This is a genomic window from Kluyvera sp. 142486 (assembly GCF_046569695.1).
Classification (GTDB): domain Bacteria; phylum Pseudomonadota; class Gammaproteobacteria; order Enterobacterales; family Enterobacteriaceae; genus Kluyvera.
Genome location: NZ_JBKHUI010000006.1, coordinates 171,966 through 216,926 on the forward strand (window position 1 = coordinate 171,966; position 44,961 = coordinate 216,926).

The following is a 44,961-nucleotide window of genomic DNA, read 5'->3' on the forward strand; positions in this document are numbered from 1 at the left end:
CGACACCGCCAGCGTCTGATTCTCAACGCCCAGGGTCGGCAACTGACGGTGGTTAATCTCCAGCGTCGTCTGGTTCTGCTGCGTGGTACCCGCCAGCGCTAGCCACAGCGTGTTCATCTGCTGACGCGTATCGGCATTCAGCGGTGATAGCCACAGATGAGCCTGCGTTAACGTGCGCAAACGGTAGTCGATACCTGCATCAACGTTCATGATATCGCAGTGTTCTTTAATCGCCTCAATCGCCGGCAGGAAACGCGCACGCTGCAGGCCGTTGCGGTAGAGTTCATCCGGCGGAATGTTAGAGGTCGCCACCAGCGTAATACCGCGGGCAAACAGCGCCTTCATCAGGCCGCCGAGCAACATGGCATCGGTGATATCGGAAACAAAAAACTCATCGAAGCACAGCACGTCTGTTTCCGCTTTAAACCGTTCGGCGACGATTTCCAGCGGGTCGCTGTGCCCTTGTAATTCGCCCAGCTCTTCGTGCACCCGCAGCATAAAGCGGTGGAAGTGCAGACGCTGTTTACGCGTGCCCGGCAGACTCTGATAGAACATATCCATCAGCCAGGTTTTGCCGCGCCCGACGCCGCCCCACATATAAAGGCCGCGCACCGCATGCGGGGTGTCAGTCTCTTTCTTACCCAGCAGCTTACCAAAGCGCGCGCGCAGGCCACCACCCGAGGCAGGTGCAGGTGCGGGCGTTTTGTTTTGCAGTTCCTGGTAAATAGTGTCGAGGCGGTTGACCGCCTCACGTTGAACGTCATCGGGTTGATGACTGCCCTCTTCAAGAGCCTGAAGATAGCGCGATGTGGGGGACTGGCTTCGCATGATCTAATTGTTATTCCTTTGAAAACCGGTATGTCTTACTTCACGATTGACTAAAAAAAGTCCGTTCTACACTACGCGATGATGCGTCAGGATTCCACTTCTACGGGATTAGCGGTTATAGTGGCACTATCGGGCGCTGGCATGGAGCTGCCGAAGCTGCCAATACCCTATGGAACTATAAAACAACGGGAGATGTTCATGACCTGGGAATACGCGCTAATTGGGTTAGTTGTCGGTATCATCATCGGTGCCGTGGCCATGCGTTTTGGTAATAGCAAATTACGTCAGCAGCAGGCGTTGCAGTACGAGCTGGAGAAAAACAAAGCCGAGCTGGAAGAGTATCGCGAAGAGCTGGTCAGCCATTTCGCCCGCAGCGCGGAACTGCTTGATAACATGGCAGACGACTACCGCCAGATTTATCAGCACATGGCGAAAAGCTCCAGCAACCTGCTGCCGGGCATGTCTCCAGACGCCAACCCGTTCCGTAACCGTCTGGCCGAATCCGAAGCGGGTAACGACCAGGCACCGGTTCAGATGCCGCGCGACTATTCTGACGGCGCATCCGGCCTGCTGCGCGGCAGCGCAAAACGCGATTAATCTGCATTCCATAAATATTTCACGGGCGCATCATTTGCGCCCGTCCTCTTCTGCTCACGCCGACTATATTTACTTCAATAACATCAGTCTTTTCGGGAAGTATTGTCCTTGCATACAGGGTCATGAGGGCCAGCATCAATGAAGAAATCGACTTTACTGTTAAGTGCACTGGCGTTAAGCATCGGGTTATCACTCGCCGTACCCGCTCCGGTACTGGCCTCGCTGCCTACGCAGGTTCCTGGCCAGGGTGCCTTGCCAAGCCTCGCGCCGATGCTGGAGAAAGTGCTGCCCGCCGTGGTGAGCGTGAAGGTTGAGGGTACCGCGCCGGTGAATCAGCAGGTTCCGGATGAGCTGAAGAAATTCTTTGGCGATGATGGTAGTAACCCGGCCAATGAACCCACCCAGCAGTTTGAAGGACTGGGCTCCGGGGTCATCATCGATGCCATCAAAGGCTACGTGCTGACCAACAACCATGTGGTGAGCGACGCACAGAAGATCAGCGTCCAGCTTAACGATGGCCGCGAATTTGAAGCCAAGCTTATCGGCAGCGACGACCAAAGCGACATCGCCCTGCTGCAAATCCAGAAAGCCAGCCACCTGACGCAAATTGCGATTGCCAACTCCGATAACCTGCGAGTCGGTGATTTCGCGGTCGCCGTCGGCAACCCATTTGGTCTTGGTCAGACCGTGACCTCCGGGATTGTCTCGGCGCTGGGTCGTAGCGGCCTGAATCTTGAAGGGCTGGAAAACTTTATTCAGACCGATGCCGCCATTAACCGCGGTAACTCCGGCGGCGCGCTGCTCAACCTGAACGGCGAACTGATTGGCATCAATACCGCTATTCTGGCGCCCGGCGGCGGCAGCATAGGCATCGGTTTTGCCATCCCAAGCAATATGGCGCAGACCCTGGCACAGCAGCTGATTCAATTTGGTGAAATCAAACGCGGCCTGCTGGGCATCCGCGGTATGGAAATGACCGCCGATATCGCGAAAGCGTTTAATCTTGACGTGCAGCGCGGCGCCTTCGTCAGCGAAGTGCTGCCAAACTCAGGCTCAGCTAAAGCCGGCATTAAATCCGGTGACGTGATCACCAGCCTGAACGGTAAGCCGCTGAACAGCTTCGCCGAACTGCGCTCCCGCATTGCCACGACCGAACCGGGTTCGAAGGTGAAGCTGGGCCTGCTGCGCGACGGCAAACCGCTGGAAGTTGAAGTCACGCTGGATAAGAGCACCTCGTCCACCGCCAGCGCCCAGCTGATTATCCCCGCGCTGGAAGGGGCAACCCTGAGCGATGGTCAGGCGAAAAGCGGCACCAAAGGGGTGGTGATTTCCAACGTCGAGAAAGGCAGCCCGGCCGCTCAGGTGGGTCTGCATAAAGATGACGTCATTATCGGCATCAACCGTGAGCAGACGACTTCGATTGCCGAACTGCGTAAGGTGCTGGAAACCAAACCAGCGGTGATTGCACTCAACGTTATGCGCGGTAACGAGAGCATTTACCTGCTTATGCGCTAATCCTCGGAAATCGGGTATGGCCTTATACACAAAATCATTCAAGTTGTATCAAGGCGGCAAGTGAATGACCCCCAGGAGCGTACATAAGTACGTGACTGGGGTGAATGAACGCAGCCAACGCAGAGACGGCTTGAAGGATGAAGTGTATACGGTGAACTCGTGGTATGCTTCGCCCAGTTTCCTCATCAACGATGCCTGTATCATGCTTCTAAAGCTCTTACGTTCCGTCGCACTAGGTTTACTGGTTGGCGGCATATTGATTGTGACCGTCCCCTCTCTGCGCCAGTGGAATCCATTAGCCACTCAGCGCTTTAGCAGCACGGACGAAACGCCTGCCAGCTATAATTCAGCGGTGCGCCGTGCCGCGCCTGCGGTGGTTAACGTCTATAACCGCAGCCTGAACAGTAGCACCCACAGTCAACTGGAGATTAAAACGCTCGGCTCCGGCGTGATTATGGATCAGCGCGGATACATCATTACCAACAAGCATGTGATCAACGATGCGGACCAGATTATCGTCGCCCTGCAGGACGGCCGGGTGTTTGAAGCGCTGCTGGTTGGCTCCGATAGCCTGACCGACCTCGCGGTACTCAAAATTAACGCCACCGGCGGTCTGCCGGTGATTCCGATTAACCCGACCCGCGTACCGCACATCGGCGACGTGGTGCTGGCTATCGGTAACCCTTATAACCTCGGTCAGACCATCACCCAGGGGATTATTAGCGCCACCGGTCGTATCGGCCTGAACCCAAGCGGCCGACAGAACTTCCTGCAAACCGATGCCTCCATCAACCACGGTAACTCCGGCGGCGCGCTGGTTAACTCGCTGGGCGAACTGATGGGTATCAACACCCTCTCTTTCGATAAGAGCAACGACGGCGAGACGCCGGAAGGGTTGAGCTTTGCCATCCCGTTCCAGCTGGCGACCAAAATTATGGATAAGCTCATCCGGGACGGTCGCGTAATCCGTGGCTTTATCGGCATTAGCGGCCGTGAAATTGCGCCGCTGCGCGCGCAGGGCGGCGCTATCGATCAGATTCAGGGGATTGTGGTTAACGAAATCGCCCCGGACGGCCCGGCCGCGCAGGCAGGTATTCAGAATAACGATGTGATTATCTCGGTGAACGGTAAACCGGCAGTTTCCGCACTGGAAACCATGGACCAGGTCGCGGAGATCCGCCCAGGTTCAGTAATCCCGGTGGTGGTGATGCGTGAAGATAAGAAGCTGACGATGCAGGTGACGATTCAGGAATATCCGGCGTCGAACTAAATAACCAAAAGCAAAGGGGCCATCGGCCCCTTTGTTATATTCAGCGCTCAGATCTTATTTGTTAATAAAATCTTCACCAAGCTGAATATCTTTTCTCAGCGTATCCAGCATCCCTTCCAGCGCCTGCTGTTCGTAAGCGCTCAGTTTGCCAATAGACTGACGTTCTTCAATCCCATTTTTGCCCAGCAGCAGCGGCTGTGAGAAGAAGCGGGCGTATTCGCCGTCGCCTTCAACATAGGCGCACTCAACCACCCCTTTCTCGCCCTGCAAGGCGCGAACCAGAGACAGCCCAAAGCGCGCTGCGGCCTGGCCCATGGAGAGCGTAGCTGACCCGCCGCCGGCTTTGGCTTCCACCACTTCGGTACCCGCATTCTGGATACGCTTGGTCAGGTCATTAACTTCCTGCTCGGAGAAACTGACCCCTGGGATTTGCGACAATAAAGGAAGAATCGTGACGCCAGAGTGGCCGCCGATAACCGGGACCTCGACGTCGCCGCATTTTTTACCTTTCAGTTCAGCGACGAAGGTATTGGAGCGGATGATATCCAGCGTGGTCACGCCGAACAGTTTATTTTTGTCGTACACACCCGCCTTTTTCAGCACCTCAGCGGCGATCGCCACGGTGGTGTTGACCGGGTTGGTAATGATACCAATGCAGGCTTTAGGCGCGGTTTTAGCGATTTGTTGCACCAGGTTTTTGACAATCCCGGCGTTAACGTTGAACAGATCGGAGCGATCCATACCGGGCTTACGTGCTACCCCAGCAGAGATCAGGACAACATCCGCCCCTTCCAGCGCAGGCGTCGCATCTTCACCAGAGAAACCTTTGATGTTCACATCAGTAGGAATATGGCTGAGATCGACAGCCACGCCAGGCGTGACGGGGGCAATATCATAGAGGGAGAGTTCTGAACCTGAAGGCAGTTGGGTCTTTAGTAGTAGGGCAAGCGCCTGGCCAATACCGCCGGCGGCACCAAGGACTGCGACTTTCATCCTAAACTCCTTATTATGGTTAATGACATTCAGGTAATAACCTGTCGTGGACCGCATAACCGACGCAAGAGATACCTGTTGTTACTCCGTTGCGGCGACCTTAATTCACAAGGTAATTAATTACAATATAATTGCTTACAGAATGCGGAGTCTCCAGCAGCATTGCTGGCGTTACCGCACTACTCCCAGAAAAAGGTCTATCTACGAAACCAAACTTTCATCAACTATCGATTACAATATACTCAGCATGTTGCGTAAAACAACAGCAATTTAATAACAATTCATTTACTTTTAACTTATTTGGATCCCGTGATATAGGCATGTTTCTTAGGTCTAATTTTTGCTAAAATCCCGCCTTTCTCTATTTGGCCTAGCCTCTTGGGATAAATTGTTTTGCATAAAAATTCACCTATATGCATAATAATGTTAATTTCACCACCATAGTCAGGTGACTTATGCGAAGTTCCACTAAACAAGAAGAATTAGTTAAAGCCTTTAAAGCATTACTGAAGGAAGAAAAATTTAGCTCTCAGGGCGAAATTGTTCAGGCCTTACAGGAAGAAGGCTTCGATAATATCAACCAGTCCAAAGTCTCCCGTATGCTGACGAAGTTTGGCGCAGTGCGTACCCGCAACGCCAAAATGGAGATGGTTTACTGCCTGCCGGCTGAGCTGGGCGTGCCAACCACCACCAGCCCGCTGAAAAACCTGGTTCTGGATATTGACTACAACGATGCCGTCGTCGTCATTCATACCAGCCCTGGTGCGGCGCAGTTGATCGCGCGACTGCTGGACTCGCTGGGCAAAGCAGAAGGTATTCTCGGCAGCATTGCCGGCGATGACACGATCTTCACTACGCCTGCTCGAGGTTTCACTGTTAAAGATCTCTACGAGGCCATTCAGGTTCTGTTCGAACAGGAACTGTAATCCCTCGTGATACTCCTCTGGTTCTTCCGGAGGAGTCTGTTTTCCCGCCAACGCCCCGCCGTTTTCACTGCCGTTTCGTTAACATTTAGTGCGATTCTTCACATCATTACATAGATACAGTGAATATATCCCGACTTAAGCGCACAAAACATCAAATTATCCTATCTTTTTGATTTTACGCATTATTAGCCCACAGCTTTGCCAAAATATGCGTTTTTTTATACGTATATGTTCTAAAAATGACGATTCCTGACAAGTAATTACACGAGAAACAATTAGCCGGGTATTAATATTTCATGTGATTAGTGTATACTTGATTTCGTGATGAGGGTCACAAAACAAAGGCCTTCCAAAAAAATTCGACGAGGTGAGTATCATGAAAATCAAAACTACCGTTGCCGCTCTGAGCATCCTATCCGTTATCTCGTTTGGCGCTTTTGCCGCTGATTCTATCAACAGCGACCAGGCACAAACCCGTCAGTCAATCGGCACCGTTTCCATTGGTTCCGTCGGTTCAACCCCGATGGATATGCATGAGATGCTGAACAAGAAAGCGGAAGAACAAGGTGCATCGTCTTACCGCATCATTGAAGCGCGTACTGGCGATCGCTGGCATGCAACGGCTGAACTTTATAAATAAGACGCAGTACGTCGGTATTAAGTAAAAAATATCCCCAGCGGTCCCAGGAATAAGCATCAGCATCCTCTCACCGCTGCACAATAAGGTGAGGAGTAAAGAATATGAAAAGCGCAATTATCATCGCATCCCTTGGTCTGGCATCCGTACTCTCTTTCGGCGCAAGCGCCGCAGTACATCAGGTGAACGCAGACCAGGCACAGAACCTACAGTCCATCGGCACCGTTTCCGTTTCACAGATAGGTAGCGACCCAATGGATATGCGCAGCCAGTTAGCCGCAAAAGCAGAGAAAGAAGGCGCTAGCAGCTACCGCATTATCGAAGCCCGTACCGGCGACAGCTCGCACGCTACGGCTGAGCTGTACAAATAAACCCTCGTCGTCTTGTCCGACGACTTGCCCTCGCTTTTCGGCGAGGGCTTTTTTTATCCGCGAGAAACGTTAAAGCGCAGCATCCCTTCCAGCTCTTCTTCCGCTTCATCAAATAGCAGAATCAGCGCGCCGTAGCGTCGGCGCTGCTTATCGTCCATGTGCAGGAATTCAATCTCCAGCGGCAGCGGTATTACATTGCCGGTCACCACGTTCCAGAGCGCGTCCAGATCGCGAATCGACTCACGATCGAGGGCAAAAAGACGGGCGAACTCCCGATAAAAATCGCCCTGATCCTCTATCTCGTCAAAATCAAAAGTATAGATTTTCATCTTACGCCCTCTCCCCTATTCAACAGACTAAAGTCCCCCAATGTGCAGCGTTTTCACCTCGAGGTACTCTTCCAGCCCCAGCACTGAACCTTCGCGCCCAAGCCCCGACTCCTTCACGCCGCCAAACGGCCCTAACTCAGTTGAAACGGCACATTCGTTAATGCCAATCATGCCGCTCTCCAGCGCCTGCGAGACGCGGAAGACGCGAGACAGGTTCTGGGTGTAGAAATAGGCCGCCAGGCCGTAAGGTGTATTATTCGCGCGCTGAATAACTTCATCTTCATCGCTAAAACGGAAACAGGCCGCCAGCGGGCCAAACGTCTCCTCCTGCGCCAGCAGCATTTTTTCCTGACAGTCGCCCAGCACGGTCGGCTGCCAGAAGTTACCGCCCAACGCATGCGGCTGCCCACCAGCCAGCACTTTGGCTCCTTTCGCTACGGCGTCCTCAACGTGTTCACGTACTTTTTTAACGGCTGCAGCCTCAATCAATGGCCCCACGATCACGCCGTCATCCAGTCCGTTCCCCACCTTCAGCGCCTTCACGGCGGCAGCAAGCTGGCTGACGAAGCGCTCATACACGCTATCGTGAATATAAAAACGGTTCACGCTCACGCACACCTGTCCAGCGTTGCGGAACTTATTGGCGATGGCCCCCTGAACGGCGGCGTCAATATCCGCGTCTTCAAAGACGATATATGGCGCGTTGCCGCCGAGCTCCATGGAAACTTTCTTCATGGTTTCCGCAGCGTTACGCACCAGCGTTTTGCCCACCGAGGTTGAGCCGGTAAAGGAAATTTTGCGCACTTCATGGCTGGCCATAATCGCGTCGCTAATCTCCTGCGTATTCCCCGCCACAGCGTTCAACACCCCGTCCGGGATCCCCGCTTTCTTCGCCAGCGCCAGCAGTGCGAAGGCGCACAGTGGCGTGTTATTGGCGGGTTTAATTACCCCAGTACAGCCAGCCGCCAGCGCCGGACCAAGCTTGCGGGTGAGCATCGCCATCGGGAAGTTCCACGGCGTAATCGCCGCTACCACGCCGATAGGCTCGCGGGTCGCCAGAATGCGTGAGCCCGGTTTCGCTGGCGGAATTATCTCGCCGTTGGCCCGTTTCCCCTGTTCGGCAAACCACTGAATAAAGCTCGCCGCGTAGTCCACCTCGCCCTCAGCCTCTTTCAGCGGTTTGCCCTGTTCGATGGTCATCAGCTTCGCCAGCCAGCTTTTATGTTCGATGATGAGCTGGTACCAGCGATACAGCAGCTCAGAGCGTGCCTTCGCCGTTTTCGCCCGCCAGAGTGGGAACGCACGAGCGGCGGCGGCAATCGCCTGTTCCGTCTCCTGTTTTCCGGCCTTCGCGACTTTGGCGACGACCTCGCCTGTCGCGGGGTTGAGCACATCAAAGGTGGTGTTGAGCTGATGCCATTCGCCGTTCACCAGGTAGCCCGTTTGAAAGAGATCGTTGTCCTGCCATGCTTGCGTGGTCATTACACCCTCCTGAAAAGTGTTTCTATACACAAAATCATTCAAGTTGCATCAAGGCGGCAAGCGAGTGAATCCCCAGGAGCTTACTAAAGTAAGTGACTGGGGTGAGCGAGCGCAGCCAACGCCGAGGCGGCTTGAAGGATCAAGTGTATATCTAAGTATAGCTATCGCTTTTGGCTTAATAGTTGTCAGAATAACGATAGTCTTATTAACGGAAAGGAGCCTGCGGTGAAACGTGAATATCCTGTTTTTGAGAAACTGTGCCATGAGCTTGGGCTAGCACATCTGGCAAGCGATCGGGTGATGTTCACCGGCACAGAACCGGTCTATCCAACACCGTTTGCTATCGGAGAAGCGGCCGCCTCTGCGCTAGCGCTACAGGGGCTGATGCTCGACGTACTGCGGGGCAAACAGCAGAAGATTACCGTCGATTGCCATAGCGCGGCGGCCTCAACCCACGCGGTCACCTTCCAGCAGCAGTACGGCTATAACTGGCAGTACAACGACCCGGACTACCCTACCACCGATTTCTATCTCACCGCCGACAACCGCTGGATTTTCCTGCACGGCGGCTATCCGCGTTTGCGTGATGGCATTCTGGATATTCTCGACGTGCCCAATAACCGTAGCCGCGTAGCGCAGACCGTGGCGAAATGGGAGGCGCAAAAGCTGGAGCAGACCATTGCCGACGCCGGGCTGTGCGCCGCTATTGCCCGCAGTCGTGAAGAGTGGCTGGCACATCCGCAGGGGCTGGCGGTGAGCCAGGAGCCGCTGATTCGCCTGACGCGGTTGACCGATAGCGCACCGAAAGCACGCCGTTACGATACACCACGGGTGCTGAAGTCGCTGCGCGTGCTGGACGCCACTCATGTGATCGCCGGGCCAACGGCAACCCGCGGACTGGCGCAGATGGGCGCCGATGTGCTGCACCTCTCATCCCCCTATCGCCCGCGTATTTTGCCGTTCGACGTTGATACCAACCACGGCAAACGGAACGCATATCTGGAACTCTCCACTACCGAAGGTCGCGAGACGGCGGCGAAGCTTGTCCGCGAGGGCGATGTGTTTGTGCAAAGCTATCGTCCCGGTGCGCTCGCCCGCTATGGTCTGAGCGATGAAGAGATGGCGCAGATCAATCCCCAAATCATTACGGTTAACCTGAACTGCTACGGCCACCGTGGGCCGTGGAAATCGCGGCCTGGCTTCGAGCAGCTTGCTCAGACCGTGACCGGTATGGCGGTGGCACAGGGCGGCGCGGGCCAGCCGGCGCTGGGGCCAACCTATCCGAATGATTATCTCAGCGGCTATCTCGCCACGCTTGGCGTGTTGATGGCGCTGGAGCGTCAGCGTAATGAAGGCGGTGCATGGCGTGTAGATGTGTCATTGTGCCGGACGGCGACGTGGCTACAGCAGTTGGGAAGGATGGCGGATTATCAGACTATTGCGCCACCGAGCGAAGCGGCGATTACCCGTTGTATGGTGACCGAGCAGGGGCCATTTGGCGAGCTGCGCTATTTTAACAGTGCGCTGGAACTGGAACAGACGCCGATGGCGTTTGCGCTGCCGGCCATGCCGTTAGGAGCGCATCGCGCGGCGTGGTGGTAAGGCTCCCGGGGCCGCTGCGCTCGTCCGGGCTACCTGCAATTTGTAGCCAGGACGAGCGCAGCGGCCCCGGGAAAACGCTTAACTGCTCGTTAGTGCACCCTGATATTTATGCAGCATCGACACCAGCCGTTCGACCGGCTGGGTTACCTGTTCAGGCGCTTCCCAGACCCGCAGTTTTTCCTGATAAACTCCCAATTCTTCCAGCAAGCGCGTGAAGTAGTATCGGCGTTTGTCATCGCTGCTGGCAGAGATCACCTTGTCAGCCGTGCGGCGCAGCTGGCGGTGAAACGCCGACAGATCGTCATTCACCGGAATAGGTGCATCGCGCAGGCGCTGGTGCGCAATAATCAGCGTCAGTGCCAGGCGGAACTTGGCGATATCACCGGGGAACTTGTTCAGCAGCAAGAACAGCTGCTGATAGAGCCCCGGCAGGTGGTTCTCTTTCCGACGCGCCATATTGGTGGTCATCGCTGACACCGCCGCAAACACAAACTGGTTCAGCAGCACGCGCCCGGTACGCAGGCGGGAGTTATCGCGGATCAGCAAAATGACGATAAACGCCATGAAGCAGCCGACAATCTGCCCTAACGCGCTATCGAGAAACTGGCTGAAGTGGAAGGTCATCGGGTTATCCAGCACCAGAATGTTGATGGTACTGGCCAGCGCCCCCATCGAGCCCAGCCGCCGTTTTTGCACTTCAATACCGATAAAGAAGCACATCACCGCCAGGCTGATACACAGCAGCAGCATGCTTTGCTGGGTCGCGGGAATGATAATCAGGAAATAGAGCGCCCCCAGCGGCAGCGCTGCGATGGTGCCGTAGATAAAGTCTATCGCCACCATGCGCGGATTCGGCAGGCGCATCGCCAGCGAAGTGACCACGGCGATCATCACCATCGCCCCACTGCCGGAAGTCCAGCCGGTCCACAGCCAGAACAGAATGCCAAGCGCACAGGAGAGCGTGGTACGCCAGAAGTTAATCATCGCGTGGTGACGCTCGGCGGATTCCGGACGCACCACCACTTCACTTTGCAGAATTTCTTCTTCACGGGCGCTGATTTTGGCATTGCCAATCACCCCGCGCTTAAGCAGCAGATAGCGCGTCGCGGCCCCCACCCAACTGTAAATCGTTACCGGTGTATCGTGCTCGCCGGTCCACGCCAGCACCCGGCGCATCCGTTTAAGCTGACGATGAACATCCTGCACCGTTTCAACTGGCTCTTCGAACAGTTCGCGATAGGCGTCGGTGACCAACTCAGGACGCGAGTTTTGCATGATGAAGGTTTCACAGGCCTGGGTCACCATGGTCAGCGAAACGGTGTTCAGCGCCTTCAGGCGGCGATTAGCCCACGCCCAGCGCGAAGACTCCATATTCAGGTTGCCACGCATCCCTTCCAGCGCCGCCGTACGACGCAGCAGCGCCAGCCAGGCTTTGTCCATTTCATCACTGTCGCCGTGCTTAATACACAGTTGCATCAGGCGATATTGATCGATAAGGATACCGTCGAGCTCGTTATCGATCTCTTTTTTGATCGATCGCGGCGAAAACAGGAGATCGGCGACGATCGCACAGATAATCCCCAGCACAATCTCGCTGCAGCGCTCGACGGCAAACTGCGGCGTCAGCAGCGGTTCAGCCTGAATAGTGATGACGATAATCAGCGCCGTGTAGCCGGATAGCCCCCAGGCGTAGGAGTTTTCAACGCGCACCAGCGACGAAATCCAGGTACAGAAACCAGCCCAGATACTGCAGACCAGCAGCATCAGCAGCGGTGCGCGAATCATGGTGATGATAATCACCAGCGCGGCAATACAGCCGATAAAGGTGCCGACAATACGCAGCATCCCGCGATAGCGGATCGCCCCTGCATAGGGTTCCCCACCGGCGGCAAAGGCCGGGCCAGCCGCCACGATGGCGGCAGTCAGTACCGCCCAGCGGGGCGTTTCAAGCTGAAAGTGAAAGCCGACAAACAGCGCCAGCACCACCGCGCACGCCAGTTTGACGGCGAAGCGAATGTGCTGGTTGGCAATACTAAAAATGCCCATGGCGATTAACCGAACTCACGCAGGCGCAGCGCCAGCTTCTGGAAGAAGCTCATGCGGCTGGCATCGCGATCTTTCTCACCGGTAATGACCACCGTGGCGGTAGTACCTGCAGGCCACAGGTTGCCCGTCTCTTCATCCAGACGAATACGCACCGGCACACGCTGGGCCAGACGAACCCATTCAAGGTTGGAGTCGATGGTCGCCATCCCTTTGCTGTCGACGCTGCTGCTGGCGTTAGTCACGCCGGCCGCGAAGCTATCGACGGTACCTTTAATCACATGGTTGCTGCCCAGCGGGGTAATTTCGGCACGGTAGCCCGGACGTACGCTTGAGAGCTTGGTCTCTTCAAGGTAAGCCATCACGTAGAAGGAGTGCTGTTTGACCAGCGCCACCGCCGTCGAGCCGCGGGTGATAAACTCACCGGCATAGACGTTGAGGTTAGTCACCCAGCCATCTGCCGGGGCACGGATCACCGTACGATCAAGATCAAGGCGCGCCAGATCGCGGGTCGCCTGCGCTTTAGCAAGCTGGTGCAGCACGGTTTGCAGAACGTTATTGGATTGGTCAATCTCTTCGCGCGACATCGCGATGACGCCCAGCTTATTACGACGCCCGGCCTCACGACTTTTTTCATCGGCCAGCGCTTTGTAATAGGCAACGTCAGCGTCAGCCTCTTCCAGCGCCTTCTTGTAGCGTGGCTGGTCAATGATAAACAGCACCTGATTTTTGCTAACCAGTTGGTTATCCTTGACCTGTACGTCGGTAATCAGGCCGGAAACGTCAGGGGCAATGGCGACAACGTCCGCGCTAAAACGCGCATCGCGCGTCCACGGAGATTCGGTGTAATAGACCCAGGCGCGGAAAATTGCGATGAACGCCAGGATGACCAGTATCACCGTAATAGCGGTGCGGGAGATTTTTCTTGTTAGTGTTTTCACATCTACCTCAGACGAACAAACGTGATATTAGATAAAACAGGCAGCAGTACAGTGCGGTGTTGAACAACGCAGGATGCCAGACAAAGTCGTAGATCCCGGTCGGCGTCAGCACGCGACGCACCAACCAAAAAATGGCGAGCGATAAGAGCAGCTCAAAGAAAATCGGCGGGAATGAGAGACCGAAAATCACGATGACAGGAAACAGGCTCATGTTGACCTTACTAGACTAGCGTGCAGGTGAGATTGGAACTTTAATTATTCAGCTAACAGTATTTTAACGTAACTGTTATCGCCTTATCTACATAGTGTGATGCAAATCACTTTTAAGCCAGAGTGAACAATGGAACGACTAAAACGGATGTCGGTGTTTGCCAAAGTGGTCGAGCAAGGCTCCTTTACCGCCGCGGCGCGCCAGCTACAAATGAGCGTTTCGTCCATCAGCCAGACTGTCTCTAAACTGGAAGATGAGCTGCAGGTCAAACTGCTTAACCGGAGTACTCGCAGCATTGGCTTAACCGAAGCCGGTAAAATTTACTACCAGGGCTGCCGCCGTATGCTGTTCGAAGTTCAGGATGTTCACGAGCAGCTTTACGCCTTTAACAACACGCCAATTGGTACGCTGCGCATTGGTTGTTCTTCAACTATGGCACAAAATGTCCTCGCCGCCATGACGGCGGAGATGCTGAAAGAGTATCCAGGATTAACCGTGAATCTGGTGACGGGTATTCCGGCACCGGACCTGATTGCCGACGGCCTGGACGTGGTGATCCGCGTGGGCGCGCTGCAGGATTCCAGCCTCTTCTCCCGACGCCTGGGCAGCATGCCGATGGTCGTCTGCGCGTCGAAGAAATACCTCGCGCAGTATGGCGTGCCCGAAAAGCCGGCGGACCTCAGCAACCATTCGTGGCTGGAGTACAGCGTGCGTCCGGATAACGAATTTGAGCTGATCGCTCCTGAAGGGCTTTCTACCAAGCTGCTGCCAGAAGGGCGATTTGTCACTAACGATCCTATGACCATTTCCCGCTGGCTGGTTGCTGGTGCGGGCATTGCCTACGTGCCGCTGATGTGGGTGATCAATGAGATCAACAGCGGTGAACTGGAGATCTTATTCCCGCGCTATCAGTCCGATCCGCGCCCGGTGTACGCGCTGTATACCGAAAAAGACAAGCTGCCGTTGAAGGTGCAGGTCTGTATTAACTATCTGACCGACTATTTTGTGGAAGTGGCGAGGCTGTTTCAGGGAATGCGGGGAAGAAGGAAGGAATAGTCGTAGGCCGGATAAGCAAAGCGCCATCCGGCAGAACGCAGCGCATTGCCGGATGGCGCTTTGCTTATCCGGCCTACAAAACAGACATCAATGCACCTCATAATGGGGTGCATTTTTTTCAGATCAGGCGGTGCCGCCCACCGTTAAATTGTCCACTTTCAGAGTTGGCTGGCCGACGCCAACCGGCAGGCTCTGGCCTTCTTTGCCACAGACGCCCACGCCGTTATCCAGCTTAAGATCGTTACCCACCATGGAAACCTGCTGCATGGTTTCGATGCCGGAGCCAATCAGCGTCGCCCCTTTCACCGGCTTGGTCACCTTACCATTTTCAATCAGGTAGGCTTCCGAGGTGGAGAAGACAAACTTACCGGAGGTGATATCCACCTGGCCGCCGCCAAAGTTTGGCGCGTAGAGGCCGTACTCGACGGATTCAATGATCTCCTGCGGCGTGGATTTCCCGGCCAGCATGTAGGTGTTGGTCATACGCGGCATCGGCAGGTGCGCGTAGGATTCGCGACGGCCGTTACCGGTAGGCGCAACGCCCATCAGACGCGCGTTAAGTTTGTCCTGCATATAGCCTTTGAGGATCCCGTTTTCGATCAGCACGTTGTACTGACCCGGCGTCCCCTCATCGTCGATCGCTACGGAGCCGCGACGGTCAGACATCGTGCCATCATCAACGATAGTACAGAGTTCAGAGGCCACCAGCTGGCCCATCTGGCCGCTGAAGACCGAAGTACCGCGACGGTTGAAGTCGCCTTCCAGACCGTGGCCGACCGCTTCGTGCAGCAGTACGCCCGGCCAGCCTGCGCCCAGCACGACCGGCAGCGTACCCGCAGGCGCAGCAACCGCAGAGAGGTTTACCAGCGCCATGCGCACCGCTTCTTTCGCCCAGGCATCAGCGCGCACTTCACCGTCGAGGTCGGCAAGGAAATAGTCATAGCCAAAACGACCGCCGCCGCCGCTGGCGCCGCGCTCGCGTTTACCGTCCTCTTCCACCTGCACGCTAACCGACAGGCGTACCAGCGGACGCACGTCGGCGGCCAGTGTACCGTCGGTCGCGGCAACCAGAATCAGTTCATAGACACCGGTCAGGCTCGCCGTCACTTCCTGCACGCGGCTGTCCGCCGCACGCGCGACGCTGTCAACGCGGCGCAGAATATCCAGCTTCTCTTCGCGGGTCATGCTTTGCAGCGGGTCCAGCGAGGTATAGAGCGCAGGATGTTCTACCGCCCCCAGCGTCTGCACTTTACCGTTACCGGCATCGCGCACGATGGTACGCGCTGCCTGCGCGCTCTGTTCCAGCGCCAGCAGGCTAATCTGGTCGGCATAGGCGAAGCCGGTTTTCTCACCGCTCACCGCACGCACCCCAACGCCCTGGTCGATATTGTAAGAACCATCTTTAATGATGCGATCTTCTAAAACCCAGGATTCGTGGTAGCTGGACTGAAAATAGAGATCGCCATAGTCCAGACGACGCTCCGTGAGTTGACCAAGAATGGCGAACAGATCCTGATGGTTCAGGCCGTTCGCTGCCAGCAATTGTTCACTTACCAGGTTTAGACTCATTATTTCGCTACTCGTTAATGGCCCGCGCGCCACACGCATTTCGGGCCGGTATTCCGGGTGTTTGTCTTATGACATTGAGGCAATTCAAGGCTTGCGTCAAATCATGGCTTTTTGTCGCTGCGCGCCTGGCGCAGCACTTCGTTAATTTGTGGCTTATCAATCGGGCCGGTGATGCGATAGCGTAGTATCGACACTTTGTTCCACAGCGGCCCCAGCACTTTGGTCGCGGCAAATACCGCGGCACCAATAATCGGGTTCACTGCGAACGCCGTCGCTACGCTGACCGTCGCCGAAATTTCCGGCGCAACGATAGCTTCCATATCCAGCTCGCGGCGCACCAGGTTGACCGACCCTTTCATGGCGATATCCGCCTCCAGGCCGTCCACCAGCGTATCATCCGTGTTCAGTACGCCGTCTTTGATCCACGCGGTGCTGCGGATGGAGTCAAAGTAGAAGCCTTCACTAAAGGTGTCGCTAAAGTCAAAGCGCAGCTTACGCAGCAGCGCATCAACGCTCAACAGACGCAGCAGTTGCCCGGCATGTCCGGTCGAAAGATCGGTGAACTGCCCTTTGCCAACGTGCGATTTCAGAATGCCGTTAAGCGAAGCGACGTCCGGCTGCCACGGTTTATCGCGCCAATGTAAATCGTAGTCTACATCAACGGAAGAATCGCGAATCGGCGTCGAAACCCCGAAGAAAGCCGTGGCATCATCAATCTTGTTGCCATGAATTTTGCCTTTCAGCGAGGTGCGCTGCCCGGAAGGCGAGTTCACCCACACGCCATCGGCAGTTAAGCGACCAAAGCCGGTATCTACCAATCCATTAGCGAGGGTTAAGGTGTCGCCCTTGACGTTGAAATCACCGTCGATACGGCCATACTTCTGCCCCCACAGCCAACATTCGGCGCAGCGCAACTGCAGATCAGGCCAGCCGCGGAAATCGATGGCGCTGCTGGCAGCGGTGATGCTGGTCATCTCGCTTGAGGCGGCCTGCGCCAGCGGGTTCGCTGATGGGTTGTAGTAGAGATAGCGCACGGCGGCCTGCCAAGGCGCGTGGTTTTTCATCGTCAGGCTGGCGTTAATTTCACGCCCCTGAGCTTCCACACGGGTGCCGTCTACCGTCGGCTGAGACACCACGCTCAGGTTATTCCACTGCTGGCCCGCAAAGGTCAGTGACGGGGTGCGCAGCGTGACGTTCTGCGGGAACGCAGCCGCAGAGCTTACGCCATCGGCCGCGCCGTGCTGGAACAGCGCCAACCACTGCGCACCGTCCATTGGCGGCATATTCAATTCAACGCCCGGCGTTTGCGGCAGCGGCGGAATCGTCCGGCTATCCGAAGCCCAGATAGCGCTCTCCAGCGTCAGCTTTTTCCCCAGCAGCCAGCGGCTATTGAGATGGTTTTCTGGCCCGACGTTACCGGTCAGGTCAAAGCTATGTAAGTTCCCGTCGACGTTGAGCTTCACGGGCAGCGGTTTACCCGCCGCTTTATCTGCCGGAGGCGGTAAGCTACTGCTCACATTTTGCAGATCGCTGGTGATGCCGACCTTGTAGGTTGCGCTGCCGTGATACGGCAGTTCAATGGCGACGTTACCTTTCCACGGCACGCTGCCTTTAAGCGCGTCGTTAAGCTGTTTTGGCAGCACACCCGTTTTCGCCGGCTGCCAGTCCGCCTGCATGTTGACGCCCACCTGATAGGATTTGTCGCCCTCTTTGGTGGTGAAATCAACGTTAAGCGGCTGATTGAACCAGGTCGCGGTCAGCGGCTCGCTCGTCAGGTTACCGTTATCGAAACTAAAGCGACCTTTGAGGTTATGCAGCGTGCTGTCGAGCGGTTTGATAAACAGGCTGTTGTTGTTCAGCGCAACGTTCCCGGTCGCTTTTACCAGCTCACCGTCCAGCGGAATATCTAGATGTAAGCGGGCGCTCACATCGCCATCAAGCTGGAGTTCTTCAAGGGTCGCGCCGAGAGATTTGTCGAGCGGCGTCTGCTGGAAATACGGGCCGACGGCTTTGCCTGGGCCATTGATATCAGCATCAATCAGCAATTTCTCTTTGGCGTAGTCCGGAATCGCCGCGTCGAGATTGCTGGCGGTTACGCCACCGAGCGCCGCTTTATCCGCCTTCATCCACAGGCCGGCATTGATAAAGTTAAGCTCGATATTCAGGTTGGTCAGCGCAGGCCAGTCTGGCTGGAAGGCGAAGGTCGCATCGTGCAGCGGCACATAGACCTGGAACTGGCCTTCGTTATGCTCGTACGGGAACAGATGTGGGTTGCCGCCGTAGACCAGCGTGGCGTTCTCCGCCTTACCGGCTTTGATAGCGCCGCTCAGGTAGTCAACCAGCTTCGTCCCCATCAGGTTTTCCGGGAAGTAGCGCCAGGCCTGACCGCCGTCATCGGTGCTGATACCGGCCAGAATCCCCAGCCAGGGCTGATCGTCCTTCGGCTGCAGATAGCGGAAACCACCGGCGGCGCGAACGCCCGTCGCCGTCACGTCAATGTCACGCCCATCGAGCATGAACCCTCTATCGTCATTGACCCAGTTGAGGGTCGCAGCGCCTTTGGCAATCTCCAGCGGCGCGCGGAAGACGTGTTCGTACGGCATCTTCGCGTCTTTCATCGCCACATGCAGCGAACCATTCTCTACGCCGCCGGTAATGTACCCGGAGACGTTCTCAGCGCCGGGCAGCAGCCTCCACTGCTTCCAGCCGAGGTTATTCCAGCTCGCGTTAAAGCGCGTTTTGCCGGTGTCCTGCAGCGGGATATCAATTGCCAGCGTATCGACCATGCCAGCAGGCTGGGCGGTGCGCCAGATATCGGCAACTTCAGGAGAGAGTTTTTCAGCAATCGGCAGCAGGCCGTTCAGCCCTGCGGGTGAAAGATGGCTGGCGCGAATGCGCAATTCGTCACTGCGCTGATTATTCGGGCCACCCACCTCTTGCGCCGGGATCCACGCCAGCGCCAGCGCGCCGCGTGGCCATGGCGTATCGTCGATGGTGATACGGGTATCAGGAATACGAAACTCCCAGCCCTCTTTTTCACGCGACAGGTGCGCAGTGAGGTTATCCACGGCCAGATGATGTTCCTGCTGGTCGCCCTGCCAGCTGGCACCGCCCTGCTTAAGGAGAACGTCGCCGCTGGCGATTTCGCCTTTATCCAGCGAAGCCCAGCCTTCAAGGCTGAAGCGGGCGCTGGTCAACGCAATGTTGTCCTGCATCCACTGACCGAGCCACGGCTTCACGTCGATATCGTCGGCCTGAAGCCATAAGCGCCCTTTGTTCAGCAGGCCGTTTTCATCACGCAGGTCCATACGAACCTTCATCACCCCGTGCTGCCCGGTAAGGCTGGAGAGGCTAAGTTCCCCTTCGGCACGGTGGCGGTTGTCATCGTTCACCCAGGTCAGTTGGGGAATAGCCAACTCGGCGCGCTGCCCGGAGAGGGTCAGGAAGCTTAAGTGGCTGTCGCGAAGGGTGAAGTGGTCAAACTGGCGCAGGAACAGATCGCCGAGGCGATCGCTCTTAAGGCTATCGCCACCGTCGTTATTTTGCAGCGGAGTATTGGTATGAATTTGCAGCTGCCAGAAGGTCAGCTCGCGAAACTGCCAGCGCATGTGCAACAGGCTTTGCCAGACATCCAGCGCCATGGAAGCGCGTTTGATATCCAGTGTGCCGCCGTCGTGCATGGCGACATGAATATCGCGCACGTCCAGCGTCGGGCCAAAGTTTTGCCAACTGGCATGTAACTGAGAAGCGGACACCGGCAGCCCGGTCACCGCTTCAATTTTGGTCAGCAGTTCAGGGCGCCATTTATCCAGATGCGGCAAGGCGAGACGCAGGCCGCTCACCAGCAGCGCGACAACGACAATCAGTGTGGCTACGGTGAGCAGTAAAATCCCCGGCAATCGCCTCACGCATCTCTCCTTGGGTCGCAGCAGGCTGCGAAATTACATCATAACCACATCAAACTGCTCCGGGTTATAGAGCGGTTCAATCTGAACTTTAACCTGCTTACCGACAAAAATTTCCACTTCCGCCAGCGCGTGGGACTCTTCGCCTTTCAGCGTTTCGGCCACGGATGGAGAAGCGTACACCAGGAAGCGATCGGAATCATAAGCGTGATGCACGCGGACGATTTCGCGCATAATTTCATAGCACACCGTCTCAACGGTTTTCACCGTACCGCGACCGCTACAGGTCGGACATTCGGTGCACAGCACGTGCTCGACGCTTTCACGCGTACGCTTACGGGTCATCTCAACCAACCCCAGCGGCGAGAAGCCGTTAACGCTGGTTTTGACGCGGTCTTTGCTTAGCGCCTGTTCCAGCGAGTGCAGCACACGGCGGCGATGGTCTTCATTATTCATATCGATAAAGTCGATGATGATAATGCCGCCAAGGTTACGCAGGCGCAGTTGACGCGCAATCGCCTGAGTAGCTTCGATATTGGTGTTGAAAATGGTGTCATCAAGATTGCGGTGGCCGACAAAGGCCCCGGTATTGATGTCAACGGTGGTCATTGCTTCGGTCTGGTCAATAACCAGATAACCACCTGACTTGAGCTCAACCTTACGCTCCAGCGCACGCTGGATTTCATTCTCAACGTCGAAGAGATCAAAGATAGGCTGACGACCGCTGTAGTGCTCAAGCTTACTGGTCATTTCCGGCATATATTCAGCCGTGAATTCCATTAACGCTTCGTAGGTCAAACGGGAGTCAACGCGAATTTTATCCAACTGGGCGTCAGCAAAGTCGCGGAGCACACGCTGTGCCAACGCCAGTTCACCGTACATCTGGTAGCGAGTCTGCGGGCGCTTCTTACGCTCCATGACCTTGGTCCAGACGCGTTTAAGGTAAGCGGCATCAGAAGCTAAATCCTCTTCACATACCCCTTCTGCTGCGGTACGAATGATAAAGCCGCCCTGCTCATCGCAATAATCCGCGACCACTTTCTTTAAGCGTTCACGCTCGGCTTCACTTTCAATACGCTGCGACACGCCGACGTGCGAAGCGCCGGGCATAAAGACCAGATAGCGGGAAGGTAAGGTGATGTCGGTGGTCAGACGCGCGCCTTTGGTTCCCAGCGGGTCTTTCACCACCTGAACCATCAGGTCCTGGCCCTGACGCACCAGTTCAGAAATATCGCGGACGGTGAACTGCTTTTGCTCTTCACCCGCCACGCATTCGGTATGCGGCATAATATCGGAGGCGTGAAGGAACGCCGCCTTATCGAGACCAATATCTACAAAAGCCGCCTGCATACCCGGTAAGACACGACTAACACGACCTTTGTAGATATTGCCTACTATTCCGCGTCGCGCTTCACGCTCAATATGAATTTCCTGCAAAATGCCGCCATCGATATACGCCACTCGCGTCTCCGATGGCGTCACGTTCACTAATAGTTCAGCCGTCATGTGTATCCCTTTTTTCACGTAGCGAGTTAAAGTTACTCAGCAACTCATACGTTTCCACCAGCGGTAAGCCGACTACGGCGTGATAGCTGCCATTTATCTTCCTGACGAAACAGCCACCCAGCCCTTGAATACCGTATGCACCTGCTTTATCTAAAGGTTCGCCGCTCGCAACATAGTCTGCAATGTCCTCCTCGGAAAGTGTCCGGAAGGTCACTTCAGTCATCACTAAACAGTCGAGCGTGTGCTGGCTATCAGCCAGCGCAACGGCGGTCATCACCTGATGGGTTTTCCCTGACAGCTTACGCAGCATCGCTGCCGCATGAGCCGTATCGCGCGGTTTTTCCAGCACTTCACCGTTGAGGACAACAATCGTATCAGCCCCGAGAACAGGAAGGTCGTGGCGGGTTAACGCAACGCCTGCCTGCGCTTTCTCGCGCGCCAGACGCGCCACGTACTGCTGCGCCGGCTCTTGTGGGCGACGCTGCTCTTCAATGCCGGGAACGACTTTCTCAAACGTCATGCCTAGCTGAGTGAGAAGTTCCTGGCGACGCGGGGAACCTGAAGCAAGATAGAGAGATACCATAACGACCTTATTGAACGGCAAATTGCTGGCGAACTTTACGCATCAGAAGAAATATCCACGGCCAGAGCACGCCGTTTACTACACTACTCCAGAACACTTCAGGTCGGAAAGAGACGTTGATCACTAAAAACTCTGCCCAGAAAACAATAATATCCGTCGCGAGCGAGAGCAGCATCACCACCAGCGCCTGTTGCCAGAGCGCCAGATTGCGGAACAGCTGATACTTCAGCGCCACCAGATACGCCACAATGCTCAACGACAGCGCGCGCACGCCAAGCGTTGAACCACTGATGAGATCCAGTATGGCACCCATCACGAGGCCCGTGCCAACATTCACGCGGTGGGGCAGCGCCAGTGACCAGTAAAGCAGGATAAGTAGCACCCAGTTTGGCCGGAAAACGATAAGGTCGTCCGGCCAGGGCATAACCTGTAGCAGCAATGCGATAAGAAACGAGAGCCAGATTACCCAGCGTCCCTGGCTACGGTAACTTGCCACTATTGCCCCCCTGCGGAGGGTTGCGGTGGCGGCGTACCCGCAGGCGGCGTGGTTAACCCGGTTGCCGGAGCGGGAAGCTGCGGCCCCATGGTTTCAGGAGACGGCAGCACCTGAGGCATCATCTGCATCAGACGTTCGTTGGCGACGCGATGCACCTCTTCCGGCGTCATCGGGTTGGTCCCGTTACGATCCGCGCCCCACAGCAGCAGCAGATAGCGTAAACGCTGCAGACCAGCGGTTGGACGAGCCTGAATCACGGTGTACGCGCGCTGCGTATCCAGCTTAACAGACGAAACGACGCCAACCGGATAGCCTTCCGGGAATCGCCCGCCCAGGCCGGATGTCACCAGCACATCACCCACACGAATGTCGGTATTGGCTGGCAGATGCTCCAGCTGTAGATCGTCCGTGCAGCCGTTACCGGCAGCAATCACGCGAATATCGTTACGCAGAACCTGAATCGGCAGCGCGTGGGTGGCATCGCAAATCAGCAGCACGCGGCTGGTGAGCTTGGCGACGGCCACAACCTGACCCACAACGCCTTTATCGCTGATCACCGGCTGGCCTTCGTAAACACCGTTCACGCTGCCTTTGTCGATAACCACCTGGTCGCTGTAGGGATCGTTAACCGTTGAGATCACCTGCGTCACCATTTTCTGTTCGTCCTGGCGCAGCGGTGAACCTAACAGTTCACGTAAACGGGCATTTTCTTGTTTGTACTGACCGAGCATCAGCAGGTCGCTGTTTTTCAGCAGCAGTTCCTGACGCAGCGCACGGTTTTCGAGTTCAAGCTGATCGCGTGAAGCCAGCGTTTGCGAGACGCTATCGAGCAGTTCACGAGGACCATTGGAAATAAAGTAGAAAGGACTGACGGCTGTATCCATGTACGTTCGGATTTGACTGAACATACCGAGACGGCTATCGGCGATAATGACACCCAGCGCCACCAGCACCGCCAGAATAAGGCGAATCTGCAGCGACGGGCCACGGCTAAAAATGGGCTTCATAGGCTATGCGTATTCTCGTGTCAGTGAAATTGAGGGTAGCCTTCTGGCTACCCTGAACCTCATGCTGACTACTCTTCGCTAAACAAGTCGCCGCCGTGCATGTCGATCATTTCCAGCGCCTTGCCGCCGCCACGCGCTACGCAGGTCAGCGGATCTTCAGCAACGACAACTGGAATACCGGTTTCTTCCATTAACAGGCGGTCAAGGTTGCGCAGCAGCGCGCCACCACCGGTCAGAACCATACCGCGCTCGGAGATATCGGAAGCCAGCTCTGGCGGACACTGTTCCAGTGCAACCATCACCGCGCTCACGATGCCGGTCAGCGGCTCCTGCAGCGCCTCAAGAATTTCGTTGGAGTTCAGCGTGAAGCCACGCGGAACACCTTCTGCCAGGTTACGGCCACGAACTTCGATTTCACGCACTTCGTCGCCCGGATAAGCGGAACCGATTTCGTGCTTGATACGTTCTGCGGTTGCTTCACCGATCAGAGAGCCGTAGTTACGACGAACGTAGTTGATGATCGCTTCGTCGAAGCGGTCGCCACCGATACGTACAGAGGAGGAGTAAACCACGCCGTTCAGGGAGATAACGGCCACTTCAGTGGTACCACCACCGATATCCACAACCATGGAGCCGGTTGCTTCAGAAACCGGCAGACCTGCACCAATTGCTGCAGCCATCGGTTCTTCAATCAGGAATACTTCACGAGCGCCAGCGCCCTGAGCAGATTCACGGATCGCACGGCGTTCAACCTGAGTTGCGCCAACCGGTACACAGACCAGTACGCGCGGGCTTGGGCGCATAAAGCTGTTGCTGTGAACCTGTTTGATGAAGTGCTGGAGCATTTTTTCGGTCACGAAGAAGTCAGCGATAACGCCGTCTTTCATCGGACGAATGGCTGCGATGTTACCTGGCGTACGGCCCAGCATCTGTTTTGCGTCATGTCCTACGGCGGCCACGCTTTTCGGCGAACCGGCACGATCCTGACGAATGGCGACCACGGAAGGCTCATTCAATACGATGCCTTGTCCTTTTACATAAATCAGGGTATTCGCGGTACCCAGGTCAATGGACAGGTCATTGGAAAACATGCCACGAAATTTTTTCAACATACTAAGGGATAATCCTGAAAGCTGGGGCGGAAAAATAAAATCCGCTTACTTTACCAACCACACGCAGCAGCGACAAGGCGCAAAAATCATCTGCAACGGTGAAAATTAGTGCAGTTCGTTACCTTTGTTACAAATCCAACCTGAGTCCTTCAGTGCAGGAAGACTCACTGCCGCTCCATCCTGGATTTGTACCTGTCAAAGGTCGCTACATGCATGGTGCGTCTTTTTTCCCGGCGAGCAGACATGCACACTCCCGGAAAAAACCGCGCGCGTTATTCTACGTGATAAACACGTTAAACAGCAGGTCAAACCGAATATCTTTGCGAATATTTTTTCACATTTGAGTCAAGTGGCTGGGAAGCAGCAAAAAAATCGCCCTGACCGCCGAAAACTCCGCATTTGGTCAGCTCCTGCCATTCGCCCCGACTGCGCACGCCCGCCGCGAAAACCTGTATCGATGTTCCTTTACAGGCCTCCACCAGACTTTGTACTAACAGCTGGTTTTGACTGCGCTTTTCAATATTTCGCACCAGCACCGGATCTATCTTAATTAACTCAACCTCGAGCTGCTTAATCCAGGTGGTGCTGACTAAGGCTAAACCTGCCTGCGTCACCGCGACCCGAACGCCTAATGCATGGATTAAACGTACGACTGGCTGTAAACGCGTCATATGTTGACAGACATCTACCTCTGCAAGTTCAAAAATAATCCGTCGGCGCTGCGATTTTTCACACTGCATCAAAGTATCGCGCAGCCAGCGCTGGAAACGCGGGCGAATCAGCGACTCGACCGTGACCTGAATGGCCAGGTTTTCCTCCGGCCAGAAGCCGAGGAATGGGATCAGGCGAGTGACCTGCTGGCGGTCGTACTCTTCGCCGAGGCCAAACTCCAGCACCATCGGCAGGTATTCTGCGGCAATCACCTCTTCTTTACCGTCAAAGATACGGCACATCAGTTCGCGGTGGTGAACGCTGCCGTCGAGGTTAACCGCCGGTTTTTGGTACAGGCGCGGGCCGCCGCGGCTGAGCATCTGCTCAATCAAGGTGCGCCAGCGGACGTTGCCGCGCCCTTTCTCCGGCAATGAATCATCGTAAATCGCCCAACTGTTGCTGCCCTGCAGCACGGCATTGCGCACGGCGGCTTCCGCGTGTTCCATCACCTGCTCGGTAGTCTGCCCGCTGCGCCAGGCGCAAATGCCGATGTGCATCATGTCATCACGATCGAGGATCTTCGCCAGCGGCAGGCCATCAATGGCTTTGAGCAACTGCCCGGCGATGCTGTCGGCTTCTTTTAACGTGCGGTGCGGCAGCAGAACGGTAAAGTCGCTGCGACGATAGCGGGCCAGCAGCGCACCGGGGTAGCGCATAATAAAGGTAGAGAGCAGATTGATAAGGGTAAAGACATGCTCTTCCGCTGCGGCGCGACCCCAGTTGTCGCGCAGGAAGTCGAAGTCAGGCAGACGGATCATCATCACGATACCGTGGGAGCCAACGTTTTCCTGATCGTCGAGCAGCGTCGCCAGTTGGTTATCAAAGAACAGACGGTTGCTGAGGCCGGTTTTCGAATCCTGAGCCGCATAGGAGCGGATCAGCGTATCCAGGCGGCTGCGCTGCTCACCGGCAAACTGAATTTCCGAAAGCAGCATATCCAACGCCGAACTGGTACGAGCGGGCCATTCATGAATATTGCCTTTGGCTTTCGATCCGCGCTCACCGTTAAGAATGCGAATAGAGCGCAGCTCCAGCAGTTCCTCCCCGGCCAGCTGTCGCCGTAGCCAGCGTACGGCGACAAATACCACCAGCACCATAAAGGCAATGGTGATAGTCAGCGGCGCGGTGGTCATGAGCGAGCGAAAGTAGTTGGCCATCGGGTCCTGATAGACCAGATGAATCATCATGCCTGGGTGTTTGAGCGACGGGACTTCCATTTCGCGGAATTGATAGTGGCTGCCAGCCGGCTGATAGCTGCTGCCGCGGCTATGGTGGAATAGCGCTTTTCCGTTGAGCGTGAAATCGACGCGGACAATATCGAGCGGCACCATGATCTCATCAAGCTGATGGTCGAGCTTGTCGAACGGCGTATTAACCATGCGGTTATCCAGCACGGTCGCGACGGCCTGCACGCGATTGGCTATCTTGTACTGTATGCCGTTATAAAAACTCAGCGAGGAGCCGATTAACGTCACAAAGATGGTAAGCCCGGTTAAGAGCGTAAAAAAGGCTGAGAACTTCGTCGTTAATCGCATCCCTGTGTTAACTCCGTAGGTTAATCGTCCCCGATGAGTGTCGGGCGCCTGCGTCCGTACATTACTATTAGAAGTAAGCACTAACATATCAAACCAGGGCGGCATACTACCAAACCTGGAGGATCTGGCAATTTATTGCGCCAAATCGCCAACAAATAATGATAAACGAGTATAGTCCCCGGTAACTTTTTTCACTATCAGTCCATGTAAGGAAGGGTTATGCAGGCACTCATCTTAGAACAGCAGGATGGCAAAACTATCGCCGCAGTGAAGGCCGTCGACGACAGCCTGCTGCCGCAGGGTAACGTCACCGTCGATATCCAGTGGTCCAGCCTGAACTATAAAGACGCGCTCGCCATCACCGGGAAAGGGAAAATCATCCGTAACTTCCCAATGGTGCCAGGCATCGACTTCGCCGGTACGGTTCATACCAGCGATGACGCGCGCTTTACCCCAGGCCAGCAGGTGCTGCTGACCGGCTGGGGCGTGGGCGAAAACCATTGGGGCGGTCTGTCCGAGCGCGCACGCGTGAACGGCGACTGGCTGGTGCCGCTGCCGGCAGGCCTCGATGGTCGTAAAGCCATGATCATCGGCACCGCAGGCTTCACCGCTATGCTGTGCGTGATGGCGCTGGAAGATGCAGGCGTACGTCCTGAAGATGGTGAAATCGTGGTGACCGGCGCCAGCGGCGGCGTGGGCAGTACCGCTATCGCCCTGCTGCACAAGCTCGGTTACCAGGTGGCAGCGGTGTCAGGCCGTGAAAGCACCCATAGCTATCTGCGCGCGCTGGGCGCGAGCCGTATTCTGGGCCGTGATGAGTTCGCGGAAACCCGCCCGCTGGAAAAACAGATTTGGGCAGGTGCGGTCGATACCGTTGGCGATAAAGTGCTGGCCAAAGTACTGGCGCAGATGAACTACGGCGGCTGCGTGGCGGCCTGCGGCCTGGCCGGCGGCTTTGCGCTGCCGACTACCGTGATGCCATTTATTCTGCGTAATGTACGCCTGCAGGGCGTGGATTCGGTGATGACCCCGGCAGCACGTCGCACTGAGGCCTGGAAACGTCTGGTTACCGATTTGCCTGAGTCCTTCTTCGCGCAGAGTGCAACTGAGATCAGCCTTTCTCAAGCACCTGAATTTGCGGATAAAATCATCAGCAATCAGATCCAGGGCCGCACCCTGGTCAAAATTGACTAAGCACTTATTTTTCAAGGCGCACTCGCGTTAATTTGACTCCTCCGCCATGCTTATCAAAAGCCTGCCGGAGGAAGTCATGAAAGCCCGTAAATTAACTGAAGCAGACGTCACCGCCGAGTCTGTTTTTATGCTCCAGCGCCGCCAGGTGCTGAAGATGCTTGGTATCAGCACCGCTGCCGCCTCACTTCCATTACACGCCTCCAGCCTGACGGACTGGTTTAAAGGCAACGATCGGCCACCGGCCCCTTCCGGGCAGCCGCTCACCTTCAGTAAGCCCGATGAATGGCAGAATAAACTGGCGCTGACGCCAGAAAACAAAGTCACCGGCTACAACAACTTCTACGAGTTCGGCCTCGATAAAGCCGACCCTGCCGCGAACGCCGGAAGCTTGCCCATTAATCCGTGGCAGCTGACCATAGGCGGCGAGGTGGCGAAACCGCTGACGCTCGATCATGACGATTTAACCAAACGCTTCCCGCTAGAGCAGCGCATCTACCGTATGCGCTGCGTGGAGGCCTGGTCAATGGTGGTGCCGTGGATTGGCTTCCCGCTGCATAAGTTGCTCGCCGCCGTTGAGCCCACCAGCAACGCAAAGTACGTAGCGTTTAAAACGCTCTACTCTCCAGAGCACATGCCTGGACAGAAGGACCGGTTTATCGGCGGCGGTCTTGCCTATCCTTATATAGAAGGGTTGCGTCTGGACGAAGCCATGAACCCGCTAACGCTCCTGACCGTCGGCGTCTACGGCAAAGCGTTGCCGCCACAAAACGGTGCGCCGATTCGTCTGACGGTGCCGTGGAAGTACGGGTTTAAGGGAATCAAGTCGATTGTCAGCATTATGCTGACCCGCGAACGCCCGGATTCCACCTGGAACCTGGCGGCACCGGACGAATACGGCTTCTTTGCCAACGTGAACCCGCATGTCGATCACCCACGCTGGTCTCAGGCGACGGAGCGTTTTATCGGTTCCGGCGGTATTCTCGACGTACAGCGTCAACCGACGCTGCTGTTTAACGGCTATGCCGATGAAGTAGCTTCGCTCTATCGTGGGATGAATTTGCGGGAGAATTTTTAATGCGTTTAACGGCAACACAGGTCACCTGGCTGAAGGTTTTCCTGCATCTTGCGGCTTTTTTACCGTTTGTCTGGCTGTTCTGGGCCGTCTCTCAGGGGCAGTTAAGCGCCGACCCGGTGAAAGATATTCAACATTTTACCGGTAGGATGGCTCTGAAACTGCTGCTGGCGACCTTGTTGATCTCTCCGCTGGCGCGCTACGCTAAACAACCGTTGCTGATTCGTACCCGTCGACTACTGGGGCTATGGTGCTTTGCATGGGCGACCATTCACCTCACCAGCTATAGCGTTCTGGAGCTAGGAATTCGGAATTTGTCCCTATTAGGTCAGGAAATTGTTACTCGTCCCTATCTTCTGCTGGGATTTGCCTGCTGGCTGATTTTATTAGCCCTGGCGGTGACATCTACCCAGGCTATGCAGCGAAAATTAGGCCGACGTTGGCAGCTTTTGCATAATTTCGTCTATCTTGTCGCGATCCTCGCACCGATACATTTCCTGTGGTCGGTAAAGATTATCTCACCACAACCGGTTATCTACGCGGCCATTGCCATCGTGCTTTTAGCCTGCCGTTATAAGAAGTTTCGCCAGTGGTGGCGCTAGTTTCGTGATATGTGCGGTTTACCGCAATTCTCTTATAGTCAGACGTTCTTTACACGATAGCAGTTGATAATCTTCCCTGATAAGACCAGTATTTAGCTGCCAAATGCTACGAAATAGTTATAATGTGCGACCTTGGTTTTCCTGACAGGGTTTTTACCCCCCTGAAAAGGTGACAATCGCGCATCGAAGGTATATTTTGTTTTTTACCCGAGAATTGCAGGAGATAGCAGCACAATGACTGACAAGTTTCGCATTTTGCTTTTGAACGGTCCGAACCTGAATATGTTAGGCACCCGTGAGCCAGAGAAGTACGGCACGCTGACGCTTTCCCAGATCGTAAGCCGCTTAACCGCGGAAGCTGAAACCCTGAACGTCACGCTCGACAGCCTGCAATCCAACGCCGAGTACGTCCTCATCGACCGTATTCATCAGGCTAAAGACAATATTGACTATATCCTGATTAATCCGGCCGCGTTCACGCACACGAGCGTTGCCCTTCGCGATGCGTTGCTGGCGGTGAGCATCCCGTTTATCGAGATCCACCTGAGCAACGTCCATGCGCGCGAACCATTCCGCCATCATTCGTATCTGTCTGATATCGCTTCTGGCGTTATCTGCGGACTCGGGGCTGACGGCTATTCATACGCTTTACAGACGGCGGTAAAACGCCTGTCACAATCAAACTAAACAAAGAGTACGGAACCCACTCATGGATATTCGTAAGATTAAAAAACTGATCGAGCTGGTCGAAGAGTCTGGCATCAACGAACTGGAAATTTCTGAAGGTGAAGAGTCAGTGCGCATCAGCCGCTCTGCTCCAAACACCGGTATGCCAGTGATGCAACAGGCCTACGCAGCGCCTGTCATGCAAGCGCAAGCACCTGTTGCAGCAGCCGCACCAGCTGCAGCTGAAGCTCCGGCTAAAGCTGAAATCAGTGGTCACATCGTACGTTCCCCGATGGTTGGTACTTTCTATCGCACCCCAGGCCCGGACGCTAAAGCATTCGTGGAAGTTGGTCAGAAAGTAAACGTGGGCGACACCCTGTGCATCGTTGAAGCGATGAAAATGATGAACCAGATCGAAGCTGACAAAGCAGGGACTGTGAAAGCAATCCTGGTAGAAAGCGGTCAGCCAGTTGAATTTGACGAGCCTCTGGTCGTCATCGAGTAACGAGGCGAAGATGCTGGATAAAATTGTCATCGCCAACCGCGGCGAGATTGCACTGCGTATCCTTCGTGCCTGTAAAGAACTGGGCATCAAGACCGTGGCTGTGCATTCCACTGCGGACCGCGATTTAAAACACGTACTGCTGGCGGATGAAACGGTCTGTATTGGCCCGGCTCAGTCCGTAAAAAGCTATCTGAACATCCCGGCTATCATCAGCGCAGCTGAAATCACCGGGGCTGTTGCGATTCACCCAGGCTATGGCTTCCTCTCTGAGAACGCCAACTTTGCCGAGCAGGTTGAACGTTCCGGCTTTATCTTTATCGGCCCGAAAGCCGACACCATTCGCCTGATGGGCGACAAAGTGTCCGCAATCACCGCCATGAAGAAAGCAGGCGTACCAACTGTTCCTGGCTCTGACGGCCCGCTGGGCGAAGATATGGATGTTAACCGTGCTCATGCTAAACGCATCGGCTACCCGGTTATCATCAAAGCCTCCGGCGGCGGCGGCGGTCGCGGCATGCGCGTTGTGCGCAACGATGCAGACCTGGCGCAGTCCATTGCCATGACCAAAGCGGAAGCCAAAGCGGCATTCAGCAACGACATGGTTTACATGGAAAAATACCTGGAAAATCCTCGCCACGTCGAGATTCAGGTACTGGCTGACGGTCAGGGTAACGCTATCTATCTGGCTGAGCGTGACTGCTCCATGCAGCGTCGTCACCAGAAAGTTGTCGAAGAAGCACCAGCACCGGGTATTACCCCGGAACTGCGTCGCTACATCGGCGAACGCTGCGCGAAAGCGTGTGTGGATATCGGCTACCGTGGCGCAGGTACTTTCGAGTTCCTGTTCGAAAACGGCGAGTTCTACTTCATTGAAATGAACACCCGTATCCAGGTAGAACACCCCGTTACCGAGATGATCACCGGCGTTGACCTTATCAAAGAGCAGCTGCGTATCGCTGCCGGTCAGCCGCTGTCCATCAAGCAAGAAGAAGTCCATGTCCGTGGCCATGCGGTAGAATGCCGTATCAACGCCGAAGACCCAGACACCTTCCTGCCAAGCCCGGGTAAAATTACCCGCTTCCACGCACCGGGCGGCTTTGGCGTTCGTTGGGAATCTCATATCTACGCTGGCTACACCGTACCACCGTACTATGACTCAATGATCGGCAAACTCATCTGCTACGGTGAGACCCGTGACGTGGCGATTGCTCGCATGAAGAACGCGCTGCAGGAACTGATCATCGACGGTATCAAAACCAACGTTGATCTGCAGATGCGTATCATGGCCGACGAGAACTTCCAGCATGGTGGTACCAACATCCACTATCTGGAGAAAAAACTCGGATTACAGGAAAAATAATCCTGTTATCGCAGCAAAAGGCCGGATTTTCCGGCCTTTTTTCTTTTTCTCTCCCCTCATCTTTTCCTTGCGGTACAATCCCCGCTTTCTTCATCCATAAGGGACAAAAAATGGACAAGCGTTTTGTTCAGGCCCATAAAGAGGCGCGCTGGGCGCTTTGGCTAACCCTTCTCTATCTTGCCGCCTGGTTAGTGTGCGCTTACATACCTAACTCCACGCAGGGTTTCACCGGCCTGCCTCACTGGTTTGAAATGGCCTGCCTGCTGATGCCGCTGGTTTTTATTTTGCTGTGCTGGTTGATGGTGAAGTTTGTCTACCGCGATATCCCGCTGGAGGATGACGATCATGCAGCTTGAAGTCATTCTGCCGCTTATTGCCTATCTGTTGGTGGTCTTTGGCATATCGATTTACGCCATGCGCAAACGCGTGACGGGCAACTTCCTCAATGAGTACTTCCTCGGCAGCCGCTCGATGGGCGGTATTGTCCTGGCGATGACGCTGACCGCCACCTATATCAGCGCAAGCTCGTTTATCGGGGGACCCGGTGCCGCCTATAAATACGGGCTGGGATGGGTGCTGCTGGCGATGATCCAGCTACCGGCCATCTGGCTATCGCTGGGGGTTTTGGGCAAAAAATTCGCAATTCTCGCCCGTCGTTATAACGCCGTGACGCTCAACGATATGCTGTTCGCCCGTTACCAGAGTAGGCTGCTGGTCTGGTTGGCAAGTCTGAGCCTGCTGGTTGCCTTTGTGGGGGCAATGACGGTGCAGTTTATCGGCGGCGCTCGCCTGCTGGAAACGGCGGCAGGTATCCCCTATGAAACGGGTCTGCTGATCTTCGGTATCAGCATCGCGCTTTATACGGCGTTCGGTGGCTTTCGCGCCAGCGTACTGAACGATACGATGCAGGGGCTGGTCATGCTGATTGGCACTATCGTCCTGCTGGTCGGCGTCGTTCACGCCGCAGGCGGGATAGGCCATGCGGTGCATACCTTAGAAACGATTGACCCTAAACTGGTGTCGCCGCAAGGTGCGGGAGATATCCTGTCGCCAACCTTTATGACCTCATTCTGGGTGCTGGTCTGCTTTGGCGTTATCGGCTTGCCGCATACCGCGGTCCGCTGTATCTCCTATAAAGATAGTAAAGCCGTACACCGGGGGATCATCGTCGGAACCATTGTGGTGGCTATCCTGATGTTCGGTATGCACCTCGCAGGCGCGCTGGGTCGCGCAGTCATCCCTGACCTCACCGTGCCCGATCTGGTGATCCCTACGTTAATGGTCAAGGTGCTGCCGCCTTTCGCAGCAGGGATCTTCCTGGCAGCACCGATGGCGGCAATTATGTCGACAATTAATGCCCAATTGCTGCAAAGTTCCGCTACGATCATCAAAGATCTCTATCTGAATCTGCACCCGGAACAGTTACGCAATGAACGCCGCCTGAAGCGCATGTCAGCGGTGATTACGCTAATTTTAGGCGCGTTGCTGCTGCTGGCTGCCTGGCGTCCGCCGGAGATGATCATCTGGCTGAACCTGCTCGCCTTCGGCGGGTTGGAAGCGGTCTTCCTGTGGCCATTGGTGCTGGGCCTATATTGGGAGCGTGCGAACGCTACCGGGGCGCTAAGCGCGATGATTGTCGGCGGCGTGCTCTATGCCGTGCTGGCCACGTTTAATGTTCAGTACCTGGGCTTCCATCCGATAGTGCCCTCGTTGCTGCTAAGTTTGCTGGCGTTTATGGTGGGGAACCGTTTTGGTCAGCCTGCCGTACAAGCTGCCGTAATTTCTTCTGATAAATAAAGAGTTTTGCCATGCCGTGGATCCAACTGAAACTGAACACAACCGGCGCCAATGCCGAAGATCTTAGCGATGCGCTGATGGAAGCCGGTTCGGTCTCCATCACCTTCCAGGATACGCATGACACGCCGGTCTTCGAACCTCTACCGGGTGAAACGCGTCTGTGGGGCGATACCGATGTTATCGGCCTGTTCGACGCAGAAACCGACATGAAAGAGGTCGTTGCCATTCTGGAGCAACATCCGCTGCTGGGTGAAGGTTTTGCCCACAAGATTGAACAGCTGGAAGATAAAGACTGGGAACGCGAATGGATGGACAACTTCCACCCGATGCGCTTTGGCGAGCGTCTGTGGATCTGCCCAAGCTGGCGCGACGTGCCGGACGTAAACGCGGTTAACGTGATGCTCGATCCTGGCCTGGCTTTTGGTACCGGTACCCACCCAACGACCTCTCTGTGCCTGCAGTGGCTGGACGGGTTAGATTTAGCCGGCAAGACGGTGATCGACTTCGGTTGCGGCTCCGGGATCCTCGCGATCGCCGCACTGAAGCTGGGCGCGGCCAAAGCGATCGGGATCGATATCGATCCGCAGGCAATCCAGGCCAGCCGTGACAACGCCCAGCGCAACGGCGTTTCCGAACGTCTGGAGCTGTATCTGCCGCAGGACCAGCCAGAAGCCATGAAAGCTGACGTGGTGGTCGCTAACATCCTGGCAGGCCCATTACGCGAACTGGCACCGTTAATCAGCGTGCTGCCGGTTACAGGCGGCCTGCTGGGGCTTTCTGGTATCCTGGCAAGCCAGGCGGAAAGCGTCTGTGAAGCCTACGCCGATCTCTTTGACCTCGACGCCGTTGTCGAGAAAGAAGAGTGGTGCCGCATTACCGGTCGTAAAAAATAATCCCCTTCTCGTGGCCTCATTGCAGGCCACGATTTCCCCGCTTTTTGTACACCATCGTCCACGTCCACGCGCCAAGCGAAAACACCGTTCACGGCAAACACTACGCGATGGAGGCTCATCTGGTGCATAAAGATGCGAAGGGCAACACCGCGGTCTTGGCGGTGATGTTTGACGTAGGTGCAGAAAATGCGGCAATGAAGGCACTGTAGGCCACAGTGCCGGAGAAAACAGCGCAGGAAGTCAGTATCCCTGAACAGTTAGACCTCAATACGCTCCTGCCTACCGATAAGCATTACTGGCGATTCAGCGGCTCCCTGACCACACCGCCATGCTCTGAAGGTGTGGCCTGGATTGTCCTGAAGCAGCCGATGACCCTTTCCGACGCGCAGCTGAAAAAATTCGCCCAAACGATGCATCATGACAACAACCGGCCGACCCAGCCGCTGAACGGCCGCGTGGTCGTTGAGTAGTCTGAAAAAGCGTCACGATCATATTCTGAATATGGGAGCATAGTCACACTATGTCACAATAATCTGCTGATTAAATCAGCAGATTATCTTGCCAAATCTCCTGCTGATGAAGAAAAAATGAGAAGTTACGCAAAAATATGCTCGTAGATAAAATAATCATATATTTCTAATATAATGATTTATATAACTAATTCCTAATTACCGTTTACGCTTACTACGATTCTTTGATCCACCTCAGAGGATTGGTTAAAGTTTGGCCTTTCATCTCGTGCAAAAAATGCGTAATATACGCCGCCTTGCAGTCACAGTATGGTCATTTCTTAACTCATGCGTATCGGACAACACCAGCTCAGAAATCGACTGATCGCAGCGCCTATGGCAGGTATTACCGACCGGCCGTTCAGGACGTTGTGCTACGAGATGGGAGCAGGTTTAACCGTTTCCGAGATGATGTCGTCTAACCCACAGGTCTGGGAAAGCGATAAGTCCCGCCTTCGGATGGTGCACATTGATGAGCCAGGTATTCGCACCGTGCAAATTGCCGGAAGCGTACCTGAAGAGATGGCGGATGCCGCGCGTATCAACGTGGAAAGTGGCGCCCAGATTATTGATATCAATATGGGTTGCCCGGCCAAAAAAGTGAATCGCAAGCTTGCAGGTTCAGCCCTTCTGCAATACCCCGACCAGGTGAAGTCAATCCTGACGGCGGTTGTCAGCGCAGTGGACGTTCCTGTTACGTTAAAGATTCGCACGGGTTGGTCGCCGGAACACCGTAACTGTGTAGAGATTGCCCAACTGGCCGAAGACTGTGGCATTCAGGCCCTGACCATTCATGGACGCACCCGCGCCTGTTTGTTCAATGGTGAAGCTGAATACGACAGCATTCGGGCAGTTAAGCAGAAAGTTTCCATTCCGGTTATCGCGAATGGTGACATTACTGACCCGCTTAAAGCCAGAGCTGTACTCGACTATACGGGGGCTGATGCCCTGATGATAGGACGTGCCGCTCAGGGAAGACCCTGGATCTTTCGGGAAATCCAGCATTATCTGGACACTGGGGAGCTGCTTGCTCCACTGCCACTGGCAGAGGTTAAGCGCTTGCTTTGTTCGCATGTTCGGGAACTGCATGACTTTTATGGTCAGGCAAAAGGGTACCGAATTGCGCGTAAACACGTATCCTGGTATCTCCAGGAGCACGCTCCAAATGACCAGTTTCGGCGCACATTCAACGCCATAGAGGATGCCAGCGTACAGCTGGAGGCGTTGGAGGCATACTTCGAAAATCTTGCGTAATGAAATAAAGAGCTGACAGAACTATGTTCGAACAACGCGTAAATTCTGACGTACTGACCGTTTCTACCGTTAACTCTCAGGATCAGGTAACCCAAAAACCCCTGCGTGACTCGGTTAAACAGGCACTGAAGAACTATTTTGCTCAACTGAACGGTCAGGACGTTAATGACCTGTATGAGCTGGTACTGGCTGAAGTAGAACAGCCCCTGTTGGACATGGTGATGCAATACACCCGTGGTAACCAGACCCGCGCAGCCCTGATGATGGGCATCAACCGCGGTACTCTGCGTAAGAAACTGAAAAAATACGGCATGAACTGATACTAATCAGTTAATTGCTTGATTTTGAAGGCGCTACTCGGCATGGGGAAGCGCCTTTTTTATTGCCTGTTTTACGCCTCAGCGTAGACGATGCGGTAACCTTTAGCCTCAGGAATCACCCGCGCAAAGCCCGATCCACCAAAGTGCATCCCCGCCACCAGCCACTGTTCCGCCGCCGCCTGTGCCAGAATGTCTTTACGCGACACTTCCGCCTGTTCTCTATCGATATCAAAAGCAATGCTCACGCCAGGATGCGCGGTCTGAATATAGGGGAAGTGAACGATGTCACCCCAGATAATCAGGCTGGCCTCTGGAGTATCAATTCTGAAGCCGGTATGCCCCGGTGTGTGCCCAGGCAGAGGGACGGGGAGAATCCCCTCAGCAATCGGCGCATCGCTCAGCAGGCGCACACGCTCACCGTAGGCGACCAGCGTCTGGCGCGCGCGAATAAAATTACGCTGCTGACGTTCATTAGCCTGCGCAAACCGCATATCGTCCAGCCAGAATGCCTTCTCAAGCGGATGCAGATAGAGTTCAGCGTTGGGGTATACCGTCAGACCGTCCTCATTCAGCAAGCCCCCCAGATGGTCAGGATGGGCGTGGGTCAGCAGCACCGTATCCACCGTTTCTGGCAGGACACCTGCGCCCTGCAAATTGGCTTTCAACTGCCCACCTACGTTATTGACGCCACCGGTTCCTGAATCCACCAGAATCGTTCGCCCACGTCCGCGGATAAGATAACCGTAGATATGCAGGTTTCCGGGCTCCGCAATCCCCGCCTGCCGCTGGATCTCTCCGGCCTCTGTAGTACTAATGCCAGACAAGAGTTCGAGACTCGCGGCCATATTACCGTCGCTGAGCGGCGTCACCAGAAAGTCGCCAATCTGACGGGAAATCACGTTCATAAACACCTCGTTACGGGGATGATGAGTAGAATAATAAGATGACAGAAGCCGAAAGCAGAGGACAGCGGAAGCGAGGCCAGATGAATTATCTTCAGGCTTCCCTGCCTGAGAGAACGGGCGGTTACTGGTTAACAACCAGCGCGGGCCGGGCAGCCCACAGACTTTGGGTGCAGATGGTCGCCATAATATTGTCAACCAGCAGCGGTGCCTGCTGATAGAGATCGAACGACTGCGGGCTCATCAGCCAGTTTTTGATAATACCGCTAAATGCGCTATGTAATACGATCAATACAATCTCAATGTTTGTATCAACGGGTAATATTCTGTTACGCACGCAGGTCTGCAATATATTTCGCATGGCATCGTAGCTAAAACCTATCCGCTTTCTGATCTCATGCTCCGGCATCATATCGCTGCTAAATTCGCATTTATGATACAGAATCTGCATTAGCGCACGCTGACGTGGAGTCTCCGCAATATATTGCAAACCAACCACAAATTTATTTCTTAAGTTTAATAGCGGATTAGTGCTTTCGATTTGTATCAATTTATGATGAATTAAATCACGCAGCGGTAATTGTTCTTTCCACATCGCATTAAATAATTCACTTTTGCTGGCAAAATGCCAATACACCGCGCCGCGCGTTACCCCAGCGGCATCAGCAATGTCGGTCAGCGTGGTGTTGCTCACACCCCGCAGTGCAAACTGCTCAATTGCCGAATCAAGCAGCAGCTGGCGCGTCTTGAGCGCCTCTTCTTTCGTTTTTCTGGCCATAGCCTGCGTCACTTACCGCAAAATTTCACGGTGGATGGAAAGTCAATTAATTCAATTTACCATTGAGACTAACCTTAATATTTACCAAAAAGTTTGATAAATGCTGAAAATCAATAAATCAATTCAATGCATGAATTATTAATTAATATTCACAAAATGAATATGTCCTTTTCTTTTTCTCTCTGCATAAATTCTCTAATCCTGCTTTTTTTGTGTTTCCGTGCCTTTGATGATTGTCCAAAAATAACTATCCCTTACATCCACCGATGTTTATTTGTAGGATAACGAACTGCTTTTTTTATTCACCCTTTCTTTCACAGATTTTTAGTCAAGCCTGGCTATCAATCTATAAGGAACAGCAATGACGAGTCACGCCAGGGTTACACTTTTATCCAGCTTAATTATCTCTGCGGCATTACTTAGCGGCTGCGATAATTCTGGAAGCCAACAAGCGCATGCGCCAACACCTCAGGTTACCGTTCACACCGTGAACAACGCGCCATTGTCCATCACCACAGAGTTACCGGGCCGGACCTCCGCGTTTCGCGTTGCTGAGGTTCGCCCGCAGGTCAGCGGTATTATTCTCAAACGCAACTTTGTCGAAGGTAGCGATGTCGAGGCCGGGCAATCTCTCTATCAAATTGATCCAGCAACCTACCAGGCAGCCTATGACAGCGCTAAAGGTGACCAGACCAAAGCAGAGGCCGCTGCGGTAATCGCTCACCTGACGGTGAAACGCTATGTTCCCCTGCTTGGCACTCAGTACATCAGTCAGCAGGATTATGACCAGGCGGTCGCTACCGCACGTCAGGCCGATGCTGATGTGATGGCGGCAAAGGCAGCCGTAGAGAGCGCACGCATTAATCTGGCCTACACCAAAGTCACTTCGCCGATTACCGGTCGTATCGGTAAGTCCAGCGTCACCGAAGGTGCTCTGGTGACCAACGGCCAGTCTGATGCGATGGCAACAGTGCAGCAACTTGACCCTATCTATGTTGATGTCACCCAGTCCAGCAGCGACTTTATGCGTCTGAAGCAGGAGAGCCTGCAGCAGGGTGGCGACGCAAAAAGCGTTCAGCTACTGATGGAGAACGGCCAGCCTTACGCGCTGAAAGGTTCCCTGCAGTTCTCTGACGTCACCGTTGATGAGAGCACCGGTTCCATCACTCTACGTGCGATTTTCCCGAACCCACAGCACGTACTGCTGCCGGGGATGTTCGTTCGCGCTCGTATTGATGAAGGCGTAAATCCAAACGCTATGCTGGTTCCGCAGCAAGGTGTAACTCGTACTCCGCGCGGCGATGCAACGGTTCTGCTGGTGAACGATAAGAACCAGGTGGAAACGCGCAGCGTGGTGGCGGCGCAGGCCGTTGGCGACCAGTGGCTAATTACCAGCGGTCTGAAGGCGGGAGACAAGGTTATCGTTAGCGGTCTGCAGAAGGTTCGCCCTGGCGTCACCGTGAAGGCTGAAGAGGATACCGCGGCTCCGGCTGCGCAATAAGGTACCGATTAAATGTCTAAGTTTTTTATCCATCGACCGGTGTTTGCATGGGTTCTGGCCATCATCATGATGATTGCAGGCGGCCTGGCGATACTGCAGCTGCCTATCGCCCAGTACCCGACGATCGCCCCGCCTGCGGTGGCTATCTCCGCGACCTATCCGGGCGCTGATGCGCAAACCGTACAGGATACCGTCACCCAGGTTATCGAACAGAACATGAACGGTATCGATAACCTGATGTACATGTCCTCCACCAGTGACTCTGCGGGTTCTGTAACTATCACCCTGACCTTTAAGTCAGGGACCGATCCGGATATCGCGCAGGTGCAGGTGCAAAACAAGCTCTCTCTGGCAACGCCGCTACTGCCGCAGGAAGTACAGCAGCAGGGTATCAGCGTAGAGAAGTCGAGCAGCAGCTTCCTGATGGTGGCCGGTTTTATCTCTGATAATCCTACGACCGTACAGGATGACATCTCCGACTACATTGCCTCTAACGTTAAAGATCCGATCAGCCGTCTGAACGGCGTGGGCGACGTACAGCTCTTTGGTGCGCAGTATGCGATGCGTATCTGGCTCGACGGCAATCTGCTGAACAAATATAGCCTGACGCCGGTGGACGTTATCAACCAGTTGAAGGTGCAGAACGACCAGATCGCAGCAGGCCAGTTGGGCGGTACGCCAGCGGTGAAAGGCCAACAGCTGAATGCTTCAATTATTGCGCAGACCCGTCTCAAAGACCCGGTTGAGTTCGGTAAAGTGACCCTGCGCGTAAACGCCGATGGCTCGGTAGTGCATTTGAGCGACGTCGCGCGCATTGAGCTCGGCGGCGAAAACTATAACGTGGTCGCACGTATTAACGGTAAGCCTGCATCAGGCCTCGGGATCAAGCTGGCGACCGGTGCGAACGCGCTGGATACCGCCAATGCGATCAAAGCTAAGCTCGCGGAGCTGCAGCCGTTCTTCCCGCAGGGGATGAAGGTGGTCTATCCGTATGACACCACGCCATTCGTCACCATCTCGATTCATGAAGTGATTAAGACGCTGTTTGAGGCGATTATTCTCGTCTTCCTCGTCATGTATCTGTTCCTGCAGAACATTCGTGCGACCCTGATTCCGACGATTGCGGTACCGGTGGTGCTTCTCGGAACCTTTGCCGTGCTGTCGATGTTCGGCTACTCGATAAACACCCTAACCATGTTCGGGATGGTGCTCGCGATAGGCCTGCTCGTCGATGATGCCATCGTGGTGGTGGAAAACGTCGAGCGTGTGATGGTCGAGGAGAAGCTATCGCCGGTCGAGGCCACCGAGAAGTCGATGGAGCAGATCCAGGGCGCGCTGGTTGGGATCGCGATGGTGTTGTCAGCGGTATTCGTGCCGATGGCCTTCTTCGGCGGCTCAACCGGGGCTATCTATCGCCAGTTCTCAATCACCATCGTTTCCGCCATGGCGCTGTCGGTACTGGTCGCCCTGATCCTGACCCCAGCGCTATGCGCCACGCTGCTGAAACCGACTTCTGCCGATCACTACGAGAAGAAAGGGTTCTTCGGCTGGTTTAACAATAAGTTTGATCAGAGCGTTAACCACTACACCAATAGCGTCAGCGGCATTCTGCGCGCCACTGGGCGCTACTTGCTTATCTACCTGCTGATCGTTGTGGGGATGGCGGTACTGTTTATGCGCCTGCCAACCTCCTTCCTGCCAGATGAAGACCAGGGCGTGTTCCTGACCATGGTACAGCTCCCTGCTGGTGCAACGCAGGAGCGCACCCAGAAAGTGCTGGATACGGTGACCCACTACTACCTCAATAACGAGAAGTCGAACGTTGAGAGCGTCTTTACGGTTAACGGTTTCAGCTTCAGTGGTCAGGGGCAGAACTCCGGCATGGCATTCGTAAGCCTGAAGCCGTGGGACGAGCGTAGCGGCGATGAAAACAGCGCAGAATCAGTTATCAAGCGCGCCACTATGGCCTTTAGCCAGATTAAAGATGCGATGGTCTTCCCGTTCAATATGCCAGCGATTATCGAGCTGGGTACGGCGACCGGCTTCGACTTTGAGCTGATTGACCAGGGCAACCTGGGCCATACGGCGCTGACTCAGGCGCGTAACCAGCTTCTTGGCATGGTGCAGCAGCATCCGGATCAGCTGGTCCGTGTGCGTCCAAACGGCCTGGAAGATACTGCGCAGTTCAAGCTCGACGTCGATCAGGAAAAAGCACAGGCGCTGGGCGTTTCGCTGTCTGACATCAACGAGACTATTTCTGCGGCACTGGGCGGCTACTACGTAAATGACTTTATTGACCACGGTCGCGTGAAGAAGGTCTACGTTCAGGCAGACGCGAAGTTCCGCATGCTGCCAAGCGACGTCAACAACATGTACGTCCGTAGCTCAAACGGTGAAATGGTGCCATTCTCTGCCTTTGTCACTTCACGCTGGGTGTATGGCTCTCCGCGTCTGGAACGCTATAACGGCCTGCCATCCATGGAGATCCTCGGTGAAGCGGCGCCGGGTAAGAGTACCGGTGAGGCGATGACGCTGATGGAGCAACTGGCCAGCAAGTTGCCTTCTGGTATCGGTTTTGACTGGACGGGAATGTCCTATCAGGAACGTCTGTCCGGAAACCAGGCCCCTGCGCTGTATGCCATCTCGCTGATCGTCGTCTTCCTATGCCTGGCAGCGCTCTATGAGAGCTGGTCGATTCCATTCTCCGTCATGCTGGTTGTGCCACTGGGCGTTGTCGGCGCGTTGCTGGCAGCCTCACTACGCGGACTGAATAACGATGTTTACTTCCAGGTGGGTCTGTTGACGACCATCGGTCTATCGGCGAAGAATGCTATCTTGATCGTCGAGTTTGCCAAAGACCTGATGGATAAAGAGGGGAAAGGCATCATCGAAGCCACGCTCGAGGCATCACGTATGCGTCTGCGTCCAATTCTGATGACGTCGCTGGCCTTTATTCTCGGTGTTATGCCGCTGGTTATCAGCCATGGTGCGGGCAGCGGTGCGCAGAACGCCGTCGGTACCGGCGTGATGGGAGGGATGCTGACCGCGACGCTGCTGGCAATCTTCTTCGTGCCGGTGTTCTTTGTGGTGGTTAGACGCCGCTTTACCAAACACTCTGAGTAACACGATCGCTCATGATAAAAGGCGCCTGTCGGCGCCTTTCTTTTTGTCTGTTAGTCAGGAAGATGGGGTCAACGGACTCAATACGTTAGGCCACCTCGCCATCAATTACGCTGCGCTACTCGTCATTTCGCTATTTTCCTCTGCATCATTTCTGCATAATTCCACCGTTTTCAACCTCTCTTCTCCACGATATTTACGAACCACATAAATTGAGATGAATCCCCCTATCTATAGGCTATAGCGCAGGTGATAAAATAAGCCATTCCGTAATACGGCATATTTCTGGCGTAATGAAACGGATTATTTAGAGGCAATATCATGAAAAAATTTATTCTGGTGACACTGCTGGCAACGCTGCTTGCTGGCTGTGCGCATGATTCCCCTTGTGTACCCGTTTATGACGATCAGGGCCGTCTGGTTCACACCAACACCTGCATGAAGGGAACTACACAGGACAACTGGGAAACCGCGGGTGCTATCGCCGGTGGCGCAGCTGCTATCGCGGGCCTGACGCTGGGTATCGTTGCACTGACCAAATAACACAATGGCCAGAAGGCGCCCGCTTTCTGGCCCTCTCCCTTACTTATTGGCAGCGTCAGGATGGCATAGGCGCCGCTTTTATTCCTAACAAAATCAAACCCTCACCTTTTAATTCCAGCCAGCAATCTAAATTGCCCATTATAATAAAGAGATAGCGAGCACTGTCTTATTTTCAGCACCGTACTTGTTTCGAAAGGGATATTTCAATGAGGCAGGAATACTTTTTATTGTTGGCCGGATAAGGCATTCACATCGCCATCCGGTAGTGTGCCCGGACAACTGTAGCCCAGTCATACAGCAGCGACCCCGGGATTTTCACCGTACTTTTACTTTCGTACCGACGTAAAAAAGCCCATCCTGACGGATGGGCTTTTTTACTTTAATTGATGTCTGGCAGTTCCCTACTCTCGCATGGGGAGGCCCCACACTACCATCGGCGCTACGGCGTTTCACTTCTGAGTTCGGCATGGGGTCAGGTGGGACCACCGCGCTACAGCCGCCAGACAAATTCTTTACTAAGTGCCAAACTTTAACCCGAAAAACTGGTGCTGATACCCAGAGTCGAACTGGGGACCTCACCCTTACCAAGGGTGCGCTCTACCAACTGAGCCATATCAGCACACTAAATTTGATGCCTGGCAGTTCCCTACTCTCGCATGGGGAGACCCCACACTACCATCGGCGCTACGGCGTTTCACTTCTGAGTTCGGCATGGGGTCA

The 44,961-nt window shown here is 54.8% G+C and carries 39 protein-coding genes, 1 tRNA gene, 2 rRNA genes and 1 pseudogene (1 of these 43 cut by a window edge); 23 read left to right on the forward strand and 20 right to left on the reverse strand.

Annotation, left to right across the window (positions count from 1 at the left end):
• Positions 1 to 828, reverse strand: partial view of a cell division protein ZapE gene (zapE, locus tag ACLGE8_RS09220; protein ID WP_410998062.1) — the 5' portion only. Its footprint begins 303 nt before the window's first position; 828 of the gene's 1,131 nt are visible here — the first part of the coding sequence; the start codon lies at positions 826 to 828; its stop codon lies off the left edge, out of view.
• A 198-nt stretch (positions 829 to 1,026) separates the two neighbouring features.
• On the opposite strand from zapE, the gene zapG reads away from it, so the two are divergent.
• The 3 genes from zapG to degS all read left to right on the forward strand — a co-directional run bounded on the left by zapG (position 1,027) and on the right by degS (position 4,210).
• The gene (gene zapG / locus ACLGE8_RS09225; protein WP_035891191.1) at positions 1,027 to 1,425 is read left to right on the forward strand and encodes a Z-ring associated protein ZapG; all 399 of its coding nucleotides are present in this window, start codon (positions 1,027 to 1,029) and stop codon (positions 1,423 to 1,425) included.
• Positions 1,426 to 1,563: 138 nt separating this feature from the next.
• The gene (gene degQ / locus ACLGE8_RS09230; RefSeq protein ID WP_410998064.1) at positions 1,564 to 2,940 is read left to right on the forward strand and encodes a serine endoprotease DegQ; all 1,377 of its coding nucleotides are present in this window, start codon (positions 1,564 to 1,566) and stop codon (positions 2,938 to 2,940) included.
• Positions 2,941 to 3,142: 202 nt separating this feature from the next.
• Positions 3,143 to 4,210: an outer membrane-stress sensor serine endopeptidase DegS gene (degS, locus tag ACLGE8_RS09235; protein WP_410998066.1), complete on the forward strand. Its 1,068-nt coding sequence runs from the start codon at positions 3,143 to 3,145 to the stop codon at positions 4,208 to 4,210.
• A 54-nt stretch (positions 4,211 to 4,264) separates the two neighbouring features.
• Here degS and mdh read toward each other — a convergent pair whose 3' ends face one another.
• Entirely contained in the window at positions 4,265 to 5,203 is a 939-nt protein-coding gene (gene mdh, locus ACLGE8_RS09240; RefSeq protein WP_410998068.1) for a malate dehydrogenase, read from the reverse strand.
• 455 nt (positions 5,204 to 5,658) lie between these two features.
• Between mdh and argR the strand changes: the two genes are divergently transcribed.
• The 3 genes from argR (at position 5,659) to yhcN-B (ending at position 7,137) form a co-directional block, all read left to right on the forward strand.
• The gene (argR, locus tag ACLGE8_RS09245) at positions 5,659 to 6,129 is read left to right on the forward strand and encodes a transcriptional regulator ArgR (RefSeq protein WP_035891195.1); all 471 of its coding nucleotides are present in this window, start codon (positions 5,659 to 5,661) and stop codon (positions 6,127 to 6,129) included.
• Positions 6,130 to 6,505: 376 nt separating this feature from the next.
• Positions 6,506 to 6,769, forward strand: coding sequence for a peroxide/acid stress response protein YhcN (yhcN, locus tag ACLGE8_RS09250; RefSeq protein WP_185669806.1), 264 nt, complete (start codon positions 6,506 to 6,508; stop codon positions 6,767 to 6,769).
• Between the two features lie 101 nt (positions 6,770 to 6,870).
• Positions 6,871 to 7,137: a DUF1471 family stress response protein YhcN-B gene (gene yhcN-B / locus ACLGE8_RS09255; protein ID WP_123651675.1), complete on the forward strand. Its 267-nt coding sequence runs from the start codon at positions 6,871 to 6,873 to the stop codon at positions 7,135 to 7,137.
• Between the two features lie 53 nt (positions 7,138 to 7,190).
• On the opposite strand, the gene ACLGE8_RS09260 is transcribed toward yhcN-B, so the two are convergent.
• Entirely contained in the window at positions 7,191 to 7,466 is a 276-nt protein-coding gene (locus ACLGE8_RS09260) for a barstar family protein (protein WP_410998070.1), read from the reverse strand.
• A gap of 27 nt (positions 7,467 to 7,493) precedes the next feature.
• Positions 7,494 to 8,948 carry an NAD-dependent succinate-semialdehyde dehydrogenase gene (locus tag ACLGE8_RS09265; protein ID WP_410998072.1) on the reverse strand — a complete coding sequence of 485 codons (1,455 nt, stop codon included), beginning with the start codon at positions 8,946 to 8,948 and terminating at the stop codon, positions 7,494 to 7,496.
• A gap of 225 nt (positions 8,949 to 9,173) precedes the next feature.
• On the opposite strand from ACLGE8_RS09265, the gene ACLGE8_RS09270 reads away from it, so the two are divergent.
• Positions 9,174 to 10,550, forward strand: coding sequence for a CoA transferase (locus tag ACLGE8_RS09270; protein ID WP_410998074.1), 1,377 nt, complete (start codon positions 9,174 to 9,176; stop codon positions 10,548 to 10,550).
• A gap of 78 nt (positions 10,551 to 10,628) precedes the next feature.
• Here ACLGE8_RS09270 and aaeB read toward each other — a convergent pair whose 3' ends face one another.
• From aaeB to aaeX, 3 genes are read right to left on the reverse strand one after another with little or no spacing between them, the layout of a single operon-like run.
• Positions 10,629 to 12,596 (reverse strand): p-hydroxybenzoic acid efflux pump subunit AaeB, encoded by a 1,968-nt coding sequence (gene aaeB / locus ACLGE8_RS09275; RefSeq protein ID WP_410998076.1) that lies wholly within the window; start codon positions 12,594 to 12,596, stop codon positions 10,629 to 10,631.
• A gap of 5 nt (positions 12,597 to 12,601) precedes the next feature.
• Positions 12,602 to 13,534 (reverse strand): p-hydroxybenzoic acid efflux pump subunit AaeA, encoded by a 933-nt coding sequence (aaeA, locus tag ACLGE8_RS09280; RefSeq protein WP_410998078.1) that lies wholly within the window; start codon positions 13,532 to 13,534, stop codon positions 12,602 to 12,604.
• 7 nt (positions 13,535 to 13,541) lie between these two features.
• Positions 13,542 to 13,745: a p-hydroxybenzoic acid efflux pump operon protein AaeX gene (gene aaeX, locus ACLGE8_RS09285; RefSeq protein WP_035891204.1), complete on the reverse strand. Its 204-nt coding sequence runs from the start codon at positions 13,743 to 13,745 to the stop codon at positions 13,542 to 13,544.
• A 129-nt stretch (positions 13,746 to 13,874) separates the two neighbouring features.
• Here aaeX and aaeR point away from each other — a divergent pair, with 129 nt between their 5' ends.
• Complete coding sequence (gene aaeR / locus ACLGE8_RS09290) at positions 13,875 to 14,801, forward strand: HTH-type transcriptional activator AaeR (protein WP_220440870.1); 927 nt, start codon at positions 13,875 to 13,877, stop codon at positions 14,799 to 14,801.
• Positions 14,802 to 14,924: 123 nt separating this feature from the next.
• Here the strand turns inward: aaeR and tldD are convergent, their stop codons facing one another.
• From tldD to csrD, 8 genes are all read right to left on the reverse strand, one after another.
• Positions 14,925 to 16,370: a metalloprotease TldD gene (tldD, locus tag ACLGE8_RS09295; protein WP_410998080.1), complete on the reverse strand. Its 1,446-nt coding sequence runs from the start codon at positions 16,368 to 16,370 to the stop codon at positions 14,925 to 14,927.
• A gap of 101 nt (positions 16,371 to 16,471) precedes the next feature.
• Entirely contained in the window at positions 16,472 to 20,278 is a 3,807-nt protein-coding gene (yhdP, locus tag ACLGE8_RS09300) for an AsmA2 domain-containing protein YhdP (RefSeq protein WP_410998082.1), read from the reverse strand.
• A gap of 33 nt (positions 20,279 to 20,311) precedes the next feature.
• Entirely contained in the window at positions 20,312 to 21,781 is a 1,470-nt protein-coding gene (rng, locus tag ACLGE8_RS09305) for a ribonuclease G (RefSeq protein ID WP_185669796.1), read from the reverse strand.
• A complete protein-coding gene (locus ACLGE8_RS09310; protein ID WP_185669795.1) occupies positions 21,771 to 22,364 on the reverse strand; it encodes a Maf family protein in 594 nt (197 codons plus the stop codon). Before ACLGE8_RS09310 ends, rng begins: the two co-directional genes overlap by 11 nt.
• A gap of 7 nt (positions 22,365 to 22,371) precedes the next feature.
• On the reverse strand, positions 22,372 to 22,860 hold the full coding sequence (mreD, locus tag ACLGE8_RS09315; protein WP_185669794.1) for a rod shape-determining protein MreD: 489 nt from the start codon (positions 22,858 to 22,860) through the stop codon (positions 22,372 to 22,374).
• Positions 22,860 to 23,867 (reverse strand): rod shape-determining protein MreC, encoded by a 1,008-nt coding sequence (mreC, locus tag ACLGE8_RS09320; protein WP_410998084.1) that lies wholly within the window; start codon positions 23,865 to 23,867, stop codon positions 22,860 to 22,862. The genes mreD and mreC overlap by 1 nt, the downstream gene beginning before the upstream one ends.
• Before the next feature lie 68 nt (positions 23,868 to 23,935).
• Positions 23,936 to 24,979 (reverse strand): rod shape-determining protein MreB, encoded by a 1,044-nt coding sequence (gene mreB / locus ACLGE8_RS09325; protein ID WP_000913396.1) that lies wholly within the window; start codon positions 24,977 to 24,979, stop codon positions 23,936 to 23,938.
• Between the two features lie 305 nt (positions 24,980 to 25,284).
• On the reverse strand, positions 25,285 to 27,225 hold the full coding sequence (csrD, locus tag ACLGE8_RS09330) for an RNase E specificity factor CsrD (protein ID WP_410998086.1): 1,941 nt from the start codon (positions 27,223 to 27,225) through the stop codon (positions 25,285 to 25,287).
• A gap of 219 nt (positions 27,226 to 27,444) precedes the next feature.
• Between csrD and ACLGE8_RS09335 the strand changes: the two genes are divergently transcribed.
• From ACLGE8_RS09335 to fis, 12 genes and pseudogenes are all read left to right on the forward strand, one after another.
• Complete coding sequence (locus tag ACLGE8_RS09335; protein WP_410998088.1) at positions 27,445 to 28,419, forward strand: MDR family oxidoreductase; 975 nt, start codon at positions 27,445 to 27,447, stop codon at positions 28,417 to 28,419.
• A gap of 76 nt (positions 28,420 to 28,495) precedes the next feature.
• Entirely contained in the window at positions 28,496 to 29,494 is a 999-nt protein-coding gene (msrP, locus tag ACLGE8_RS09340; RefSeq protein WP_410998090.1) for a protein-methionine-sulfoxide reductase catalytic subunit MsrP, read from the forward strand.
• Positions 29,494 to 30,093 carry a protein-methionine-sulfoxide reductase heme-binding subunit MsrQ gene (gene msrQ, locus ACLGE8_RS09345; protein ID WP_410998092.1) on the forward strand — a complete coding sequence of 200 codons (600 nt, stop codon included), beginning with the start codon at positions 29,494 to 29,496 and terminating at the stop codon, positions 30,091 to 30,093. The genes msrP and msrQ overlap by 1 nt, the downstream gene beginning before the upstream one ends.
• 234 nt (positions 30,094 to 30,327) lie before the next feature.
• Positions 30,328 to 30,780, forward strand: coding sequence for a type II 3-dehydroquinate dehydratase (gene aroQ / locus ACLGE8_RS09350; RefSeq protein WP_035891225.1), 453 nt, complete (start codon positions 30,328 to 30,330; stop codon positions 30,778 to 30,780).
• Positions 30,781 to 30,802: 22 nt separating this feature from the next.
• Complete coding sequence (gene accB, locus ACLGE8_RS09355; RefSeq protein ID WP_410998094.1) at positions 30,803 to 31,264, forward strand: acetyl-CoA carboxylase biotin carboxyl carrier protein; 462 nt, start codon at positions 30,803 to 30,805, stop codon at positions 31,262 to 31,264.
• 10 nt (positions 31,265 to 31,274) lie between these two features.
• A complete protein-coding gene (accC, locus tag ACLGE8_RS09360) occupies positions 31,275 to 32,624 on the forward strand; it encodes an acetyl-CoA carboxylase biotin carboxylase subunit (RefSeq protein ID WP_395596045.1) in 1,350 nt (449 codons plus the stop codon).
• Positions 32,625 to 32,734: 110 nt separating this feature from the next.
• Positions 32,735 to 32,980: a YhdT family protein gene (locus ACLGE8_RS09365; protein ID WP_410998096.1), complete on the forward strand. Its 246-nt coding sequence runs from the start codon at positions 32,735 to 32,737 to the stop codon at positions 32,978 to 32,980.
• Complete coding sequence (panF, locus tag ACLGE8_RS09370) at positions 32,970 to 34,421, forward strand: sodium/pantothenate symporter (RefSeq protein ID WP_410998098.1); 1,452 nt, start codon at positions 32,970 to 32,972, stop codon at positions 34,419 to 34,421. Before ACLGE8_RS09365 ends, panF begins: the two co-directional genes overlap by 11 nt.
• A gap of 11 nt (positions 34,422 to 34,432) precedes the next feature.
• Positions 34,433 to 35,314: a 50S ribosomal protein L11 methyltransferase gene (gene prmA, locus ACLGE8_RS09375; protein ID WP_410998100.1), complete on the forward strand. Its 882-nt coding sequence runs from the start codon at positions 34,433 to 34,435 to the stop codon at positions 35,312 to 35,314.
• A gap of 59 nt (positions 35,315 to 35,373) precedes the next feature.
• Positions 35,374 to 35,784: pseudogene (locus tag ACLGE8_RS09380) on the forward strand (carbonic anhydrase family protein); the annotation flags it as partial.
• A gap of 327 nt (positions 35,785 to 36,111) precedes the next feature.
• Complete coding sequence (gene dusB / locus ACLGE8_RS09385; protein WP_333496292.1) at positions 36,112 to 37,077, forward strand: tRNA dihydrouridine synthase DusB; 966 nt, start codon at positions 36,112 to 36,114, stop codon at positions 37,075 to 37,077.
• Positions 37,078 to 37,100: 23 nt separating this feature from the next.
• Positions 37,101 to 37,397, forward strand: a complete 297-nt coding sequence (gene fis, locus ACLGE8_RS09390; protein WP_000462905.1) for a DNA-binding transcriptional regulator Fis — start codon at positions 37,101 to 37,103, stop codon at positions 37,395 to 37,397.
• 71 nt (positions 37,398 to 37,468) lie between these two features.
• Here the strand turns inward: fis and ACLGE8_RS09395 are convergent, their stop codons facing one another.
• Both ACLGE8_RS09395 and envR read right to left on the reverse strand, forming a co-directional pair.
• Positions 37,469 to 38,302 (reverse strand): MBL fold metallo-hydrolase, encoded by an 834-nt coding sequence (locus ACLGE8_RS09395; RefSeq protein WP_410998102.1) that lies wholly within the window; start codon positions 38,300 to 38,302, stop codon positions 37,469 to 37,471.
• Between the two features lie 121 nt (positions 38,303 to 38,423).
• Positions 38,424 to 39,077 carry an acrEF/envCD operon transcriptional regulator gene (envR, locus tag ACLGE8_RS09400; protein ID WP_410998104.1) on the reverse strand — a complete coding sequence of 218 codons (654 nt, stop codon included), beginning with the start codon at positions 39,075 to 39,077 and terminating at the stop codon, positions 38,424 to 38,426.
• Between the two features lie 361 nt (positions 39,078 to 39,438).
• On the opposite strand from envR, the gene ACLGE8_RS09405 reads away from it, so the two are divergent.
• From ACLGE8_RS09405 to ACLGE8_RS09415, 3 genes are all read left to right on the forward strand, one after another.
• Entirely contained in the window at positions 39,439 to 40,578 is a 1,140-nt protein-coding gene (locus tag ACLGE8_RS09405) for an efflux RND transporter periplasmic adaptor subunit (RefSeq protein WP_410998105.1), read from the forward strand.
• Positions 40,579 to 40,590: 12 nt separating this feature from the next.
• Complete coding sequence (locus tag ACLGE8_RS09410) at positions 40,591 to 43,701, forward strand: efflux RND transporter permease subunit (protein ID WP_410998106.1); 3,111 nt, start codon at positions 40,591 to 40,593, stop codon at positions 43,699 to 43,701.
• A 318-nt stretch (positions 43,702 to 44,019) separates the two neighbouring features.
• The gene (locus tag ACLGE8_RS09415) at positions 44,020 to 44,241 is read left to right on the forward strand and encodes a lipoprotein (RefSeq protein WP_333496298.1); all 222 of its coding nucleotides are present in this window, start codon (positions 44,020 to 44,022) and stop codon (positions 44,239 to 44,241) included.
• 388 nt (positions 44,242 to 44,629) lie between these two features.
• Here the strand turns inward: ACLGE8_RS09415 and rrf (ACLGE8_RS09420) are convergent.
• The 3 genes from rrf (ACLGE8_RS09420) to rrf (ACLGE8_RS09430) all read right to left on the reverse strand — a co-directional run.
• Positions 44,630 to 44,745, reverse strand: a 5S ribosomal RNA gene (gene rrf, locus ACLGE8_RS09420).
• A gap of 39 nt (positions 44,746 to 44,784) precedes the next feature.
• A tRNA-Thr gene (locus ACLGE8_RS09425) sits at positions 44,785 to 44,860 on the reverse strand.
• Between the two features lie 14 nt (positions 44,861 to 44,874).
• Positions 44,875 to 44,961, reverse strand: a 5S ribosomal RNA gene (gene rrf / locus ACLGE8_RS09430); the annotation flags it as partial.

Coding starts and splice junctions, on each gene's coding strand:
- envR (WP_410998104.1), bottom strand. CDS start 39,077: ATGGCCAGAAAAACGAAAGAAGAGGCGCTCAAGACGCGCCAGCTGCTG.
- zapG (WP_035891191.1), top strand. CDS start 1,027: ATGACCTGGGAATACGCGCTAATTGGGTTAGTTGTCGGTATCATCATC.
- mdh (WP_410998068.1), bottom strand. CDS start 5,203: ATGAAAGTCGCAGTCCTTGGTGCCGCCGGCGGTATTGGCCAGGCGCTT.
- accC (WP_395596045.1), top strand. CDS start 31,275: ATGCTGGATAAAATTGTCATCGCCAACCGCGGCGAGATTGCACTGCGT.
- degQ (WP_410998064.1), top strand. CDS start 1,564: ATGAAGAAATCGACTTTACTGTTAAGTGCACTGGCGTTAAGCATCGGG.
- ACLGE8_RS09410 (WP_410998106.1), top strand. CDS start 40,591: ATGTCTAAGTTTTTTATCCATCGACCGGTGTTTGCATGGGTTCTGGCC.
- ACLGE8_RS09405 (WP_410998105.1), top strand. CDS start 39,439: ATGACGAGTCACGCCAGGGTTACACTTTTATCCAGCTTAATTATCTCT.
- tldD (WP_410998080.1), bottom strand. CDS start 16,370: ATGAGTCTAAACCTGGTAAGTGAACAATTGCTGGCAGCGAACGGCCTG.
- degS (WP_410998066.1), top strand. CDS start 3,143: ATGCTTCTAAAGCTCTTACGTTCCGTCGCACTAGGTTTACTGGTTGGC.
- panF (WP_410998098.1), top strand. CDS start 32,970: ATGCAGCTTGAAGTCATTCTGCCGCTTATTGCCTATCTGTTGGTGGTC.
- aaeR (WP_220440870.1), top strand. CDS start 13,875: ATGGAACGACTAAAACGGATGTCGGTGTTTGCCAAAGTGGTCGAGCAA.
- aaeB (WP_410998076.1), bottom strand. CDS start 12,596: ATGGGCATTTTTAGTATTGCCAACCAGCACATTCGCTTCGCCGTCAAA.
- msrP (WP_410998090.1), top strand. CDS start 28,496: ATGAAAGCCCGTAAATTAACTGAAGCAGACGTCACCGCCGAGTCTGTT.
- ACLGE8_RS09335 (WP_410998088.1), top strand. CDS start 27,445: ATGCAGGCACTCATCTTAGAACAGCAGGATGGCAAAACTATCGCCGCA.
- yhcN (WP_185669806.1), top strand. CDS start 6,506: ATGAAAATCAAAACTACCGTTGCCGCTCTGAGCATCCTATCCGTTATC.
- argR (WP_035891195.1), top strand. CDS start 5,659: ATGCGAAGTTCCACTAAACAAGAAGAATTAGTTAAAGCCTTTAAAGCA.
- ACLGE8_RS09265 (WP_410998072.1), bottom strand. CDS start 8,948: ATGACCACGCAAGCATGGCAGGACAACGATCTCTTTCAAACGGGCTAC.
- mreC (WP_410998084.1), bottom strand. CDS start 23,867: ATGAAGCCCATTTTTAGCCGTGGCCCGTCGCTGCAGATTCGCCTTATT.
- aroQ (WP_035891225.1), top strand. CDS start 30,328: ATGACTGACAAGTTTCGCATTTTGCTTTTGAACGGTCCGAACCTGAAT.
- msrQ (WP_410998092.1), top strand. CDS start 29,494: ATGCGTTTAACGGCAACACAGGTCACCTGGCTGAAGGTTTTCCTGCAT.
- ACLGE8_RS09415 (WP_333496298.1), top strand. CDS start 44,020: ATGAAAAAATTTATTCTGGTGACACTGCTGGCAACGCTGCTTGCTGGC.
- aaeX (WP_035891204.1), bottom strand. CDS start 13,745: ATGAGCCTGTTTCCTGTCATCGTGATTTTCGGTCTCTCATTCCCGCCG.
- mreB (WP_000913396.1), bottom strand. CDS start 24,979: ATGTTGAAAAAATTTCGTGGCATGTTTTCCAATGACCTGTCCATTGAC.
- ACLGE8_RS09365 (WP_410998096.1), top strand. CDS start 32,735: ATGGACAAGCGTTTTGTTCAGGCCCATAAAGAGGCGCGCTGGGCGCTT.
- yhcN-B (WP_123651675.1), top strand. CDS start 6,871: ATGAAAAGCGCAATTATCATCGCATCCCTTGGTCTGGCATCCGTACTC.
- accB (WP_410998094.1), top strand. CDS start 30,803: ATGGATATTCGTAAGATTAAAAAACTGATCGAGCTGGTCGAAGAGTCT.
- csrD (WP_410998086.1), bottom strand. CDS start 27,225: ATGCGATTAACGACGAAGTTCTCAGCCTTTTTTACGCTCTTAACCGGG.
- prmA (WP_410998100.1), top strand. CDS start 34,433: ATGCCGTGGATCCAACTGAAACTGAACACAACCGGCGCCAATGCCGAA.
- rng (WP_185669796.1), bottom strand. CDS start 21,781: ATGACGGCTGAACTATTAGTGAACGTGACGCCATCGGAGACGCGAGTG.
- fis (WP_000462905.1), top strand. CDS start 37,101: ATGTTCGAACAACGCGTAAATTCTGACGTACTGACCGTTTCTACCGTT.
- ACLGE8_RS09310 (WP_185669795.1), bottom strand. CDS start 22,364: ATGGTATCTCTCTATCTTGCTTCAGGTTCCCCGCGTCGCCAGGAACTT.
- ACLGE8_RS09395 (WP_410998102.1), bottom strand. CDS start 38,302: ATGAACGTGATTTCCCGTCAGATTGGCGACTTTCTGGTGACGCCGCTC.
- dusB (WP_333496292.1), top strand. CDS start 36,112: ATGCGTATCGGACAACACCAGCTCAGAAATCGACTGATCGCAGCGCCT.
- ACLGE8_RS09260 (WP_410998070.1), bottom strand. CDS start 7,466: ATGAAAATCTATACTTTTGATTTTGACGAGATAGAGGATCAGGGCGAT.